Consider the following 56,482-nt stretch of genomic DNA (forward strand, 5'->3'; position numbering starts at 1 on the left):
AAGGAAATGCGGTTCATGGTTTAGCGCAGAAGCTTGGAATTAAGCAGAGTGAAGTCATGTGTATCGGTGATCAAGAGAACGATTCAACGATGATTGAGTACGCAGGTGTTGGCGTTGCAATGGAAAATGCGATTGATAAAATTAAAGCGATGGCTGATTTTATTACGCTTTCCAATGAAGAAAGTGGCGTTGCGCATGCGATCAATAAATTTGTTTTAGAAGGATAGGTGCGGCTGATGAGTGATTGGATAGAGAAGGGTTATCGTGAGTACCGAGGCGAGAAGATCGATGTTTATTTTAATACGGCGATTTGTGAACATGCAGCGGAATGTGTGAAAGGTGACCCAGCTGTGTTTGATACGAGTCGTAAACCGTGGATAGTTCCTGATAACGCAACGCCTGAAAAGGTTCAAGAAGTCATACATCGCTGTCCAAGTGGTGCTCTGAAGTATCGAGTAAAGTAGGAGGTTATGATGATGGAATTTGTTAAAGGTGAAAATCGTTTTTTCAAGGAAGATACGAACGGAAAATTGATTGCGGAAGTAACGTGGGTTCCGAGTGGGGATTCGCTTGTAATTTTGGATCATACGTTTGTTGATGAGAGTCTTCGTGGTCAAGGGATTGCATCAGAGTTAGTGGAGAAAGTAGCAGAGACGATGCGTGCAGAAGGCAAGAAAATTGCGCCAACATGCCCATTTGCAAAAGCTGAGTTTGATCGTAAACCTGAGAAATATGATGATGTGAAAGCATAATGAGAGGAAACCCGTTTGCAAATCTGCGCGGGTTTTTGATTATTTCCCGGGAAATATTGACCTTTCACTACCAATTTAAAAGAATATACTTTAAAATGAAGAAGAGTAGATTTTACCTAAATGGAGGTTTTAATAATGGAGCACAAAAAGCATACCGATTTTCCGAAAGATTTTTTATGGGGTTCTGCCTCGGCGGCGTATCAAATTGAGGGTGCGTGGGACGCGGATGGCAAAGGGCCTTCTGTTTGGGACAATTTTGTGAAGATTCCTGGGACGACATATGAGGGCACGAATGGTGATGTGGCGGTGGATCATTATCATCGTTATAAGGAAGACGTGAAGTTGATGGCGGATGCTGGCTTGAAGGCGTACCGTTTTTCGATTGCTTGGAGTCGTATTTTCCCGACTGGTAAGGGTGAGGTGAACGAGGCTGGCTTGAAGTTCTACGATGATCTTATCGATGAGTTGTTGAAGTACGATATTGAGCCGCTTGTGACGCTGTATCATTGGGATATTCCGCAGGCGTTGATGGACGAGTATGGTGGCTGGGAATCGCGCCAAGTGGTGGAGGATTTCACGAATTATTCGGTGGCGTTGTTTAAGCGTTACGGTGATCGTGTGAAGTATTGGGTTTCCTTGAACGAGCAGAATATTTTTGTGTCGCTTGGTTATTCGATGGCGCTTCATCCACCGAAAGTGACGGACGATAAGCGGATGTATCAGGTGAATCATATTGCGAACTTGGCGAATGCTAGTGTTATCAATGCGTTCCATGAAATCGTGAAGGATGGCAAAATTGGGCCGAGTTTTGCGTACACGCCGTATTATCCGGTTGATACGGACCCGAAAAACGTGCTCGCTGCGGAGAATGCGGAAGATTTGAACGGCTATTTCTGGATGGATATGTATGCGTGGGGCGTTTATCCGAAGGCGGTTTGGCGTTACTTGGAAGAGAACGATTTGGCACCAACGATTGAGCCTGGCGATATGGAATTGCTTGCGTCCGCGAAACCTGATTTCATGGGCTTGAACTACTATCAATCTGCGACGGCGGCTCATAATCCGTTAGATGGCGTTGGTCAAAGCAATACGTTTAACACGACCGGTAAAAAAGGAACGGCGGAGGAAACTGGGATTCCTGGCTTGTATAAGAAAGTGAAGAACCCTTACGTGAAAACCACGGACTGGGATTGGACGATTGATCCTGATGGGCTTCACATCGCGCTTCGTCGGATTAATAGCCGTTACCAATTACCGATTTTGATTACGGAAAATGGTTTGGGTGCGTTTGATAAGTTGGAGGATGGCGAGGTTCATGATGCGTATCGGATTGACTATTTGAGCTCGCATGTGGGCGCTATACAAGCGGCAATCGATGATGGTGTTGATATGCTCGGCTATTGCACATGGTCGTTCACGGATCTTCTGAGCTGGCTGAATGGCTATCAAAAACGTTATGGTTTTGTTTATGTCGATCGTGATATTTCTGATGATGCACCAATGACGCGGATTCCGAAAGATAGTTATTATTGGTATAAGAAAGTGATTGAGACGAACGGGAAAGAATTGTAATAATATAGAAGGAGCCGTTTTCCATGTTAGCTTTTGCTAGGATGGAAAACGGCTTTTTATATGTTTTTAACCAGTAGTGAGTAGAGAAAATAATCGGTTTTAAGCACTTTAGAAAGAGGAGTTAATTTTTAACGACTGATTCAACTCTTTTTGTGTGTCATTGTTTGAATATATTAAAAAGGAGTTGGTTTTTTGTGGCGAAAAAAATGAAGTATTGTGCTGTAGCTTTTGTATTTTCTCTAGGTTTACTTATTCCGCTAACTGCTTATGCTGCGATTAATAACGTATCGTATGATTTCAAGCATATGGTTCCCGTTAGTGGTAAGATGACTGCAACAAAAGCTACCTTGTCGGGAAGTGTTAGTGTGAATAATTGGGGGAAAGACAATTCGTTCAGTGTGAAATTATTTAAACATCGAGTAATATTGAATGATATTTATAAAGGTGGAACGTATTTCTCACCAACAGGCAATAAGAAATTCTCCTACACAGTGGCAAAAGGCAAATCTTATTGTGCAGAATTCTGGAAGACCCAAAACGGCAAATATATAAAAGGAAAAGCTAGTTTTAGCTACTAAGTCTATGTTGAAATTTATTTTTCCGTTATTGATTATGGTCATTATATTCGCAACGATCCTAATTATGTATAAGAAATTGGTGGACAAGAAAACAAATAGAGAGCTTATTGTGATCTCGATCTTTGCCCTATACATCATGGCTGTCATCTGCGTAGTCCTGTTCCCATTACCAGTGCAAAAAGAGTACATAGTGGACATGATTAAGTATAATCAAGGGGTATCGAATAATCTGATTCCGTTCATGGCTTGGGTAGATGCGGTGAATGACATGCGCTATGTCGGTGTATTGCAGGCTTTTTATCAACCGATTGCAAATATGATTTTATTTTTTCCACTTGGATTCTATTTACCGATTATTTTGCCTAAATGGAGATTCAAAAAAATTATCCTTGTGGCTTTTTTATCTTCGTTGAGTATTGAGTTGACCCAAGAGTTCATTAACTTAATCTTGGGCTTTAATTATCGCGCGTTTGATGTGGATGATCTTATATGTAATACTGTTGGTGCTGCAATGGGCTACCTATTTTATAGATGTGTTGTTAAGATAGTCCTTATTTCTAAAGAAGAGCTTTATTAGAGCCTAACTAAATCATAAAAAGAGCCGTTTCCCATGATCAGGATGAACGACTCTTCTATGTGTTATGGAGGTAATATTATTACTAGCTTCATGGAGTCTTTATTTGAGCTACATAATTTGCCTTCGATGTTATGGTAACGCTAATAAAGCAAGTATATAAGTTGCTTATTTTCCTACTGTATAAGTAGTAACGCCTTTTAGGTTTTGTGTATCGGCAATAGAAATTTGTTGTCCTGCTTTAAGAGCGTTTCCAGCAGGTACTATGAAGCTGAAAGTTCCGTCAGCAGCAATGCGCAATGCATTCCCAGTAGCTAGAACTGTCTGTGTTGAAAGGTTCCCGATGTTTAGGTAATGACCAGGGATACCTGTACCAGTAATACGAACATCGCCAGCGCTTATAGGATTTACACTAAGGTCGCCACTTTGAACTGTAAAAATAGTAGTACCTCTTAGATTTTGTGAATCGGCGATAGAAATTTGTTGTCCTGTTTTAAGAGCACTTCCTGCTGGTAATGTGAAGCTGAAAGTTCCATCAGCAGCGATACGTACTGTATTCCCAGTAGCTAGAACAACGTGTGTTGAAAGGTTGTCGATGTTTAGGTAATGACCAGGAATACCTGTACCAGTAATTGTAGTAGCGCCTGAAACTAAAGGATTAACATTGAAGCCACTACCTTGAACGGTATAATTAGCAACTGTACCTTTTAAGTCTAATGAATCGCTTATTGTAAAAACTTGATTAGCTGTAAGAGCACTTGGTAGTGTGAAGCTGAAAGTTCCGTTAGCAGATACTTTTAAATCATCACCAGTAGTTAACACGGCTTTTGTAGACAAGTTCGTGATGTTAATGTAGTGACCAGGAACGCCTGTACCAGTAATAGTTTTAACTCCAGTAAATAAAGGATTAACTTGAAGAATGCTATTTGTGCTTGCTAGTGTTGTGCTTGCTTGTGCCTCACCTGGTGAAGATGTTACGTATACCCCACCTAAAAATGCTGTTGCAACTAATGCAACCCCAACTCTTTTTAATGTCGTTTTTTTATTCATTATTGTAATCTCCTTTTTTATATGAAAATGATGATAGACAAAAACATAGCGAAATAATGAATTCCATGAAACCTAGTGCTAATATTAGCATATATAATAGGCATGAACGCGGGAATTTTGGACGGATTCTGCTTTTTTTGATGGAGAAGTTGTGTCTATTACTAGATGACTTTTATGATATACGAAAAATAGCCCAATTTTATTTTTGTTAAAATCTAAACAAAGCGGTCGGTCTTGAAAGCGTTGACAAATCAATCGAATCTATCAAATTGGTATAGACCCTTTACATTTTGAACCAATTATTTCCGAGGTTTTACTTTTAAAGAGCTCGGGTACTTGCTTAGTGTCAGAGCTATTGACAAGAAGTAAAAACGCTTGAATGAGAGCGTAAACAATGAGGGGGATTTACTAATGGTAGATTGGAAGAACACGAAAAAATGGGTAGCAGGCGGAGTTTTGACAGCGGCGGTTGCAGTTGGGGTTTCTTTAACGGGAGGAACACAGGCTCATGCGGCGGTCGATGATGCAACACCAATGCCTAGCATTCAAGGGAAACAGGTTCTAGTCGGTTATTGGCATAGCTGGAAATCCACGGGCAGAGATGGTTATAAGCAAGGTACTTCGGCTGATATTGCGCTAAAAGATGTAAACGCGGCGTATAATGTCGTTCCGGTCTCCTTCATGAAGGGCGATGGCGTGAACCGGATTCCAACGTTCAAACCGGTCGGGTTAACGGATAGTGAGTTCCGCGCACAAGTTGGGGCTTTAAATAAACAAGGACGTAGCGTGCTTCTTGCGCTTGGTGGTGCGGATGGGCATGTTCAACTGCAAACCGGCGATGAGCAAGCGTTCGCCAATGAAATTATTCGCCAAGTAGAGACATATGGTTTTGACGGTTTAGATATTGATTTGGAGCAAACGGCGATTACGGCTGGGAACAACCAAACGGTGATTCCTGCGGCGCTTAAAATTGTGAAAAATCATTACGCTGCGGAAGGTAAGAACTTCCTAATTACGATGGCGCCGGAATTCCCATATTTGAAACCGGGTGCTGCGTATCAAAGCTACATTACGTCGCTAACTGGTTACTATGACTATATCGCGCCTCAATTTTATAACCAAGGTGGCGATGGTGTCTGGGTTGACGAAACGAACCAATGGATTGCGCAAAACAACGATACGCTGAAAAAAGAGTTCATTTATTACATGGCGGATTCGTTAATTCACGGTACGCGTGGTTATCTACAAATTCCGGCTGATAAGCTAGTTATTGGTTTACCAACGAATAATGATGCGGCGGCAACGGGATATGTGATTAATCCGCAAAATGTTTTCGATGCTTTCAATATGTTGAAAACTGCGGGAACTCCGCTTAAAGGTATCATGACGTGGTCTGCGAATTGGGATGCTGGTAAAAGTAGCGCCGGGGTTTCTTATAATAATGCGTTTGCGAACACATATGGTCCATTCTTAGGTACAAAATAAATCATAAACGTCGCCCTGCCGAAAATTGGTGGGGCTATTTTTGACGTGTTTGAAGTCCGTTACATAGGAGTAAATAGCAAAACGTACGAAAATGTTCACAAAAAAGATGTGAAAATGGTAAATAGACACAATGCCAAATAAAGCAACCTGTTATACTTGTACAATGGAATACTGTGTTGGATTTGAAAACCTCAAGAAAAGATGCAGATTTTGTACAGAGGAGGCGATCTTATCAAAGGACCTCAAAATGATGAGATTAAATATGTTTTAAAACTTGTTGCTGATCCCAGTTTCTCGTTTATGACGCTGGAATTAGACAAAGGTTATGCTATTACAATTACGCGGAATACGCTATATATGACGTTATATTGGCTAGAAATGAAACAGCTTATTTATAGGAAAACGAACATTAAACGAGGGCAAAAAAAGTATTTTTTGACGCAATATGGAGAAGAATTGATGGAGAATGTTGCACTATTGGAGAAAATGCTGGACGATTTACAACTAGAATGAAGCATTTTTTTGAAATAAGTGTGCTTAAAACTAGATTCAAGCATGATTCTTAGGGTATAGTTAAGTAGCAATATTTTTGCATTACTATCAGGGGAGGAATGGAATCATGCGTAAATTTTATTTGTATTTTATTTTAGTAATGGGACTTGTTATGATTGGGCTGGGACTTTGGTTTGTATTTAATCCAAGTACGTCGCTTGCGGCTTTCACATTTGTAATTGGGATTGTGTTATTACTAAACGGTTTGAACGAGATTATTTCTTATTTCAAAGGTCGGAAGGTTTTGAAAATCTCGAACTGGATCCTTTTGGACGGGGCTTTATCGTTCTTAGCCGGTTTAATTATTCTGATTAACAACAACATTGGTGAAAAATTCATCGTGCTAATTTTCGTTATTTGGGTACTTGCTTCGGCAATTCTGAATATCATCATGGCGTTCTCGGTGAAAGGCTCGAAAGGCTGGATTTTCATTATGATCATCGGTATTATCGGTGCTTTGATTGCGATTATTTCGTTGTTTAGTTCAGCGATTGTTGCAGTGACTGTAGCTTTGATACTTGGCGCGTTCTTTATTTTCCAAGGGATTGCGTGTCTGTTACTGTTTAACGGGATTCGCAAGCAAATGAAATAATGGAAAAGCTCCTTGTGGATGTGTTCATGGGGAGCTTTTTTCGTGTGGATTGAATATCTTTTTGGTGTGTGTTAGAATGGAATAGAAAAGGAAGCCATGCGTCAACATGACTTCCTTAAGTAGAGCCGTTGAAAAGATGATGGCTTCATAATTTTGTTGCAACCATCTAACCTTTTCGCGAAAAAAGTGAGTTAGATGGTTATTTTTTGTCTTTTTTTACTGATTTGATGAGCATGACGACAAGGCCAAGGAGTGATACAGTAAATGTACCAAACCCGAGCATAAGTGTCAGTGCCTCAGCAACAGACATTAATCAGGCGTTTCCTTTCTACAGATTTTAGTACCTATTTGCATAAGCACCACCACCACCACCTCTCGATTAGATCGGCCACCATCTTTTCACTTCTCTACAGGGTTAGTATATCAGAAATAGCATAGCAGTGCGGTGTAACTTATTTCAATGTTGGGAGGAGACGATGTTTGATGCAGAAAATAATTATTAATGCGGATGATTTCGGGATGTCAAAAGGGATCAATTATGGTGTTATGGAGGCATATTTGAACGGGGTTGTGAGTTCGACGCTGTTGATGCCGAATTTGGAGGCTGCGGAACATGCAGTGAAATTGGCGAAAGCGGCGTGTCCTGATTTATTTATCGGGCAACATACGAATTTTTTGCTTGGGAAACCGTGTTCTGATCCTGCTAAAATTCCTTCGATGGTTGATAAAAATGGGGCTTTTCATCGTTCGGCGTATTATCGGAGTGGAAAAGGGCATTTTGTTTATGATGAGGTACGCGTGGAAACGATTGCGCAGATGGAGCGGTTTAAGGAGTTGCTTGGTCATTTTCCAGAGCATATTGATTGTCATGCGGTTGGTGACGAGGTCGTGGATCGGGCGTTTTACGATATTGCGCTGGAATATGGGATACATACGACATTGAAGTATAGCGGTGACAAAGTTTGGCCGTCATTAGCGGGATACATGGAAACGGGATTGCTTTTGGAGGTAAATGGGTTGCCTTTTATTGAGAATGGGACGCTGGTGGAGAATTTTTTGCGGGATGATTTTGGGTTGCTTAGACAGGATTCGGAAAAAGTGATCGAGATGCATTTTGATGCGGGATTTTTGGATCAGTTTGTGCTTGATAACTCGTCCATGACAACGCCGAGATGTCGGGAGCTCGCGACGCTTTGTGATTCGCGGGTTCGTGATTGGTTCGATGCGAATGGACTCGAGCGGATTGATTTCGGGGACTTGAAACTAGGTGGTTCTAGCGGATGAAGCGGTTTTTGATGATTGGTGTTGCGGGAATGGTGGGTGCGTTGTGCCGCTATTTTGTTGGAATGGGGATTGGTGTTTTTTGGGGAGCTGATTTTCCGTTGGGGACGTTGATTGTGAATTTGAGTGGGTGTTTTGTGCTTGGATTTTTCACGACATATTTGTTTCGGTTGACGATTTTGAATACGGATTTGGTAATTGCGATTGGAACGGGATTTTTGGGCGCGTATACGACTTTTTCGACGTTTAGTTTGGAAACGGTGCGGCTTTTTGAGTCGGGAGATGCGATATTGGCGGTTACATATTTAGGACTTAGTTTTCTCGGTGGGAACTTGTTGGCGTGGCTTGGTTTTACGCTAGGTGAACGCCGATTCGTGCGTAAAAGAGAAGCGGTCAAGGAGGGCGATTTGTGATGTGGATTGACGTGATTTCCATTGCGATTGGTGCTTTCTTTGGTGCAAATGCGCGATATTGGCTGTCAACTTGGATAAAAAGCCGTGTAAAATGGGATTTTCCGATGGCGACGTTGCTTATTAATTTGGCGGGAGCATTTGTGTTGGGATTTGTTGTGCAGTTGCAGCTCTCGTTTGATTGGAATTTGCTTTTGACGACGGGATTTTTAGGGGCGTTTACGACTTTTTCGACGTTTAAATTGGAAAGTGTGCAGTTACACGCCGAGCGAAAGTGGAAAAAAGTGATTTTGTACCAAGTGGTGACGTATTCGGCGGGTCTGGCTTTGGTCGTTGCGGGTATGCTTTTAGGATCTATAGTATAACAAAGAAGTGTGCGCTAATCATCACCAAGCGCACACTTCTTTGACTATTCCCAAAAACTGTGTTAATTTCTAAAAGAAGCTAAGACGAGTGGCTACATACGATGTGACGCAGAATTAGGTTTTACTTTTTGGGTAGGACGAAAAATTTTGCTTTACACAAATCGAGCGAAAGCGTTTGTATTCAGGAGATTCGGTGGAAGCCGGAGAGCTGCGCATACTAGTGTATATGATGACTGAAAACAGGGAGAGGGTAGTTTCCTCGACCATGTAAGAAGTTATGCGAAACTGCTCTTGTGTAGCAGAACCGTAAAGACATACCGCATCCGTGTTCTAAAAATAATGAAGGACCGGCTATTCACGATGCTCACAGGCATATTGAGGCTGTAAATCATTACATTTCGAACAGTCACAACAAATGCGAACGCTTGCCGCCGATTTATATCGTGTAGGCACAAGTTTTAAGTTTCCGTGGTTCGAGATAATCCCACGTAAAAAAACTAAGGAGTGAAAAGTAAATATGAGAAACCAAGATGAACTGGCTGGTGTCACACATTTAGGAAATCAGGGGACGGAGTATCGGATGGATTACGCGCCGGAAGTGTTGGAAGCATTTCCGAATAAGCATCCCGATAATGATTATTTTGTGAAATTTAATTGCCCTGAGTTTACGAGTCTTTGTCCAATGACTGGGCAGCCTGACTTTGCGACGATTTATATTTCTTATGTGCCCGGCGAAATGATGGTTGAAAGTAAGTCACTGAAGCTTTATTTGTTTAGTTTCCGAAACCATGGCGATTTTCATGAGGATTGTATCAATATCATAATGAAGGATTTGATCAAACTTATGGGGCCAAAATACATTGAAGTATGGGGGGAATTCACGCCACGTGGTGGAATTTCGATTGATCCGTATGCGAATTATGGCAAACCTGACTCGCGCTTTGAAGAGGTTGCGATGCATCGCCTAATGAATCATGATATGTACCCTGAAAAAGTGGATAATCGGTAGGAGGAAATGAAAATGACAAATAAAAAAGCGTTAGTGGTTTTTTCTGGTGGGCAAGATTCGACGACTTGTTTGTTTCAAGCGATTCAGGATTATGGGAAAGAGAACGTGGAGGTTATTACGTTTTTCTATGGTCAGCGGCACGTGATTGAGCTTGAGAAGGCGAAATGGATTGTGCGGGATTTGAATGTGAAGCAGACGGTGATTGATACGTCGGTTATAAAACAAACGACAAATAATGCGTTGATGGATGATTCGATGGAGATTTCTCAAGGGGAATCGGAGGAGTATCCGAATACGTTTGTAGATGGGCGTAATGCGCTGTTCTTGTTGCTTGCGGGGACGTATGCGAAGGGGGAGGGCATTACGGATATTATTATTGGTGTATGTGAAACGGATTTTAGTGGTTATCCTGATTGCCGCGATGTGTTTGTGAAATCGATGAATGTGACGCTGAATTTAGCGATGGATTATCCGTTTGTAGTGAAGACGCCGCTGATGTATTTGACGAAGGCGGAGACGTGGCAATTGGCGGATGAACTGGGACGGCTGGATTATGTTCGGGAGCATACGCATACGTGCTATATGGGCGTGGACGGTGGATGTGGTGAGTGTCCGAGTTGTGAGTTGCGTGAGAAGGGCTTGACGGAGTACTTGGCATTGAAGGCTGGGAGCGCGTTATGATGCGGATTGCGAAGGAATTTACGTTCGATATGGCGCACATGTTGGATGGGCATGACGGGAAATGTCATAATCTGCATGGTCATACGTATACGTTGCAGGTGGAAGTGGCTGGGGACTTGATTGCGGATGGTTCTAAGGCTGGGATGGTGCTGGATTACGGTGACATCAAGCGGGTTGTGAAGGAGCATGTGACGGCGAAATTGGATCATGCTTTTGCTTATTTTGAGGAAAATGAGAACGAGTGCCGTGTTGCAAAATTACTGCAAGAGATGAATCGCAAAACGGTCGCATTACCTTGTCGCACGACGGCGGAGGGGATGGCGATGGTGATTTTTGATTGGTTAGGGCCTTATTTGCCGGTTTCCGCGATTCGATTAGGTGAGACGCCGACTTCCTTTTGTGAATATAGAGGTGAACTGTCATGATGAACCGCGAGTATCGAATTGTAGAGATTTTTGAGACGATGCAGGGTGAGGGCTACAATACTGGGATGCCGAGTATTTTTATTCGATTTGGCAGGTGTAACTTGGATTGTCCTTGGTGTGATACGAACTATAATGAGTTTGAGATGATGACGGGACAGCAGATTTTGGATGAGGTGCATAAATATACGGCGCGAAATATTGTCATAACTGGCGGTGAGCCAACGATTCAACGCGGGATTGAGGAGCTCTTGCAAGTTTTGAAGGCGGAGGGTTATTATTTGGCGGTTGAGACGAATGGCTTGAAGGAAGTGCCGGTGGAGATTGATTATGTGGCGACGAGTCCGAAACGGTTATACAGTAAAATGTATGAGAAGCGTCATTTATCGCGGGCGGATGAGGTTCGGATTGTGGTGGATGGCGATATTCAGGAGTTCTGCGCGCGGATTGAGGCGCTGATTCCTGCGAAACGGTATTATTTATCGCCGTGTGAAGAGGATGGCGGATTTAATATGGTGGAAACGATCAGCCAACTTGGAAAATTGAATGCGGAGCGTGGCGAGAATAAGTGGGCGCTGAGTATTCAGACGCATAAATTGGCGGGAATTGAGTAGTTTGGGAGAATGGGAGCTTATCTTGTAAATTAGCGTTTACAGGGTAAGCTTTTTTTGTGGAATCATTTATTTCTGATAGCTAGAAACTTTTGATAAAATGCGGTTATTTAACAAGTGAGCGTGTAGTATAGAAGTGTAGCTAGATGTATGGACGTGTGCCTTTATGAGATATGAGAGGAGTGTTTTGAATGATGAAAAAAAGAATGAAGATGCCATTTGTTGTTCTTCTGATTTTTACGATTACGATGATTGGACCGATAAATAGTGCGGGGCTTGGTAATTGGTTTTCGACTGAGGTTTCGGCTGGGACTGGGTTATCGCTTGTGGTGGATAAGCCGAAGCAGACGGAGAATCGCCAGTTTAGTTTGACTGTAAAAGACGATACGGCGCTGAGTTATTCGGATGATCCGCCGAGTGATGAGGATGCGGTGAATACTGTTTCTATTGCGATTCCGGTTGGGATGGTTTTGGATGTTGTGGCGACGCAGGAGCATAATGCTGCGAAAAATGCGGCGACGCTTGATTTTGATGAGGAGTCTGGGATAGCTCAGGTGACTTGGAATAGTGAAGCGACGGAGCATGTCTATGACTTACTTTTGACGGCTGAAAAGGCGCAGAGTTATGCGATGCAGGCGGTGAGATATGATGCAGAGGGTAATGAAGTGGAGTCGGGCGTTGTGACGGTTGCTGTTGAGCCAGAACAGGTGGAAGCGGTGACGCCGAAAGTAGAGGAAGAAGAGGCTGTGGCGTCGGTAATTCCAAAAGTAGCGCCAAGAATTGCAGAAGAAATAGTGACTTTTGCGGATGCTGAGGACCCAAGTGTGGCGAATGTGAGCACGCTGACGGAGTTTCATAATGCGATGATGAATAAGGATATCGCGACAATTAACGTTTTAGCGGATATTAATTATGCGGCGTTTTCTGCGGCAGATGCGAGTCCGACCAATACGGGTGCTTACTATCAAAGGATGCCAGAACGTCCGTTTACGATAAATGGGAATGGGCATACGATTGATTTTAGAAACCAGTCTTATGCACCGACAGACACATATTCTTTGCCAAAAGTGGTAACGTTTAATGATCTGAATACGTATGGGAAAAATTATTATGGGTTTTATACGGATAATTCAGCTGGTGGAACGAATGCTACGAATACGATTGTTTATAATAATGTGAACTATCGCGGCTCTCAAGCGATTCATGCTCCAGCGACCACGACTAAAATTTCTGGGAAGTCATCTTTTGCGCAGACGAATAGTTATGTGAGTCCTTTTGATGGTGTGAGCTATACGACGCTTGCGAATCAGACGACGTTTGCGGTCGGTGATATGAATATATTAGAGGGCGCGGATGTGAAAGTAACGAATGAATCGAGTGGCGCGATGTATATTTATACGGGTGGAACAGTAGATATTGCAGAGAACTCGGTTTTGGATATTTATACGTCGGGAACGAATTCTACAGTTGCGGATGGTGCGGTTTCAGGAATCACTAGTTACGGAAATATCAATGTACGTAATGGCGCGACGCTGAAGATGGATAATGAGGTTCCTGCAGCTGGGAAAACGGCGGTTGGCGGGATCTGGATGAACGCTGGTACATTTAGTGTTTCTAACAATGCGAAAGTGGACATCAAGGCTCGTGGCGCGATGTATTATGGTAGCCCGTTTTATATTTATGGTGCGGGAGTCCTAAATGTCAGTGATAATACGGAGTTCAAGCTGGAAGCGACGGATACTGGGACTTCTACGCAGGATGTTTTTAGTACAGGAACTGGTACGATTTTGATTGGCAAAGATGGCGTGTTTGATGTTAGTTCAGATGGGACGGGAGCTAAAAACCTGGTTTATCTGCGTGGGACTTCAAAATTCCAATTTGCGAATGCGAAACGTGTCGATATTAGATTTAATAATGTGAATCCTGCTGCGACGGCTCGGTTGTTGCGGATGGCGGGGAATTTGGATGTAGATGTTCAGTCAATCCAAGCTTGGAATACGAAAACTTGGACGGATGGCATGGATGATAATTCTGATTTTCTTTGGAATCCAATGTTTCAGGTGAAGGTGACGTATAGTGCGGCGAACGTAACGGCTGCAACGGGTCAATCGGTAAACGCGGCGACTAAGAATAGTTTTACGACGAACTTTAGAACGCAAAATTTCAAGCGTGTCCTTTTTGAAGGGATCCCGGATGTGGAAGTAACGATTGGGAATTTGAGTGATAATGAGGAGCGTGAAAATAGTCGAGTGATAACTGGGAAGGCAAATCCGGGTGCTTCGGTGCAACTTTCTGGTGACCCTGCGATTCCTGTTGGGACACTTGATTCGCCGAACGAGGAAGACAAGACGACGAAGTTTCATTTGATTGCTGATAATGATGGAAATTATCGTTATGAGTTGCCTGCGGGTACGTTTTTGACGGCTGGTAATACAGTGCAGATTTATGCTTTCTTGAACGGAAAGGATGCTTCGGCGCAGACGGTTGTTCAAGATGGTACGGCTCCTGAGGTACCCATTTTGGCCGCGATGAAAGATGTGGATGCGGTGATTAGTGGGCAAGCGGAGGCTGGCACGACGGTGACGATTTATGACGCAGAGGATGATAGTGAATTTGTGAGCGGTGTGACGAACGGGACTGGCACTTTTGCAATAGCGGTTCCTGCTGAAAAACGCCCGATGACGCCGAATAAGGTATATTATGCGGTGGCAAAGGATGGAACTGGAAACACAAGTGTTGCGTCCAATCGGATGACTGTGGCGGACACAACGGCTCCAACGGCGGACGTGATCAGGCAGTTTGTAACGCTTGGTGATAAGTTCACGACGAACCCGAAGAATCTAGTGGAAAACGTGACAGATAACGCTGGAAACGGCGATGATAATATTAGTTATGCGATGACAGAAGTGCCTGATGTTTCTAAAATTGGCTACACGACTGCGACGGTGACGTTAACGGATGATGCTGGAAATGCTGCGGATTTTGTGATTCCAGTTTTCGTGCAAAATGATAGCTCCATCAAGGATGAAAATTCTTTCTTGCGTGCGAATGATTTCACGGTAGCAACAGCAGACGTACCAGCGACACCGGCTGCGCTTAAGGACATGGTTTTAGAAATGGCCAATGTGCAGGCGTACTTTATGCCAACGGGTGAAAGCGTGATGGCGTTTGTTCAGATGACTGGATTCGAGGCAATTACGTCAACACCTGGAAAGTATCAAGTAAAAGTAACGTTGGGTGAGTTAGAGCGTGAGATTACTGTCACGGTTCTGGCTGGAACGTTACAATTTAAATCAGCGACACCGGAAATTTCATTTGGGACGGCGGCTATTAGTTCACGCGAGCAGTTTTTGAAACCGCAAGATGATGTGAAGTTAACGGTTGAAGATACGCGTTCGGAAGGGACTAACTGGAAACTGACGGCGCAACTTGTTTCTCCACTGGCAACGGCGGATGGTAAGGAATTAATCAACAGCTTGTTTGTTAAAAATCAACAAGACGGAAATGTGATTATGACCCCGCTAAATGGTGTGGCAAATGAAATCTTCTCGAATACGTCGGGTTCAGATGGCGTAACGGAGATCGATTTAAATACGGCGGATGCTTCTGAGTTAGTACTCAATGTTCGTCCAGGAACGGCTCGTGCGAATAAGGAATATAGCACGACAATCCATTGGACATTGGAAGATACGCCTTGATATAGATAATAGCAAAAACGCCAGAATGCGACTATTCTGGCGTTTTTGCTATTTTGGTAATTTAATACTTATTTTTGTTCCCTTACCTTCACTACTATCAACGGTAATCGTCATTTCATGAAGATCGGCAATTCGTTTCACGATGGAGAGACCAAGCCCACTGCCGCCGATTTTACTTTGACGCGAGAGGTCGGCTTTGTAAAAGCGTTCAAAAATGCGTAATTGGTCTTCTTGGGAAATACCGATGCCGCTATCTTGGATGGTGATTTCGGTTTGGTCATTTTTGTTTTTAGTGAGTGTCACTTGAAGCGTGCCGTTTTCTGGGGTAAATTTGATTGCGTTATGAAAAAGATTTTGCCAAACTTGGTAGAGTAGGGATTCATCACCGTATATTTTTGTTGGTGTGAGATCGACAATGACATCTAGTTGTTTGTTTTGCCATTGGGGTTCGGCGGTTAGGATCATGTCGCGGATTTGGTAGTCTAGCCGGAACTCCGTGGGATTGAGTTTGTAGTCGTTTTTTTCTAGCGCGGTTAATTTGAGTAGGTTCTCGCTGATTTTGGAGAGTCTGCTCGTTTCTGCTTGGATAATTTCTAGGTAGTGGGTGCGTTTTTCGGTGCTTAGGCTGTTGTCTTGGAGTAGTTTGGTGAAGCCGGAAATCGATGTGAGCGGTGATTGGATTTCGTGGGAAACGTTGGCGATGAAGTCTTGCCGTAATGTCTCCATTTCACCGAGTTGTTCAGCCATTTTTTCGACTTGAAAAACGGTGTCGCGAATATTGCCGTCGTCCATGCGTTGTAGCGGTACTAATAGTTCGCTGATTTGAAAATTACCGCGCCCAATTTCTTCTAAAACGGAACGGAAAATTTTGAAATAGGCTCGTTCGTGTCGGAAAAAGTAGCGACTAAGGATGAATCCGATGCCAACCATGATAATGATTCCGCCGGCTGCGATAGTAGCTTGCTCCCAGATGGTTGGCCAGGAGAAGTGGAACGTTGCTTTTAGCCAAATGAAGATGGCGTAAGAGGTAAGGTTGGATAGGACGAAAAAAGTCCCGACTAGTAGGCTACTGCCAATTCGTTTTAGTTTCTGGATCATTTAGGCTTCCTCCAAACGGTAACCAAGGCCGCGAATGGTTCGGATAGAAAAACCGGAAATGTCGGTTGGAAATTTCTCGCGGAGGCGCTTGATATGGACGTCTACTGTACGCTCGTCGCCTTCGTAATCGTAGCCCCAGATTTCTTCGATGAGTTGTTCCCTTGAAAATGTTTTATCGGGATAGCCGGCGAGACGAAATAGTAGTTGGAATTCTTTTAGTGGTAGCGTGATGGCCTGGTTTTGAAGCATGACGAGCATTTCCTTTTCATTGAGTGAGATGTTGCCGATACGGATTTCTTGGGTCGCTAGAATTTGATAGCGTTTTAGAAGAACGCGGATTCTTGCTACAAGCTCTTCTGGGGCAAAAGGTTTGACGACATAGTCATCCGCACCTAGGCTGAATCCTTTGATCTTCTGCTCGATTTCGCCACGTGCGGTCAGAAAAATGACAGGAATTTCTTGAAAATTTTTGATTGCGCTACATAGTTCCCAGCCATCCATGTTTGGCATCATAATATCGATTATCGCCAAGTCAACGGTCGTTTTTTCAAGGACAGCAAGCGCGTCAACGCCATCCTCAGCATTGAAAACGGTGAAGCCTTCTTTCTCTAGAAAAATGGTGACGAGCTCGCGAATGTTACTATCGTCATCTACCATCAAAATACGGTTCATTCTTTCCACCTCCAAAATATATGTATAAGAGAAGAATATTTCCCGGGAAATATTTCAGCGTGTCGACAAACACTCATCTCCGTCGTTAAAGCCTGCGCGCCGGTGCTCACATACCCAAGTATGCTCCGCGCCAGTGCTCAACTTTGCCTAGGATCTAAGCATTTGTCGACACGCTGGGGCTCGGCGCCAACTAATGTAGGGCGTTTTTCTACAGTCTAGAATATTTCCCAAGAAATATTCTTCTCTATTTAAATTTTTAAGTTAATTGTTGTTCTGCGAATGTTGCGTATAGTGGGTGACTGGCAACGAGTTCGCTATGTGTTCCGCGGCCTGTAATTTCGCCATGTTCGATAAATAGGATTTGATTTGCGTTCACGATAGTAGATAGACGATGGGCAATCACGAATGTTGTCCGGCCTTCCATCAAGTTCGCTAAGGCTTGTTGAACGATGCGTTCGGATTGGCTGTCAAGACTCGCTGTTGCTTCATCTAGCATCAAGATTTTTGGATCGCGAAGGAAAGCTCGGGCAATCGCGATACGTTGACGCTGACCGCCGGAAAGTTTCACGCCGCGTTCGCCGACCTCGGTATCTAGTTGGTTTGGCAGTTTTGCAATGAAGGTATCGGCGTAGGCTAGTTTTGTAACAGCCCACAAATCGTCGTCGCTGAATTCTTTATCTAAACCATAACATAAATTGTCGCGAATTGTGCCTGATAGCATCGCGCTTTCTTGGGAAACATAGCCGATTTGACTGCGCCAAGAATGAATCGAAATCTCGTTCAACGGTTGGTCACCAACTAGGATTTCGCCAGAACTTGTCTTATAGTAACGTTCGAGAATCGCGAATAAGGTTGATTTACCGCCACCACTTGGTCCAGCGAACGCGATAACTTCGCCAGGTCGAGTTTCGAATGAGATATCTTGCAAAATAGGTTCCTCTTTATTATAGGAGAAAAAGAGATTATTTGCAGTAATTTTCTTACCGCTAACATCAACTGTATCGCCGTCATAAATATTTTCTTCTTCGTGATCTAGAATTTCAGAGATACGTTCTGTGGCACCTTTTGATTTTTGGAGTTGGGTGAAGAATGTAACGAAAGATGTAACGGGAACGATAATTTGGAACAGGTAAAGTAGGAACGCGATTAGTGTACCAGTGGAAAGTGTGCCGGCTGAGACGCGAATACCGCCGTAGCCGATGATTCCAACGATGACGCCCATTACGACGAATAGCATCAACGGTCCGATGACAGCTGTTACTTTGGCTTCACGAACACCGAATCTTAGCAAGCGCGTGATGCCAGATGTGCCGTCATTGATTTCTTTTGCTTCTGCATTAGACGATTTAACAAGGCGTACTTCGGATAATGTTTGGCTAATAGAGCCCGTGAAGTCGGCGGTTTCTTTTTGCATGCCGCGTGATATTTTGAACATTTTTTGGCCGAGTGGTGCGATAATAACGGCTGTAATTGGCACAGCAACGATGAGTAGCAATGTCATTTTCCAGTCCATGACGAACAGGATGGCGATAGCGCCGATAACAGAGATAACGCCGGTTACGAATTGCGGCAAGCTGTCGGCGATGAGTTCTTTGATGACCACTGTGTCGTTAATCATCCGGCTGACCATTTCACCAGACTTAGTATTATCAAAATAGGATACTGGCAAATTAAGCGTTTTTTTCCATAGTTTCTCACGCATCGATGCGACCATTTTTTGGCCCATTAAGTTGAGTAGGAAAATCGCAAAACCGTTTGTCACGGCTTGGAGGATAAAGACGGCGACGATGGTTGCAATCATTTGCCAGCTCAGTGAGGATGGCGAAAAACCGTCAATTAGATTTTTTGTGAATAGCGGGATTAATAGTCCTGCCGCGGTTGTGACTAAACTTGCCAAAAAGCCGCCGATGATGACTGCTTTTGATGGTCTAGTTGAGATGAGTAGTTGGAAAAACTGTTTCCAGCTATAGGATGACTTAGACTTCGATTTCTTTTTCATGTTTTTTCCATTCCTTTCGATGTTACGGTATCTTTGTGAGGTTTCCCTCCTGCCACTCTAATATAAAGCATGATTGTGAATGGAATATGAACAACTTTGAATGTGATAAAAACTACATTTATCGTACAATTTCATAATTATTAATAAAATGAACTAAATTTCCTATTTCGGGATTTTATAAGACGTATATTTTACTAATTAGGCTCTAAAATCCTATTTTTAATGGATAATGTGTCTAAATTATAAAGTTTTCAGCGGTAATATAGTGGTCATTTTTAGTTATCATATGTTATAATTCAGAGATACATCGATTGGAAAGTGAGAAGGAGAGCCTATGCTATTTCTAAAAGAAGGAAAATCAAGTATTACTGTAACTAAATTAATAGAGTACTGTTTTGAGCATCCGGATTATAATAAATATTGTTCCGTAAGTCGTACAAAAAAAGGCGATATATTACAGAATAAGCAAGACAAAGAATTCAAAATATACTTTATTTTGAGTGGTATTTATGGCGTGGTGATACAGGATGAGAAGCCAAAAGGTGGTATTACGCGTTTTCTAGGGAAGCATGCTTGTTTTGGGTTGCACCATATTTATTATGAGAATTGGAAACCGAACCAAATGTTGCTAAGTCTGGGACATGGTGAAATTATGGAAGTGGATAGTACATTCTTGTTTTCGATTTTAGACGAACATGAACAGGAAGGCACGTTCTTCATGGCGCAGTATTTGGCAGAAGAGCTACAGGAATACCAATTTTTCTGCAAACTTACTTTTTTAAAGAAGGAAGAGCGGATTAGGAAGGTCTTGCTGAAAACTGGACTTGAGTTGGGAACGGAAACCGAGGATGGCATTATTTTGCCGAGGCAGCTTACACAAGAAATTCTGGGAAGGTATACGAATACATCGCGTGAATATGTGGCGCACACGGTGATGAATCTAATTGAGGCTGGAATTCTTCGTAACAGGCCGAAGCCATTACTTATTGTAGACAAAAGTAGATTATAGAACGTTGCTGGGCATGACGCGAATGTTGTGCCTATTTTTTTGAGGAAAAGGCAGTTTATGAGACATTTAGTGGTAAAAGGTATACAATGAGTAGGAAGTTATGAAAGCGTTTAACGCGTATGAGGAGGATGAACATGAAATTTTTTATTGATACTGCAAATGTAGAGGAAATCCGCAAGGCTAACCGAATGGGATTCATTGCTGGGGTGACGACGAACCCGTCATTGATAGCGAAGGAAGGTCGGGATTTTAACCAGGTTATTGAGGAAATTACGTCGATTGTGGACGGTCCAATTAGTGGTGAAGTAGTGAGTTTGGAAGCGGAAAAAATGATTGAAGAAGGCCGCGTAATTGCGAAAATCCATCCGAATATGGTAGTTAAGATTCCGATGACGGGTGAAGGTTTGGCTGCGGTTGCGGTGCTGAATAAGGAAGGTATTAAGACGAACGTGACGCTTGTTTTCTCGGCAGCGCAGGCTTTACTTGCGGCACGAGCGGGTGCTACATACGTTTCGCCGTTTTTGGGACGCTTGGATGATATTGGCTCGGATGGCTTGATTCTGATTCGCGATATTGCAGAAATTTTTGAGGTGCATGATATTGATACGGAGATTATTTCGGCGAGTGTGCGTCATCCGATTCATGTGATTGAGTGCGCGCGTGCTGGTGCGGACATTGCGACGATACCGTTTAAAGTATATGAGCAAATGTTGAAGCATCCACTGACTGATTCAGGAATTGAGAAATTCTTGGCGGATTGGGAAGCGACGCAGAAATAATGAATAAACAGTATAACGTGAAAGTAGCGCATCAACCGACGGAAACCAGTCCATTATTTGTGAATAAAAACGAGGATTTGTGGATTGGCGAGCGAGATGGGAATACTGGCTGGATTTCTTGCACGACAAAAATGTCTGGAAAAACTGGCTTTGTTCCTGAGCAGATTTTATCGCGAGCTAGCGCAGATTCTAAATCAGGTACGGCGACGGAAGATTATTCGGCGCGTGAATTGTCGGTGAAGACTGGCGACAAAGTGGAGAGTAATCGCGAGCTAAATGGCTGGGCTTGGTGTATTGATGAGGATGGCAATGCGGGATGGTTACCGCTTGAAAAACTGAATTAAAAACGAAGAGTTTGGGACATAACCGAGATAAATCGGCGGCAAGCGTTCGCATTCAGGGAGTTTGGCGGACTTCCGGTTCTGCTACACAAGAGCAGTTTCGCTTAACTTCTTACATGGTCGGGGAAACTACTCCCTCCTTGTTTTCAGTCATCATGTACAGTCGTACACTCCGCTTCCGGCTTCCACCAAACTCCCTGAATACAAACGCTTTCGCTCGATTTGTGTAAAGCAAAATTTTTCGTCCTACCCGAAGTAAAGGGAAGGGCGTTTTTGCTGTATCTCGCGTTTTGTCACAGACTTTTTGTTTTGAGATGGGAGATAATTTTGCGACGGGCATCTTCACCTTCTGGAATAGGGTACAGCGGGAAGATGTGGGGATAGTCGGGATACTCGTGGTAAGTGGTGTTTTCCTTGTTTTTCTCGGCAAAAAGGCGCGTATCTGGATTCGTTAAATCGCCTGTACTGCTAAAAATGATGCATGGTGCTGTGTGTGTGAAATCGCCGAAAAGTGGGCTGATAATAGGATTTTGCAACGTGTGCGTGCCGCGATACCAGTCACCTATTTCCTTTAGAGCCGGTGTACCAACGATGTAGTCTTTTTCCTCGATGGGAGCAATGTCGGGATTTGTGAGATTGAGATCAACAACGGGTGAAATCGCGATGATTTGTTTTGGTTGTGGCAGGTCTAATGTTTGTAAATGTTCGCTGAATGTTAGCGCAATATTGCCACCTGCTGAGTCGCCCATGATGGTGATTGTGTTGGGGTGCTGGTTTTTTAGAACATTTTTATAGATAGTTGTGAGGTAGCGCATGACAGTATCGACATTGTGCGCAGGTGCTAACGGATAAAGTGGAACGATGGCTTTGCTGTTGGTTTCGTTGACTAGTAGTTGGATGAAGTCCCAGTGTAAAGAGCTAATGGGGAGCACGAAGCCGCCGCCTGCAAGATAAATAATGAGGTTTGTTGTGTCGGATTTTGGAGAGATTTCGTATACATCGAAGCTTTCTACTTGATGGGAAGTCACCAAGCAGGAGTCGCGTAATTTTTTGGTCGGGAGAGCTATTTTGCTTTGTTTTTTGGCGATTGCGGTTTTGAGCGCAGGGCCTTGGAGGTACCAGAGTTTGTTTATTTTGCCTACTTTTGCGATGGTTTGGATCATTTTTAGTTGGATGCTGGTTTTCATTGGGTTACGCTCCTTTAAATGTTTGGTAGTTAGTATAGCACGCGTGGTAGAATAGAAGCAAGGAACGGAGGCGGTCGAAATGAAAGATGAATTATTGCAAATACCAGGAAGCGGCAAGCGTTTGACCGAGGCGCTGCACAATATTGGTGTTTCTAAAATAGCAGATTTGAAAGGGAAGAATCCACTGCATTTGTATGAGTTGATGTGTGAATTTGAGGGCGAGCGGGTGGATCGATGTGTGCTGTATACGTTTCGATGTGCGGTGTATTTTGTGGAGACGGAAGATCCTGATCCGGCGCTTTTGAAGTGGTGGAATTGGAAGGATCGATTATATCCTGGGGAGGTGGAATGATGGGAACGCTTGCGGAGAGTTTGGCGAGTAGCGAACGGGTCGTGTTCTTGACAGGTGCCGGCGTTTCGGTGCCATCGGGAATTCCTGATTATCGCTCGAAAAATGGACTTTATACGGGGCTGGAAAATCCGGAGTATTTGCTGAGTGCGACATGTTTGCGGAACGAGCCGGATAAATTCTATGCATTTGTGCGAGATAATATGTACTATCCAGGCGCCGAGCCGAATGCGATTCATGAAAAAATGGCGGAAATCGAGCGGCGCGCGGGAAAACAAGTGACGGTTGTGACACAAAATATTGACGGCCTGCATGCAAAAGCGGGATCGCGCAATGTGGTGGAATTTCATGGCAGTTTGTATCGCTGTCATTGTCAGAAATGCGGCATGACGGTGCGTTCCGAGCAATACTTGGAATCAGATAAACACGAAAACTGCGGGGGCATCATTCGCCCAGAAGTAGTATTATATGAAGAAAATTTGCCAGAAGACGCAATAAATGGAGCATTAGCAGCCATCACAAAAGCAGATTTGATAGTCATCGTAGGAACGTCATTCAAGGTGAGCCCATTCTGCAACCTAACAGACTACCGCAAAAGCGGAAGCACGGTTTTCGCAGTAAATCAAGAGCTACTACGACTATCCTTCCAATACACAATGATCCAAGATGACGCTGTCAGTATTTTTAAAGAATTATGATTTCTTGCGAACAACTAGTGAATCATGGTAAAATTTTAAAAGTACGGACAAACTCGAAATGAAGCCAAGTTTCTTATCTTTTGGGTAGGGAGAAGACTACGCTTTACACAAATCGAGCGAAAGCGTTTGAATTTCCTCTATTTTGTGGAAGCCGGAAGCGGAGCATACTTGCGTATGTGATGACTGAAAACAGGGAGGGAGTAGTTTCCCCGACCATGTAAGAAGTTAAGCGAAACTGCTCTTGTGTAGCAGAACCGGAAGTCCGCAAAATAGAGGAAATGCGAGCGCTTGTCGCCGATTTACTTCGGGTATGCTCTACACTATGCAAAGGAGTGGATGGTTGGATGAACCCTGACCCCGAGAGTCAGCAGATTATTGTACAATTAATTCTTATTTTGGTGTTGACGTTATTGAATGCGTTTTTTGCTTCGGCGGAAATGGCTTTAGTATCGCTTAACAAAAACCGTGTCAGATCACAGGCGGAGCAAGGGGATAAGAAGGCCCAGTTGCTTGTGAAAATGATTGATGATCCGAGCCGATTTATCGCGACAATTCAAGTTGGTATTACGCTTGCTGGATTCTTCTCTAGTGCGGCGGCGGCAACAAGTATTGCTTCTGTGTTAGGAACGCGATTTGGTGGGACTGCTTTTGCAAATGAGATGGCTGTAGTCGTTGTGACGATTATTTTGTCTTATATTACGCTTGTTTTTGGTGAGCTTTATCCAAAACGGTTGGCTTTGCAAAAAGCGGAGGCGATATCTCGTTTTTCAGTGCGACCAATCATGATTATCAGTACTATTTTGATGCCTTTCGTTAAATTTTTGTCGTTCTCAACAAATGTTCTTGTGAAAATCACGCGTATGGATAAGAACGAGAATCCGGAAAAAATGACGCGTGAGGAAATGCAACTCATTATTGAGACTGGTAGGCGTGACGGTGCGATTGAAAAAGCGGAACTTGACATGCTTCGTGGTGTTTTTGAAATGGACACGATTTATGCGAAGGAAGTGATGGTACCGCGAACGGATAGCTTTATGATTGATGCGAATGAGGATTCGGGCGTGTTGGTAGATAAACTTTTGGAGCGTAATTATTCGCGTATTCCAGTTTATTTGGATGATATGGACTCGGTGTATGGTATTCTGCATATGAAAGATTTATTTTTGGCGGCGAGGAAGCAAGGTTTTGAGAATATCGACGTGAAACAGTTAGTAAAAGAGGCTTTCTTTGTGCCGGAGACGATTTTTGTGGATGATTTATTGAAAGCAATGCAAAAATCGCATAACCAAATGGCGATTTTGATGGATGAGTATGGCGGCGTTGCGGGTATCGTGACGGTGGAGGATTTATTGGAGGAGATTGTTGGCGAGATTGATGATGAATTTGATGCGTTGTCTGACGAGGTGAAGCAGTTGGATGAGCACACATTTATTGTGGAGGGACGTATGCCGATTGATGATTTCAATGAATTGTTTCACGTGGAACTTCCCGATAAGGGGATAGATACGATTGCGGGCTTTGTTTTGACGCAGCTGAAGACGATTCCGGATGATGGTGAAGAGGTCGTTTTGGAATATGAGAATTTAACTTTTGTTGTGACGGAGATTAAGGATTCACGTGTTGTCACAATACGAGTGGAGATAGAAAAAAACAAGATCACAGAGCAAGAAGATAAATAATAAGGAGTGCGTTTCAGGGTGATGTCCCAGAGACGCCTTTTTTAGTCCAGACAGATGGGAGGAATGGTTAAAATGGGAACTTTAGTTGGTGGTAGTCGGCATACGGTTGGTTTGCAAGCGGATGGGGCTGTTGTTGCGACTGGTGACAATAAATTTGGACAATGTACGCTTGAGAAATGGCGTCATATCGTGGATGTTGCAGCGGGGAATGTACATCGGGCAACTAATACCGGCAATGCTCATACTGTTGGGCTGAAATCAGATGGTAGCGTGATTGCGGCGGGTTGGGATAAACATGGACAATGTACTGTTGATGACTGGCGTGATATTTCAGCAGTGGCGGCTGGGTGGTGTCGAACCATTGGTCTGAGGCGTGATGGGAGTGTGATTGCTATTGGGCGAAATAATGAGGGCGAGTGTGACACATCTAGTTGGCAGAACATCATCGGTATTGCGGCTGGCGACTGGCATACTGTTGGACTTGCGAGAACTGGCTCTGTGGTGGCTATTGGTAATAATCGATATAAACAGTGTGCGGTGATTGATTGGAAAAATATCATAGCTATTGATGCGGGGTATCTTCATACGGTGGGCTTGCAAAGAGATGGTACTGTCATAGCTACTGGGCAGAATACGGATGGTCAATGTGATGTAGCGGATTGGCGTAGCATCGTGGCGATAGCTGTTGGAAGTAAGCATACGGTTGGGATTCAGGAGGATGGTACTGTTGTTGCGGTTGGCGATAACCGATTTGGCCAGTGTGATGTCATTAGTTGGCGCGATATCGTAGCGATAGCAGCTGGTTGTGGACATACGGTGGGTTTGAAAAAAGATGGTACACTGTTGGCTATCGGTGATAATAGTTATGGTCAATGTGATGTAGGGGCGTGGCATAATACCCAAATGCCGATTGTATAGTTCGTTGCTCCATAATGACATTTTTGGGACTTGAGAAGTGCTTATATTATCGGTATGATGATGGTATAGATGAAAACGGAGGTGCGTGGCTTGTCGAATATTAAGGATATTGCAAAACTGGCGGGGGTTTCGGTGACAACGGTTTCGCGGGTTTTGAATGAACATCCGTATGTGGCGGAGGAAAAACGTAAGCGTGTTCAAGAGGTGATGGTGAAGCTTGATTATAGTCCGAATCGGAATGCGGTGGATCTTAGTCGTGGGCGGACGAATACGATTGGCTTTGTGCTACCGTATAATGATCATCCATGGTTTGATAAGGTGATGAATGGTGTGCTCGAGGCGGCTTTTGCGAAATGTTATTCGGTGGTGATTTGTCCGACGGGGTATGATCGTGGGGAAGAGGAGCGGTATTTGCGGATGCTGAAAACGAAGCGGATTGACGGGCTGATTATTGCGTCACGGGCGAATGATTGGGAAACGATTGCGCCGTATGCGAATTATGGGCCGATTGTGGCTTGTGAGTACATAAATGATCCGCTGATTTCGTGTGCGTATGTGGATCAGTTCCAGGCATACACGGACGGGTTTCAGATTTTGAAGGATGCGGGGCACGTGCGTGTGGGATTTACGGTTGGGCGTGAGGAGCAGTGGAGCAATAGCACGAAGTTGAAAATGATGGCGTATGAGGCGGTTTTTGGGGAGCTGGATACGGCGTTTATTTTGCAGGATTGCTATGATGTGGCGGACGGGAAACGTGCGGCGGCGGCATTTTTGGCTTTGGCGGAACCTCCGACAGCGATGTATGCGAATGGGGATGAGGTTGCGGCTGGGATGCATTATTATGTGACGCATCAGGGCCTGGACGTGCCGCGGGATATCGCGATTTTGGGTGAGGAAAATTTGGCGATTGCGGATGTGCTGGATATTTCAACGGTAGATAAGAATTTACGGGAGATTGGAAAGCGTGCTGTGGAGCTATTTTTGAGTGGAAAAGTGGAGAAAAAATTGGTGGAGCACAAAATTATTATGCGAAATTCGATATAATGGCTTGACCTGAAACGCATTTCATCATTTATCTTTAGTGTAGAGTGAAAACACTAAGTATTTGTTTTGGTGTAGGATGCCGATTTATCTGGTGTATACTCTACACTTGATTAGGGGGGCGATTGAGGTGCGTGTGGAAGGTATGTGTAAGGTGACGGCGAATTTTGGGATGGAGATTCAGTACGGGGAGTTTTATTTGGAACGGGATTATCTTGTTTTTGATCGGAATTATAGCTTGGGCTTGAAGAAACGGCAGACGTTTCCGATTGCGAAATTGACGGATATTGTGGTTGTTCCGGAGGATGGACGGCTGTATGTGACGTTTGCGTGTGGGGATATGAGTTTTGAGTTGGATGAGCCTGTGGATGGTGATTTGGCTACGTTTGTGCGCGAATTGAGGACGGCGAGATATGGTGTGAAACCGGAAGTGCAGCATTTTAAATATGAGAAGAGACGGCAGTATACGACGCATCACCAGCATCATTTTGTGGAGTGAGCGGCGAGAGGAGCGGTATTTTGGTGTATAAAACGGTGATTTTTGATGTGGATGGAACGCTTTTGGATACGGAACGCGTTGTTTTACAGGCGTTACGTGATGCTTTGGGGAATGTTGGCTTGCATTACGAGCTGGATGATTTGCGATTTGCGCTTGGGATTACGGGCGAGAAAGCATTGGCGCAACTGGATGTAAGCGACCCAGAGGCTGTGATGGCGGACTGGTTTGCGATGGAGGCTAAGCTGAATGAGGAGGTTGAGATTTTCGACGGAATTGTGGAGGTTTTGGCTGAGTTGGACGGGATTGGAGTGGTGACTTCGAAAAATGCGGGCGAGATGGAGACGGGATTTTATCCGTTTGATCTGGTGAAGTATTTTGACGCGATTGTTTGTGCGAGTGATACGGAGAATCATAAACCGCATCCTGATCCACTTTTGCGATGTATGGAATTGCTTGGCGCTGATCCGGCGGCGACGCTTTATGTTGGGGATGCTACATATGATATGGGATGTGCGCATGCGGCTGGTGCTGATTTCGGGCTGGCGTTGTGGGGCGCGAAGAAGACGGATGGTTTTGAGGACGCGAATATCGTTTTGGAGAAACCGAGTGATATTTTGAAATATGTTTGATATAAAAAAAGCTAAGGCGTGCCTTAGCTTTTTTGCTTTAGAAATCGATGTTATCTGGGTCTGGGCCAACGCGGAGGTTTTGATTGAGGGCATCGATTTTTGTGAGTTCTTCGGGTGTTAATTCGAAGTCAAAGATGGCCATGTTTTCGGCGATGCGGTGGGCTTTTGTTGATTTAGGGATGACGATGATGTCGTTTTGTAAGTCCCAGCGCAGGATGACTTGGGCGACGGTTTTGTCGTGATTTATTGCGATTTTTTGGAGTGTTGGGTTGTCGAAAAGGCCGCCTTGCATGAGTGGGGACCAGGCTTCGACGCGGATGTTGTTTTCGGCGCAATACGCGATGAGGTCTTTTTGTGTGAGTTGTGGATGGAGCTCGATTTGGTTGATGACGGGCATGATGGTGGCGTGTTTTTTGAGCGTTTCGAGATGGTGAATCTGGAAGTTGCTGACGCCGATTGCGCGGATGCGGCCGTCTTTGTGGAGTTTTTCTAGGGCGCGCCATGCGTCGATGTATTTGCCTTCCACTGGCCAGTGAATGAGATAGAGGTCTAGATAGTCGAGTTCCATTTTGCGCAGGGTTTCGTCGAATGCGGCGAGCGTTTCTTCGTAGCCGAGATCGGCGTTCCAGACTTTGGATGTGATGAAAAGTTCGCTGCGCGGGACGCCGGATTCGCGGATGCCTTGCGCGGTGCTTGTTTCGTTACCGTAGATTGCTGCTGTGTCGATGCTGCGGTAGCCGAGTTGGATGGCTTTTTTGACGGCGGACACGAGTTCTGCGCCTTCTTCTACTTTAAATACGCCGAGTCCAAGGACGGGCATGTCGATTCCATTTGCTAATTTGACTGTTTTCATTTTTAAAATTCCTCCTGTTTGGTTTCTAATTTTTTACTCCATGCGGTAAGGGCGACGGCGATGAGGACCATGATCATGCCTATCCAGGTGGTGTCGCGGATTTGCATATGGGTGATGACGAGGCCGCCGAGATAGGAGCCAAGCGCGATTCCGGCGTTGAAGGCTGCGATGTTAAGGGCGGACGCGATGTCGACGCCTTTTGGGACGAATTTCTCGGCTAGAATCACGACGTAGACTTGTAAACCGGGCACATTCATGAAGGCAAACACGCCCATGAGTAGGATTGTGGCGAGGCCGAAGATCTTGGATGGGGCGGTGAAGTAGAGCAATCCGAGCACGACGGCTTGTGCGATGAACATGTAGAATAGGGCTTGAATTGGCCGTTTATTCGCGACTTTACCACCGATCATGTTGCCGACTGCGATGGCAATCCCGTAGATGAAAAGGAGAATCGCGATGGAGCTCGTTTGGAAGCCGGTGACTTGTTCGAGAAGCGGTGTTAGATAGGTGAACACGACGAAGGTTCCGCCGTATCCTAGCGCTGTGATGGCGAACACGAGTAGTAGCGGGCCGTTCGTGAGCACTTTGACTTGGTCGCTGAGCGTCATTTTGGTGCCAGGACGCAGATTTTTCGGGATCAGGATGAGGTTCGCGATGAGGGCGATGATGCCGATTGCTGCGATGCCGAAGAACGCGACGCGCCAGCCAAATTGTTGCCCGATGAGTGTGCCGATTGGGACGCCGGTTACGGTTGCGATGGTTAGGCCGGTGAACATGATGGAAATGGCGCTTGCCCGCTTGTTTGGTGGGACAAGGTCAGCCGCGATGGTGGACCCGATGGACATGAAGACGCCGTGCGCGAAGGCAGATATGATGCGGGCGATGAGTAATAGCGTGATTGTTGTGGAGAACGCCGCGGCTAAGTTGCCGAGTATGAATACAATCATGATGGTGAGCAGCAAGGTTTTGCGATTCATGCGTGATGTGAGTGCGGTCAAGATTGGTGCGCCGAACATGACGCCGACTGCATACAGCGAGACGGTCAGCCCTGCGGTACTCACTGGTATTGCTAAGTCTTCGGCGATGAGCGGTAACAATCCGACACTGATAAATTCGGTGGTTCCAATCGCAAAAGCACTAACTGCTAAAGCTAATAATGCAAAAATATTTCGATTCCCTTTCAAAGTTAAACCCTCCTAAGTTCTGCTTGCTTTTTTGATGACAAGTGTTATTATGATACTAATGGACATTTAAAACAAGTACGTACTTTTTTGTAATGTAGGCACTTTTTAGTACCTATAGAAAGGAGCGAAACATGCAAAAGAAATACAATATCTCTGTCGAGGCGACGCTTGAGGTGCTCGGCGGCAAGTGGAAATGTGTGATTCTATGCCATCTAACACATGGGAAAAAACGAACAAGTGAGTTGAAACGGCTCATTCCGTCGATCACGCAAAAAATGCTCACGCAACAATTGCGAGAGTTAGAACACGACGGAATTATCAATCGGATTGTATATAATCAAGTACCGCCAAAAGTGGAATATGAGCTGAGCGAGTACGGAAAATCATTGGAAAGCATTTTGACTGCCTTATGTAATTGGGGAGATGTCCATATTGAACGCGTATATGGCGATCGTTCGGAGTTTCTGGAAGATAGTATTTTGAATAAGTAAGCATAAAAAATCCTGTGGAGGAATTAATTCCACAGGATTTTTTTAATATTAATCAGTCGCGACCATCTTCCACAATCGAAAGTTCATTATCTACATCGAAGAAATGCGATTTAGACATTTCAAACGCGTATTTAATTTTCTCGAATGGTTCATGGTTTGAGCGCGAGTCAACACGTGCTACAAATTCGTGTGATCCAACTTTAGAATGGAGCATGAACTCAGCACCTGTAAGCTCGGCAACGATAATTTCAGCGTCAAAAGTAGAACCTGGGCTTGCTTCGATAACAAGTGGCTCATCATGAATATCTTCCGGACGAATACCAAAAACGATATCTTTGCCAGCGTAGCCTTTGTCATTCAACACTTTCAGCTTACCTTCTGGAACTTCAATCGTGAAATCATCACCGACAAATTGTGTTCCGTTTAGTTTACCTTTAAAGAAGTTCATCGCTGGGCTTCCGATAAAACCGGCAACGAACATGTTTACTGGGTGATCGTATACTTGCTTTGGTGAACCGACTTGTTGGATAACGCCGTCTTTCATAATAACGATACGCGTCGCCATTGTCATCGCTTCGGTTTGGTCATGGGTTACATAGATCATTGTTGTGTTTAATTGTAAATGTAGTTTCGTGATTTCGGCACGCATTTGTACACGTAGTTTCGCATCTAGATTCGATAACGGCTCATCCATTAGGAAGACTTTTGCGTCACGAACGATGGCGCGGCCTAAAGCTACACGTTGGCGTTGTCCACCAGATAGTGCGCTTGGTTTACGTTTTAAGTACTCGGTTAAGCCTAAGATATTTGCAGCGTGCTCTACGCGTGTTTGAATTTCGGCTTTTGGCATTTTGCGGAGTTTTAGACCGAATGCCATGTTATCGTATACAGTCATATGTGGATATAGCGCGTAGTTTTGGAAAACCATCGCGATGTCGCGGTCTTTCGGTGCGACGTTATTCATTACTTTGCCGTCAATGCTTAGTTCGCCTTTTGAAATTTCTTCAAGTCCAGCGATCATGCGGAGTGTCGTTGATTTACCGCAACCAGATGGTCCAACGAAAACGATGAATTCCTTGTCCGCGATCTCCAAGTTGAAATCCTCAACTGCCGTTACCTTGTTGTCGTATATTTTATAAATGTGCTCGAGTGATAATTGTGCCATGTTTATTTACTCCCCCATCAAATTGTTTTTAGCTTTGAGTTCATTGTATATGAAAACGCTTTACGAAAACTATGTCAGGTTGCACAAAGAATGAAAAGTTTGATTGGGCAAGTTGCATAGGCGAGTTGAATATGTGAACAAAACTCCACAATTTAAGCCCAGCTCACTGGAAATAATGTGAGAAAGAGGGTATTTTAATGAGCAAAATATAAGTATACTCTGGATTACGCATTAAATATATTCAAAAAAGGTAGTAACTGCACAAAGCGAGGTGAGTTAGGAAGTTGTACGTAGCAAAATATAAACTAACGTAAAAAGGGGTAATCAATGATGAAGATAAAAGCTCGAACGCTATCCAAACTGCTAAAGATTTTTCTATCCATAGGTATTGTTCTAGGTACTTTGTTACCAAATATGTTGCCTGTTGGAGCAGCAATTACGGAGAATAAAGTTAGCAATGACATAGTCTATCAAGAAAAAGATGCTACAGGCTTAAGAACGTTCGCTGGCAGTCTACAGCTAGATATTAAAGAAGACAAATCATCAGCAGGTAACGATGTGGTTGTTTTGCGAGATATCAGTGGAAGTTTCAATAGTTATATCGCTAGTGAAACACAAATATTGAAACAACTGGCATCAGAGCTTAATTTAACAAGTGATCGAATGATGGTTGTCAATACAAATCCACCGAGCTATGAATTTCTAGCGGTTCCTTTGACAAATAACTTAGCTCAGATCAACCAAGGCTTAGATTCGCTTTCATTTGGAGCATCAACGCAACCATATGATGGGGGTTTTACATTTGCAAAAGCTGAATATGAGAAACTGAAAGGTGTGACAACTAATAACACGGTTTTTATCATGATAACTGATAGGGACTCGTTGGTAGGCGGTACCGGAGTAATAAATGCGGGCGCGCAACAGGTGAAGAATGCAGGTTACAAGGTAGGGTTGATTTATATTGACTCGAATCCTAGTAATATCGCGCTGGCTAAGACTTTACCATCTAGCCCAGACTATTTCTTCAACGATACAAGTATGGCGAACGGCGTCAATGCATTACGTGAAATGACGCAACGCATGTATACCGTTCAAGAGGCTACTTTCGAATGGACAGTATCAGACAAACTCGACCTATCCAACATCGTAGCAAAAGATGATCAGGGAAAAATCGTTCCCATCGAGATCACTGGAAATACAATCAAATTAAAAACACCACAAGATGGCGATAAAACAATTCATATCGAGTATTCTGTGAAAGAAAAAGAACGCCTGACGGAAGAATTAAATGTTGGAACTGGAACCTTCACCGCTTCTCAAAGCGAGCAGAGCGTTCCAAAAGTATCGATCCAGAGCAACAACATTCCTGTCATTCACGCATCGAATCAAACCGTGTCAGCTGGGGATCCATTTAACCCGTTAACAAGCGTTACCGCGGATGATGTAGAAGATGGTGACCTGACCGCGAGCATCAAAGTTACTGAAAATACCGTAAACGTGAAAAAAGAAGGCAACTATACGGTCAAATATGAAGTAACCGATAAAGATGGCAATACGGCTACAAAAGAAATCACAGTAACCGTCGTGGCAGATGGTCCACAAATCGCGGCGAAAAACTTGGAAGCTGTTGCTGGAACTAGCGCAGCAGACGTTTCTTGGTTTACAGATGTAACAGCGAGTGACAAAGTGGATGGCGATCTTAGCACCAAGGTGACGGTGGATTATAGCCAGGTCAATTTTGTCAAAGAAGGCGCCTATCCAGTCATTTACAACATCGAAACATCCAACCAGAAAACAGCTACGACAACTGTGACGATGACAATCACAGCCGACAAACCAGTCATCGCAGCGAAAGACTTAACAGTAATAGCTGGTCAAACGTCTAGTGATGTGGCCTGGTTTACCAATGTGACGGCAACAGATAAAGCAGATGGAGACATTTCTAATCAAGTAAAAGTGGACAATAGCCAAGTCAATTTTGCTAAAGAGGGTACGTATCCAGTGACTTACTCCGTTACAAATAGCAATCATAAAACGGCAACCAAAGAAATCACGCTTACTGTTACCGCCGACAAACCGGTCGTGACGGCTAAAAATCTAGCTGCTATCGCTGGAAGCAAGGCGGATCAAGTAAATTGGTTCACCGATGTGAGCGCAACAGATAGAGTAGATGGTGATATTAGCCAACATACAAAAGTGGATTACAGCGCGGTGAACTTTAGCAAAGAAGGTTCGTATCCCGTTATTTACACCGTAGAAAATAGTAATCAGAAAACAGCTAGCATCACTGTAAATATGCTTATTACCGCCGATAAACCAGTACTGACAGCGAAAGATCTAACGACGATTGCCGGTACGAGCGCATCAAGTCTCCCGTGGTTTACAGATGTCAAAGCGACTGACAAAGCAGACGGCGACATTAGCCAAGATGTAAAAGTGGATTATAGCGCTGCGAACTTCCAAAAAGAAGGCACGTACCCAGTCACATACACGGTGAAAAATAGTAACAATAAAGAAACGACGACAACCGTCAACCTCACTGTTCTAGCGGATGCACCAAGTCTGCAAGCGCAAGATATGGCGATGATTGCCGGTGATAATGTGGCAGCGCATAGTTGGTTTACTGGCGTGACAGCATCAGATAAAGTAGATGGAAACATAAGTAAAGATGTGACCGTTGACTATAGCCAAGTGAACAGCAAAAAAGAAGGCGCGTATCCCGTTATTTATTCCATCACGAACAGCAATGGAAAAACGACAACCGTCACAGTCAATCTTACTGTTAGCGCAAAACTACCAGCTCTAACAGCCGTAGATTTAGTGGCAATTGCAGGTCAATCCGCAGATGAAATTTCGTGGTACAACAATGTGACCGCAAGCGATAAAGTGGATGGTGACATCTCCAAGCAAGTGAGCGTCGATTACAACCAAGTCAATTTCAAAAAAGAAGGCAGCTATGCAGTCACGTATCGAGTGGAAAACAGCAATAAAAAAGTCACCACACAAACCGTGACGATGACAATTACCGCCCAGAATCCTGTGATTTCCGCAACTAATTTAGCAACCATTGCAGGAGATACAGCAAGCGATGTCGATTGGTTTGCAGGTGTGAAAGCCCAAGATAAAGTGGACGGCGACATTAGTAAAGATGCCAAAGTAGACTACAGCACGGTCAACTTCAACAAAGAAGGCGTCTACCCTATTGTTTACTCTGTGAAAAATAGCAATAACAAAGAAAGCTACACTACCATTAATTTGCAAGTTTCAGCAGAAGATCCTAACCTAAGCGCGAAAGACCTCACATTCGTAGCAGGCGATGACCTAGCGCAAGTAGCATGGTTCACGGATACGAGCGCAACGGATAAAGTGGACGGCGATATCAGCAAAGATGTCAAAGTGGATTACAGCAAAGTCAATGGTAAAAAAGAAGGCACGTATCCAGTGGTTTATTCGATCACTAACAGTAACGATAAGACAACTACGATGACAGTCGCGATGGCGATTACTGCAGAGGCACCGGCCTTAGAGACACATGACTTAACAGCTATTGCAGGAGATACCGACAAGGACATTGCGTGGTACGAAGATATGCACGCAACCGATAAAGTCGATGCTGATATTTCTGCCAACATCAAGGTAGATTACAACGCTATCAATTTTGCAAAAGAGGGCACGTATCCAGTGATTTACACCATCACCAACAGCAACGATAAAACAACTACGAACACAGTCAACATGGTTGTGACCGCAGAAGCCCCAGTTATCGAAGCGGAAGATCTGAACGCAACAGCTGGCGATACGGAATCGGACGTTGCGTGGTTCGATCAAGCAACAGCAACTGACCGCGTCGATGGCGATATTAGCGACGCTTTAGAAGTAGACACCAACGCCGTGGATTTCTCGAAAGAAGGAGATTATCCAGTAGCATACACCATCACCAATAGTAATGACAAAACAACCGAAAAAATCGTTCGCCTCGTTGTAACAGCAGAAAACCCAACGATTACAGCCAAAGATATCACGATTAAAGCTGGAACAAAAGAAGACGAAATCGAGTGGTTCACAGATGCTAAAGCAAGCGATCGCGTTGACGGAGATATTAGTGAGGACATCGAAATCAACACAGACGGTATTAACACATTAAAAGAAGCTTCATACCCAGTGACATATTCTGTTACAAATAGTAATGGGAAAACAGCGACAACAACGATCCAACTTCAAGTTACAGCAAGCGCCCCAGAGCTAGATGCGAAAGACCTTACTGAAAAGGTAGGAGTCAGCCCAACAGATGTCGATTGGATGAAAGAAGTTACGGCCACAGACGATGTGGATGCAGATATCCTGAAACACGTGAAAGTGGATTACTCACAAGTAGATTTCACAAAAGCAGGGGATTATAAAGTGACCTACAGTGTAACGAACTCAAACAACAAGACAGCATCTAAAATAGTTACAATGACACTAACAGCAGAAGCACCAATCCTAATTCCAAAACCAGCACCACCAGTTCAGCCGGTAAAACCAGTAACCCCATTACCACAAACAGGAGACCATCAAGAGAACGGGTATCTATTCTTAGGCGGACTTTTAATATCTTGCGCCTATGTACTCTATAGAAGAAAGCAACTTTAAGATAACTAACCAAAAATAAATAATCCAATAAAAAGCTATCGACTTGTCCCTCATTTTCTATGACAGAGAAATGGGGATAAGAAGATAGCTTTTTGAAATTCCTTCAAGTCCTACGGTCATGCGGAGTGTCGTTGATTTACCACAACCAGATGGTTCAACGAAAACGCTTTACAAAAACTATGTCGGTTTGCATAGGTGAATGGAATATGTGAACAAAATGCCATAATTTAAGCGTCGTTTACGGGAAGTACTGTGAGAAATAGGGGTATTTTAATGAGGAAAATGTAAGTATACTATGGATTACGCGTTTAATATATTAACATTTATAAACTTATCCAATTAAAATATAAACAGGAGGAATTAAAAAAATGACGATTAAAAAAGTGAGCATGGCAACAGCAGCACTAGTTATGACAATGAGTTTACCAATTCAAACATACGTGAATGCTGCGGAGAATCCACAAGGTTATACGATGAAAGCAGAAACAAAATTGAAGGGGCTACAAGCGAGTCCTTCAGAAGGTTCATTTTCTGACGTATCTGACTATTTCTCTGTTGTATCAGGGTCTAACTCCTCTATTGAGAAAAATGTTGTGACTATCACGCCGGATGAAACATGGCAAACGGGTGGATTATGGTCGGATGAAACGAACAAAGTAGACTTAACAAAAAACTTCCATTTAGAGGCCGATCTGTATCTAGGAAACGATCCTTTATGTGCGGACGGCATGGCTTTTGTGATGCAAAATGATCCACGTGGAAAAAGTGCTATTGGAGGTACAGCGGGAGCTCTGGGTGCTTATGGGCCGAATTATATTCAAAATGCGCTGGCTGTTGAGATGGATACGTATTGTAATACAGATAATTATGATCCTGGTCTTACAAGTGATCATATCGCGATTACTATTCCAAAAAATGGCTATACAAAACACGAAGCATTAAGCGAATTGAAAGATGAAGTACTTTCAGATGGTCAATATCGCGCGGTCAGCTATGATTGGAATGCTGCTACGAAGACATTAAGTTACTCTTATGGGAAATATTCAGGAAGTTATACTGTTGCTAACTTACAAGATACATTTGGTGGTACAGAAGTTATTTTTGGATTCACAGGGGCTACAGGATCGTTTAAAACATTGCAGCAATTGGTTATCACTAGTCTGCAAGTAAATGGGATTTCTCCAGAATTAACGATGACTATTCAAGATACAAAAGGCAACAAGAATGGGAAGGCAGAACCTTCTGAAACAGTAAGCGTAAAAAATACAATTTCGAATGCTACGACAGATGCGACCGCTTTTAATATGCAATATGGTGTAGATATGGATGCATTATTCGACGCTGATACGGTGTCGAATATTGAGTTGAAACGGAATGATGGGCAAACCTATGCGGTAACAAAAGAGCAATTATTAAATCATACGGTAGCATTATCTTTCGCTGATCCATCTAACACATTCACTCTCACCTACGATGTACAAGTAAAAGCAGATGCACAGCCAAAAGGAACGGCTTTGAAAATTAGCGGCGTTGGTCAAGTGAACGGTATCAAATATACCTCAGATGCTTCGATTACGCTGCGTATACCTGGTGAAGTCCCTGTTATTACAGCCGTTGACTCTAGTCTGAAAAAAGGCAGTACGTTTGATCCGATGGCTGGTGTGAGTGCAACGGATGCGGAAGATGGCAACATGACGAGCAAGATCAAAGTGACAGCCAATGACGTAGATACATCGAAAGTCGGCACGTATCATGTGACGTATAGCGTGACAGATTCGGACGATAATACGACAACGAAAACAGTCACAGTAACGGTCACGAGCAATGACGTTCCGGTGATTACGGCAAATGACAAAACGTTGAAAAAAGGAAGTACGTTTAATCCGTCGGCTGGTGTTACTGCAAATGATACGGAAGATGGCGATGTGACAAGCAAAATCAACATCACTGCGAACGATGTAGATACAAGCAAGGTCGGAACGTACCATGTGACATACAGCGTGACAGATTCGGACGGCAATACAACGACGAAAACAATCACGGTAATGGTGACAAGCAACGATGCCCCAGTGATTGCGGCGTCTGATAAAACATTGAAAAAAGGTGGCACATTCAGCCCGATGACAGGCGTAAGCGCAACGGATACAGAAGATGGCAACGTGACGAGCAAAATCAGCGTAACAGCCAATGATGTCGATACATCGAAAGTCGGCACGTATCATGTGACGTATAGTGTGACGGATTCAGATGGCAATACAACCACGAAAACGATCACGGTAACTGTGGCAAGTAATGATGCACCAGTAATTACAGCGTCCGATAAAACGTTGAAAAAAGGTGGCACATTCAGCCCGATGACAGGCGTGAGCGCAACGGATGTGGAAGACGGTAACGTGACGAGCGGTATTAAGGTTACAGCCAATGATGTCGATACATCGAAAGTCGGCACGTATCACGTGACATATAGCGTAACGGATAGCGATGGCAATACCACTACAAAAACGATCACAGTGACGGTGACAAGTAATGACGCACCAGTAATTACAGCGTCTGATAAAACATTGAAAAAAGGTGGCGCATTTAGCCCGATGGCAGGCGTGAGTGCGACGGATACAGAAGATGGCAACATGACGAGCAAAATCAGCGTGACAGCCAATGATGTAGATACAAGCAAGGTCGGAACGTACCATGTGACATACAGCGTGACAGACTCGGACGGCAATACAACGACGAAAACGATCGCAGTAACCGTGACAAGTAACGATGCACCAGTCATCCAAGCTTCCGACATTACTATGCGTGTGAACAAACCGTTCAACGTGAAAAATGCCGTGAATGCAACGGATACAGAAGATGGCGATATCACAAGTAAAATCAGCGTAACTGCAAATGATGTTAACACGGCAAAGGCTGGCGTGTACCACGTGACATACAGCGTGACAGACTCGGACGGCAATACAACCACCAAAACAATCACAGTAACCGTTCTAACTGATGACGCGCCAATCTTAACAACGAGTGACGTGTATCTAAAAGTAGGCGATAGCTTTGATCCAAAAGCTGGCGTGAGCGCGAGCGACACGGAAGACGGCAACATCACGAGTAAAATTAAAATTGAAAGCAACAACGTCGATATGAGCAAAGACGGTTCGTATGCAGTCGTATACAGCGTGACAGATTCCGATAATAACACGACAAAAGTAACACGTCATGTCTACGTCCGCACCAACGACAAACCAGTGATTCACGCGAGCGACATCACATTCAAAGCAGGCTACACATTTGACGTCAAAGCGGGTATCTCTGCAAGCGATACAGAAGATGGTGACATCACAAGTAGCGTTAAAATCGTAGCGAATGACGTCGACGCATCTACAGCAGGCACGTATCACGTAACATATAGCGTGACCGATAGCGATAACAATACTATCACGAAAACCATCATCGTAACCGTCCTAACCAACGAAAAACCAGTCATCGACGCGAGCGACGTCACACGTAAAGCACACCGCGCGCTTGATCCGATGGCAAACGTGACGGCATCCGATCTGGAAGATGGTGATATCACAAGCAGCATCAAAATCATTGCAAACGACGTGAACATTGACGTTCCAGGCGAATACCATACCACGTACAGCGTCATCGATTCCGATGGTAACGCAACAGAGAAAACAATCACTGTAACGATCCTAAGCAATGACGCACCAGTCATCACTGGAAAAGACAGTCAATTTAAAGCGGGCCGCACTTTTGACCCGATGGCAGGAATTAGCGCGAATGATACAGAAGACGGCGATATCACGAGTAGTATTACGCTCGTATCCAACGATGTAAACCCAGATGTAGCGGGCGTGTACCACGTGACGTATAGTGTTACAGACAGCGACGGTAACACTACAGAAGCAACATATACAGTGACCGTCCTAACGAATGAAAAACCAGTCATCCATGCGAGTGACATCACACTTGCGTTCGGACAAAAATTCGATCCAATGGCAGGCGTGACAGCAGAAGACTTGGAAGATGGCGACATCACAAATAGCGTCAAAGTTATTAGTAATGACGTTAATCCAAACCAAGCGGGCATCTATCACGTGACATACAGCGTCATCGATTCCGATGGCAACGAAACACAATTCACGATTACGGTCATCGTTGGCGCACAACCAATCACGCCAATCGTGCCACCAACACCGGTCGTGAAACCAGTCGCACCTGCTAAACCAGTGGCGCCAGTTGTGACACCAAAACCAACAACAGGTCCAGTCATCGCACCGGTAGTAAGCAAAGTAACACCGGTAATGCCAGTCACACCAAGTAAAGTCCTACCAAAAACAGGTGATGAATCAGCAACTAATACCATGATTTTCGGTGGATTATTAGCTGCATTCGGCGCACTATTCTTGCGTAGAAAGAAATAAGAACGACGAAAAAATGGAACGCAGTCATTATGGCTAGCGTTCCATTTTTTTGTTCTGTGTTGACGAACAGAAACTGTATAAAAGGCTGAATGATGATGAGTAAGGTTGCATAGACTGGCTAATTTGTAAGAAGGCGTTTGAGTTCTTCGTATTGCCAGATTGATTCGGTAGGTATCGCTTTTTCGGCGTAATTGGCAGCGTGGATGGCATGAGTTGGAACGTGGGCGGTTGCTGCTGCGTGACCTGTAGCGCGTGCAATGTGGCAGGAGGTTGTATCGGTTAAGACGTCTCTAGCTGCGGCATGGGCTGCAAACGCTGCGTCGCGTGCGGTGCCGACTGTTATTTCGCCGCGAACCCAAGCGCGACTGGCTTCTATCGCAAGTCGTGGACGATTCTCATGTGGATATCTGGCTTCGAAATACGGCAGGACATGTTCTGCACAGTTTCCGGCCCAAGTGGCTAGAATGCGGTGGTTGGCTGTTTTTACTAAGTTCGCTATTTGTTGCTTCCAATTTGCTTCCATTTTTACGACTCCTCCTTGAATAGGGCGTGTTTCGTTGCTTCTTATGGTAGTAGATAGGCTGGATAAAAGCAAGTATGTGCGGAAAATAAATTTAGCTGAAAATAAGGCTTGTGAAATAATGGGGTAACGCTTATAATGAAAATAGTTAGAGAAACGTTTCGATAAAATGCTTCTCAATTCGGATAGGAAGGAGTGGGTTGTGGGTTCTCGTTATTTCAGGTTAAACAGCTTTGTTAGTTAGCTTTTGCAGTGGATAGTGTTTAGACGGCTAATTATTTTTCAACTAATGGAAACGCTATCTTTATGTATTTTGGTGAAACGTTTCTATATAAAATTTAGGAAGTTGAGGGAACTGTAACAATGATGATATTGAAGGAATTGGAAGATTCAAAATTTGTTTTGAAATCGGAACGAGCGCGTGTTTCTTTTTTGAAAAGTGGGGACATGTATGCGGCGGATTTTGGGGCTGTAATGGTGAATCAGGTGTTGTCGAATGAAGTGGATGGCGCGCTGAATAATTTGTATTTGCGAGTTTTTAAGGATGACGGGTCGATTGTTTCGGCGCCGATGCTGGGTGTGAAATCTGGAAGCGTTTTCGCGGTTGGCGAGAAGCAGGTGAAGTGGACGGGGGCTTTTGCGGGGGTCTCGTATGAGGTTGTTTTCGCGCTGACGGATGCGGATTGTTGGTTCTGGGATGTGAAATTATCTGGGAACGGTGAGACGGTGGACGTGATGTACGGGCAGGATCTCGGGCTCGCGAACATTGGGGCGCTGCAGGCGAATGAGGCTTATGTGGCGCAATATGTGGATCACCGGGTCTTTGAGGATGACGCGACGGGGTACGTTGTTTGTTCGCGGCAGAATCAGGAGCAGGGTTCGGGGGTGTTTCCTTATTTGCAGCAGGGATCGTTGACGCGGAATGTTGGTTTTGCGACGGACGGGACGCAGTTTTTTGGATTGAGTTATAAGGCGACGGATGAGCCGGAGGTGTTGACGCAGGACGGGTTGCCGAACGAGGTTTATCAGTATGAGTTTGCTTATACGGCGCTTCAGGCGGATCGGGTGAGCTTGACGGCGGGAGTGACTGAGCAGGTGGTGTTTTATGCGCTGTTCAAGGAGAGTCATGCGGATGCGGTTCGTGAGCTTGAGTATCAGGACGCGGTGCGTGCGGCTTGGGATGCGGTTGTTGTTGAGGACGCTTTTGTGACGGTGGACAAGGTTGCGAAACGGGAGGATATTGGGTCGGTGTTGCAGACGGTGGACGTGACGCGGGCGGAGCTTGACGCGGATTATCCGGAGCGGTTTCAGGAGGAATGGGACGGGGATCGGTTGTTGTCCTTCTTTACGGAGACGCATGAGCATGTGGTTTTGCGGGCTAAGGATTTGGAACTGGAGCGCTCGCACGGGCATATTTTGTTTAGCGGGAATCAGTTGACGGTGGACGTGCCGGTGCTGACGACGACGGCTTACATGTATGGGGTTTTCAATGCGCAGGTCGTGATTGGGAACACGTCGATGAATAAAATGTTGACGAATGTGCGAAACTTTTTAAATGTGCTGAAAACTTCGGGGCAGCGGATTTACGTGAAGGTGGCGGATAGATATCAGCTTTTGGGGATGCCTTCGTTGTTTGAGATGGGCTTTAACTATGCAAAATGGGTGTATAAAACACCGACCGAGACGTTCGTTGTGACGGTGTTTACGACGGTGGACGGGGTGGATATGACGCTTCAGGTGTGTTCGGCGAGTGGTGCGGAGTATGCCTACTTGGTTACGAATCAGGTCATTGTGAATGAGAATGAGTACAGGGCGTCGTTTGGTGCGGAACAGGATGGGAATTTGTTGCGATTTACGGTGGACGCGGCTGGAGTTCCGGCGAATGTGTGTCCGGATTTGACGTATTTTATGCATGTGACGGGTGCGGCGATGCGGGTGACGGATGCGTCGCGACTTGTGACGAATGTGCCAAATGGTGCGGGTTCGCTTGTTGTGCTTGAACTGGGTGCGACGAAGAATTTTGAGATTCGGATGCAGGGGAATTTGGACGGCTCGGATTTTGTGAATCGGGTGCAGGAATTGGACGCGGAACGTGAGAAGTACCGAGCGCATTTTGCGGAAGTGATGCATGGGTTTGAGCTCTCGCAGAATGGGTTGCAGACGTCGAAACTTCGCAAGGTTAACGCGCTGACTTGGTGGTATACGCATAACATGTTTGTGCATTATTTGGTGCCGCATGGTTTGGAACAGTATGGTGGCGCGGCTTGGGGAACGCGAGATGTTTGCCAAGGCCCGATGGAGTATTTTATGGCGATGCAGCGTTACGATATTGTGAAGCAAATTTTGACGCGGGTGTTTTCGCATCAGTTTGACGATGATGGGAATTGGCCACAGTGGTTTATGTTTGATGGCTATGCGAATATTCAGGCTGCGGAAAGTCATGGGGATGTGATTGTGTGGCCGCTGAAGGCTGTGAGTGATTACTTGTTGGCGACGCGAGATTATGCGATTTTGGATGTGGAAGTGCCTTATATGAGTCGCGCGAATTTCACGTACACGGATTATTCGGAGACGATTTACCAGCATTTGAAAAAGGAAATTGGCTACATTACGGATCATTTCTTGTTTGAGACGCATTTGTCGTGCTATGGCGATGGGGATTGGGATGATACGTTGCAACCGCATGATGCGCAGCTGAAAAGTAACATGGCGAGTAGTTGGACGGTGGCGCTGACGTATCAGGCGATGAAGCAGTTTGCGCAGGCTATCGAAACGATTGACCCAGAGAAGGCTAGTGAGCTGGATGCGCTTGTGGCTGGGATTGAGGCGGATTTTAATAAATACATGTTGTCGACGGATATCATTCCTGGGTTTGTGTATATGGAGAATCCGGAGCATGTGGAGTTGATGATTCACCCGACGGATCGGAAAACGGGGATTCAGTATCGGTTGTTGCCGATGACGCGGAGTATGATTGGGGAATTGTTGACGCCGGACCAGGCGGAGTCGCATTTCCAGTTGATTAAGCGGGAGTTGCAATGTCCGGATGGGGTTCGGTTGATGAATCGACCCGCAACGTATCAAGGTGGTGTCAGTACGAACTTTAAGCGTGCGGAACAGGCGGCGAATTTTGGGCGTGAGGTTGGTTTGCAGTATGTTCATGCGCATATTCGGTTCAGGGAGGCGATGGCGAAACTCGGGAAGAAAGAGGAGGCTTGGCATGCGCTGGATGTGATTAATCCGATCAATATTAAGGACGTGGTGCTGAATGCGGCGCGTCGTCAGAGCAATGCGTATTTCAGTAGCTCAGATGGCAAATTCAAGACGAGATATGAGGCGCAGGAACAGTTTGATAAGTTGAAAACGGGCGATGTCACGGTAAAAGGTGGCTGGCGGATTTATTCGAGTGGTCCGGGGATTTATTTGAATCAGTTGATTGCGAATGTGCTGGGTGTCCGCGTGGTTGGCGAGGATTTATTGCTTGATCCGGTGTTAGTGGATAATCTGGATGGGCTGGAATTTAGCTTTAGTTATGCTGGGAGACCAGTGAAATTCTGTTATCATTTGGCGGATAATGCGCGTCGATATGTGCTGGTTAATGGGGAAGAAGTGCCAAGCGTGCGGTCGCAGAATCGTTACCGTGAAGGTGGGATGTTGCTTTCGAAGCGTGATTTAGAGGCAGTGCTTCATACGGATAATAATATTGTAGAAATCTATTTTTAAAATAATATTCCTTAGCCTGACTAAGATTCTGTAACTCGAATCTTAGTCAGGTTTTTCAATGTATAAAATTCGCATTCTCCTAGAGCCATAATCCGAATAATAATATGCTTCTGTGATAGTATAACGCCCCGAATATCGCAATTTTAAAATGTAATAAAGTGTTCACAGGTGCTCTGGTAACCCCATTTTTATCACAAAAATATGCTCCTAAAAGAATAAATCCCCTAAAAAAATGCCGCACAAGCGATAATTAAACCAGAATATCATTAAATATCATTTTTCTAGCAGGTATATACTTATGCATGTACTAAAGAAACAGACAAACAATAAAAACTAACATAAAACGAAAAAGAAGATAGTCAAGCGTTCACAATTTATGATGGTCAGTCTGATACAAAAATAAAGGAAGTGATGCTAAGAGAATCTCAGGATATTTCTTAACATGGCAGAACACGAGTAAGGCCAAGTAATCTCGGGATAGTCACATCAAATCCTGGCACTTTTAAAGGAGAACAATTCACATGACAATCAAAAAATATGCAGTAATCGGTTTAATATCAATCTCAGCAGTAGCAGCGACTTTCGGTATGGGACATAAAGCGTCCGCCGCAGAAGTTGGCTCGTTGACAACAGAAAGTAAAGTAAGCTTCACGAAACAAGCGGAAGGCACAATCAATCCACCAGTCAATCCGCTCGATCCAGACAAAACGATAGATCCAGATGCAGGCGTAAAACCAGGTACAGATGGCCCACTAAGCATTGCTTACGTATCCGAATTTGATTTTGGCACACAAGAAATTTCTGGTGAAACCAAAACATACAACGCAAAACTAGATAAAGTCAAAGTAGGCGGCGAGTATGTAGAGGCACCAAACAACGTGCAAGTAACCGATAACCGTGGGAATAACGCTGGTTGGAACCTGACTGTAGCACAAAATGGTCAATTAAAAGACGGCTCTGCACGTAATTTAGAAGGTGCGGAAATCGCCATTACAAAAGGAACAGCCGTGACGAAAACAGGCACAGGCGTAACAGCACCATCAACCAATCAACAAATCAAATTGAACCCGAACGGCACAGCATCAATGGTTATGAACGCGGCAGCCGACCAAGGGATGGGTCAATGGGTGGACAAATTTGGAGCAGATAACACCGCAGCAGCAGACGCAGTAACACTAACTGTTCCAGGTAAATCAGCGAAATATGCCGATTCTGATTATGCAACAACATTAACATGGACACTTTCTGATACACCACAATAATACAAGATATCACTAGAAAAGGCGTATTCAAAATCTGATTTTAGGTTTTGAATACGCCTTTTCCTGTATGAGCAGAACCAACGAGATTACTACATATAATTGAGAAAATAGTGCTATAATTGATAAAAATGTAAAGTATACAAGAAGAATAATAGCATAGCTGAAATGAAATTCGTTGATATAGAAAGGGTTATTGTAGTTGAAAGAACGCGAGTTAAATTTATATTGACTTCAAAACAATAAAGATTATAATTAACTGTTGACAATTTCCTGAAACAAGGTGATAATTTTAAGTGTGTAGTTTCACATAATAGAAGATTTAGGGAGGAATAATAATGTCATTAATAGGTAAAGAAATAGAAGAGTTTGCTGCAAAAGCTTTCCATCAAGGTGAATTTATAGATGTTTCATCAGAAAATTTCAAAGGGAAATGGAGTGTTGTCTGCTTTTACCCTGCCGATTTCACATTTGTTTGCCCAACGGAACTAGAAGATTTACAAGACCAATATAAAACGTTGCAAGGCTTAGACGTAGAAGTTTACTCTGTTTCAACAGACACGCATTTCACGCATAAAGCATGGCACGACGCTTCAGACGCTATCGGCAAAATCGAATATATCATGATTGGGGATCCAACGCACAAAATCTCACGTATTTTTGATGTGCTAGATGAAGAAGAAGGCTTAGCGAACCGCGGAACATTTATCATCGATCCAAGCGGTGTGGTTCAAACAATCGAAATTAACGCAGACGGTATTGGTCGCGACGCCAGTACTTTAGTGGATAAAATTCGCGCGGCACAATACGTACGCAACAATCCGGGTGAAGTTTGTCCGGCAAAATGGAAAGAAGGCGCGGATACACTGAAACCAAGCCTAGACTTAGTAGGTAAAATTTAAAAATGGCATTAGATCGAGAAATCAAAGAACAACTAGCGGGCTATCTGGATTTACTGGAACAAAACATAGTTCTAAAAGTAAGCGTCGCAACAGATGAAAACTCGCAAAAGCTACTTGAATTCGTCACGGAAATCGCGGAAATGTCTCCAAAAATTCGTTTAGAACAAAGCACGCTTACAAGAACACCGAGCTTTAGCGTCGAACGTGAAGAGGAAGACTTTGGTATTGAATTTGCTGGAATTCCGCTTGGTCATGAATTTACCTCACTCATTTTAGCGTTGCTGCAAGTAAGTGGTCGCCCACCGAAAATCAGTGATGACATCGTAGCTCAGATCAAAAAAATCAATACACCACATCGTTTTGAGACTTACGTAAGTTTGACGTGCCATAACTGCCCGGACATCGTGCAGGCGCTTAATATCATGAGTGTGCTGAACCCGAATATCACGCATACAATGATCGAAGGCGGCATGTTTAAAGAGGAGGTCGAAGCTAAAAACATCATGGCGGTGCCGACTATTTTTGAAAATGGTTCCCTATTTGGGAGTGGCCGCATGACTATCGAGCAAATTCTCACAAACATCGTGGGTGAAGCGGATGCCTCTGAATTTGAAGATAAAGAACCTTTCGATGTCCTTGTCATTGGTGGTGGTCCAGCGGGTGCAAGTGCTGCGATTTATGCTGCTCGTAAAGGGATTCGCACGGGGATTGTCGCAGATACATTCGGTGGTCAAGTTCTAGAAACGCTAAGCATCGAAAACGTGATCGGAACGAAATACACTGAAGGTCCAAAACTAATCGCGCAGATTGAAGAACATGTGAACGAATACGGCGTTGATGTGATGAAGCAAGTACGTGCGAAAAGCATCGAGAAGAAAGAAAACGTAGAAGTCACACTAGAAAATGGCGCTGTTTTAACGACTAAAACGGCGATTATCTCAACGGGTGCAAGATGGCGCAATATTGGCGTTCCTGGTGAACAGGAGTTCAAAAATAAAGGCGTTGCATATTGCCCACACTGTGATGGTCCGCTTTTTGAAGGGAAAAATGTTGCGGTCGTTGGTGGCGGAAACTCTGGTATTGAGGCAGCGATTGACCTTGCTGGTACCGTGAAGCATGTGACTGTGCTTGAGTTTATGCCAGAATTAAAAGCCGATGACGTTTTGCAGAAGCGCCTTTACTCCTTACCGAATGTCACTGTCTTGAAAAATGTACAAACAAAAGAAATCACAGGGCAGGACAAAGTGAGTGGCATTACTTACGTGAACCGCGAAACGGGCGAAGAAGTTCATGTAGATGTAGAGGGAGTCTTCATTTTGATTGGCCTGGCGCCGAACACAGAATGGCTTGGCGACGGTATCGAACGCAATAAAATGGGCGAGATTATCACGAATAAACATGGCGAGACAAGCGTTCCCGGTATATTCGCAGCTGGGGATTGCACAGACAGCGCCTACAAACAAATCATTATTTCGATGGGCTCTGGCGCTACAGCAGCACTTGGCGCGTTTGATTATATGATTCGCAACTAAAAAAGCTATCGATCTGCAACGTTTTCAAGTTGTAGGTCGGTAGCTTTTTTGTGGTTCTCTGAAAGCGGGATATCGTGGTATACTGAATAAAAATGTATCAGTTAAAGGAGACTCGAGATGGCAGATGTAATTATAGTTGGAGACGGTGGGCATAGCAAGGTTGTTCGAGAATGCTTGGAGCAACAAGGTGTGGATACCATTATCGGTGTTTTGGATAATAAATATACAAGTTATGAAAAGCTGGGGGCACAATTTCGAGCTCCATTTGATGATTTTGAGCAGTATAAAAAGGACACAGTGTTGTGGTTCATCGCTATTGGTGATAATAGGGCGCGCGCAGGGGTTGCGGCTAAATTAGGCGATGTAGCATATGCAACGATTATACATCCGACGGCGATTGTTTCGAAGGCGGCGACGATTGAACCGGGAAGTGTTATTATGCCGTTAGCGGTGGTCCAGCCAGATAGCGTTATTGGTGCGCATACTATAATTAATACAGGCGCGATTGTGGAGCATGACGTTATTATTTCGGAAGCAGCGCATGTTTCTCCGAGAGCAACTGTAACTGGTGGTGTTAAAATTGGTGCGGGTGTTCATGTTGGGGCTTCGGCGGTTGTGAATCCGGGGTTGGACTTAGGTGCGTATTCTGTGATTGGCGCGGGCGCGGTGGTTGTTGGTGATACGGAGGCTGGGATGACATATGTTGGGGTGCCGGCGAGGAAGTTGGACATTGTTTAAGAAATGGAATGATTTTTATGAGGAGCATCTCTATTGGAGTGTCTTGATAATAGTTAGTGTAAGTTGTGGAGTAACTATTTTAATAGAATATGTAGTAAATCGTGATTTTATAGTAAGTGGTGAATTTTTAGAATCGGGATTTTATGGAATGCTATTTTTAATTACTGGATTGTTGTTACATGCTAGGAGAAGAGTGGGAAAAAATAAAAAGTAGTTAATTTAAAGAAAGGGCGCGCTGAAAAAGGAGGAAGTTGATGGTTAGGAAAAAAGAAGCAATATCCTATATACAGGGAGCTTTAATTACATCTATTGTACTGTGTCTGGTTTTAAAACTAGGCTTTAATAGCACATGGTTCACATCAATAAGTATACCTTTCATTACTTTTGTATTATTATCTGTGATAGCGATATTTAGATTTAAAGATAAGTGAATAGAAATATCACTTTGTATGTGAAAGACTGGAATGGTGCCCTTTTTTTGAACAAAGTTTAAAGTTTATAGAGTGTCACGTAGCTAAATCGGTATCTTAGAATTTAGCCTGCTATTTCTTACGGATTCACGATGCAAAAACTAACAGGCTTTGATAATTTGGTGTATCGTGGGCTGGATATGAGTATTCGTTCCTTATACTGTGTCATGACCAGCGCCTCCGGATCTAGCTTCAACGGCCGGCCTATCGGAAGGGCAAGATGATTGGTTTTGACGCAAGCCATACACGAGCACACATCTACCGCTCTATTTTAGAAGCAATCGCCTTAACGATGAAAAACCGTGTGGATGAAATGTGCGCTGAGCTAGGAATCTCACTGGGAAAACTTATTCTTTCAGATGGTGGTTCGAACAGTGGCCTACTAATGCCGATTTTTGCTGATGTTTTTGGAATCCGTACAGCAAGAAATGAAGTAAACGGCTCAGCAAGTCTAGGTGCGGCAATTTGTGTTGCAGTAGCACTAAATATTTATTCTAGTTAGGATATGGCAACCGAAAAAATGGTGAGGTGGACAATATATTCGAATCAAAAGAAGCGAGCCATTCTTTATATAGTAGAATAAATCAAGAAGTGTATAAAGATATCACAAAAAGTACAGACACATTATTAAAAAAGCAGTTTTGGTTTTTCAATAAAAATAAACAAGGGCTAAAAATCGCGATTGATTTTTAGCCCTTGTTTATTTTCTATGCACTATATTTTCCGTGACTCAATAATTTCGCCTAATTTTTTGAAATCACGTGCTGTAGGCGGCACATGCCAAACCAAGACTTTAGTATGCGAAGCTACTTCCACTGGTGAATCGCTAATAATTAAGTCATACTGCGGTGCATGTTCTTTTGGTTCCAATTCCTCGCAGAAAATGAGATGTTCCTCCGAATAATGTTGACGAATCTGTCCTTTTAAATATTCTTCCCATAAAAAACCGTTCTTTGAAATGATTTTCACGTGCAAACGTTGTGTAAACATCTCGTTCATAAGAGTCACATTAAACAAATCATGTAAATACGCTGAAATAACTTTCTTATTGTCTCTAATAAAAGCATAGTCAGGATTGCGCTCATATTTTTGAAGTTTTGCCGAAATCGTTTCTAAAGTAATGACATCAGGAACGAATTTTTTGGAGAAATGATCAACATCTAGAATAAGATTTGTCTTCTTCACGAACGTAAACCGAGTCAAATAGTCCAAGATAGCCAGTTTTATCGTATGCGTATCCTGTATGCGCCTGTCTAATAAAGTGATAATATCCTCCGCTAAAGTAAAACGTTGGCGCCGAAATTTCTGATGGTAGTCAATACGGAATTCGACGCGTTCACGGCTGATATCAGTGAAAGAGCATAAAAAACTAATATTCAAAATCGTATAGCGCTCGATTAAATTCATCGGTGCATCTAAAAACTGGTTTAAAGCGCTAAAATCAATATTTTCAGCACTATAGTACGTATAAATATCATGAATGGTGCTTTTTTCAATGGGACTTAATTCTGCTGCATATCCCTGTTTTATTCGTGTTAAACAAACGCAAATTGCAATCGCATACTCCATTCGCGAACTGAGTGAAAAAAATACACCCATGTGAGCTTCAAATTCTTGGATAAAGAGATTAATCTGATCAAAACTAATCTCTTCACTAACCCAGCCAGAATAAGGGTGACTTTTAGTGAATAAATGGGAGAAGTAAAAACGAATGTTAATCTCATTCCCTTCGATTTGTAAAGGCCTGTTATGCAAGATCAGGCGACTACGGGCTAAGAAAGTATCGATTTCCTTTAGCTTCAAGTAAAAGGAAGCAGGACTAATGAAATTTTTTTCTGCCCATTCGGGTATTGTCAGTTTGTCATCATTAAATATAGAGAGCGAGAGTACAAATAAATCACTATTAGTAATCATATATGCCTGCAAAAAATCAAAACTAATTTCCGGTGCAGATGTTAAGAATAAGCGTTTATCTTCTTCATATACGTGAGCAATTTCAGGTGGACAAGTGTCATTAAACAGTTTTATATCAGCATTTAAGGTATTCAATGAGCATTCCACAGACTCAATTAGTTCTTGTTTTTTCAATGACTTCTCCGAAAAAAACAATATATTGAGCATTTTTAGTCTTCTAAAACCAGATGCTGTAATAATATTTTCCATCATAAAACACCTCCATCATACAAACTTATACTCTTATGATAGAATAATCACAAAAAAAGTGCAAATTATAAAATACTTAACCTAGAATAAAAAAATAGGAGTTCAAAAGTTTGCTACATTCTAGCAGGAGAAACTCCATTAATCTAGAAAATACAAGTAATAAATCCGTGATAGTATCGATACTATAGTTATGATGGCAAACTATAATTAAGAAGAAAGAGAGTCGAAATAATGAATCAACAAGCATTAGGAATGCATTTTCTGTATAACGCTAGGATTGTCGAAAATGAATTTAGCAAAGAAAAATTTCTGCAAAGTTTACAAGATGATGTCGTTTACCCAATCACAGGAACAATAAAGCAGTACGAAAAGTATGAACATATTATGAAGGAATCAGGAATAGTAGGAGAGATTTTTTTTATTGTGTCTGGATACATTGTAGCTTGTGAAGGCAAAACGAGAATTAGCCATTTTTATGGGAGTCAAGACATTATCGGATTGGAAAATCTCATGCTTGAGAGCCCAACTTCGTACTCATTTGAAGTGATTTCGGACAAAGTAAAAGTGATTAAATATAAAAAAGTAGATATTATCGAAAAATTATTTAACACACAAGAAGGTTATTTATATCACTATGTATACATGCAAGATCGCATGACACAAATGATAAGAAGAGAGCAATTATTGCGATTATCATCCGAAGAAAGGATTAGTCTAGCTCTTTTTAGGTTGTCCGAAAGATATGGAGAACCAATACCTCAATCGAATGTTTCTATTTTCCCAAAAGCTATCAATAAAGGCATGCTTGCAAGGTACACAAACCTAAACCCTAAACCCTAACACCGTCACTGTAGCCTTGCAAAATCTACACCGAGAAAAGGTATTATCAAACTATCAAAAAGCATTGCATATAGATATCTATCGACTTAAGTCTAAATTGACAAGTGTATTTTGATAACAAATAAATAATCTGCAGGAGGAAGCAATCACCTCTCGTTTTAATAGTGAACTTTTTAAAAAGCATAAGGTTTTATCAAAAGAAATGAAAAAAAGTTGCAATTTTTTAGAAAAATCCGTTTATTGGGACATTCACTGGTAAAGTGTAAGTAGGCAAAGGAAAACAACATATAAAATAATTTGAAAGGGGCTAAAAAATATGAAACAGAAGGCAGAGACGATGACACTTCTATATGATCAGCATCATATCGAAAAGAGTTTCAGCAAAGAAAAATTCAAAATTTTTTTGCAAGAAGATATGATTTTTCCACTTGAGGGTACACGAAAAAAATACCGAAAAGGCGACATTCTGATCGATGAGAATGATGAAGTAGACGACATTATCCTCATCGAATCCGGTCATGTAATTGCTACTAAAAACACCGAAAACCTCATCGATTTCTATGCAAATCAAGATATCATCGGACTAAGTAATATGCTCTTAGGTAGCCAATCTGAATACACCTATCAAGTCATTTCCAACGAATTAATGGTGATCAGATATGCAAAAGAAGACATCATCGATAAAGTCATCAACACGCAAGAGGGCTACTTTTACCATTATGTATATATGCAGAGCCAAGTCAGCCGCATGATGGAAAAAGAAGAGCTATTACGACTCCCCTCTGAAGAACGCATCAGTTTGGCTATCTTAAGCTTAGGAGAGAAATTCGGCGAAATTATGAAAGATGATCCTGATACGGTCTGTTTTCCGATTCAAATTAGCAAAGGTATGCTAGCCCGCTACACCAACCTAAATCCTAATACAGTCACGAACATCCTCCAAAAACTGCAAGCAGAAGATATTATTTATTCTATTAGACGGACTATTTATTTCAATGCCTATAAATTACAAGAGAAACTGGATGCTCAATAATTAGTAACAAATACGCAAATCAAGCTCTATAAATATGGAAAACAAGGTTGGGAAAGCCTGTTACAATTAATTTTGTACCTAGCAGTGACCTAGAAAATGAAGAGGAGTGGTTGTATTCGTCCGTGAACTGTCGCAACAGACATGTCGTTTTTCTAAATGCTTGAAAGAAAATATGAATATATTATAAAAAGAACGATTTGAAAGCAAAGCCTGATAAACTAAATGTAAGCCAACTAATAATAAAAAAGAAAGAAGGAATGAAAAATGAAAATGAAAAAATTAATGAGTGTGGTAGCTTTAACATCGATTATCGGAACAAGTGTGGTAACACCATTTAATGTCTTCGCAACACCGGCAGCAGCATCAGAACAAATCAACAACAACCATGTAGGCACTCCAAATCTATTCCAAGTTTCTACGGAGATAACGAAACTAGACAATGGTAAATATACAACAGGCTGGTCCTCACCAAACGATATGTCCCAATGGACATGGGATGGAACAAGTAATACATTTAGCACCACTAGTAACTCTAAGACTGGCATGCTTTTGAAGGTGGAGGAAAACGAAGCATTTACATTGGAGCATAACGCAAAAAATCTTACGTATGAATCTAACAACCCAGCAATTGGAAAATCTGTTGTCACAGAAATTGGAAAAGAGTACACGGTCTCCACAGATTTGGACGTAGTGCAAGGCTCAACACTTGCTTCTATCCAAGTTTATAATATAAGCCCTCTTAAAAATCTAGGGACTACTAATAAGGATGCAAAAAATGGAACGATGACTATCACATTTAAAGCGACCCAAACATCGACTTTTATTGGTTTCGGAGCATATCAAGTAAAAGGGGCTACAAAAGTAATTCGATATTCGAATATCAATCTAACGAAATCAGCTGCACAAGTGGCAAAAGACGATGTCGCTACACAAAACACAGCGCGTGAAGCCGTCAATAATTTATTTGAAAACAAAAACCCACAAGGCAATATTACAGCGGCTGTGACAGAAGACAGCATTGCGAATGCCCAAAATCTAGTAGATCAAGTAGTAGACGCAGCGAAAGAGGCGGAGCTACAAGCCGATTTAGACAAAGCAAAAGCACAACTAGCGGATAAAGTCGCGAAGGCACAGGCAGAAAAAGAAGCACAAGAGAAAGCTCGCGAAGCAGTCAACAACCTGTTTGAAAACAAAGACCCAAATGGCACAATCACAACAGGCATCACGCAAGCAGACATCACGAATGCGCAAACTCTCATCAATCAAGTAACCGATGCGGATAAAAAAGCAGCCCTACAAGCCGATTTAGAGAAGGCAAAAACACAACTATCGGACAAAGAAGCACAAACTCAAGCAGAAAAAGAAGCACAAGAGACAGCCCGCGAAGCAGTCAACAACTTGTTTGAAAACAAAGACCCAAATGGCAATATCACAGTTGGCATCACGCAAGAGGACATCACAAATGCGCAAAACCTCATCAACCAAATCACCGATACTGATAAAAAAGCAGTACTACAAGCCGATTTAGAGCAAGCAAAAGCACAATTAGCGGAGAAAGAAGCGCAAACTCAAGCAGAAAAAGAAGCCCAAGACAAAGCCCGCGAAGCAGTCAACAACTTGTTTGAAAACAAAGACCCAAATGGCAATATCACAGTTGGCATCACGCATGAGGATATCACAAATGCGCAAAAGCTTGTGGACAAAGTAACAGATGCAGACAAGAAAGCGGAACTACAAGCAGAACTAGATAAAGCAAAAACACAACTAGCAGATAGAGAAACACAAGTACAAGCAGAAAAAATTGCCCAAGACAAAGCCTGCGAAGCAGTCAACAACTTGTTTGAAAACAAAGATCCAAATGGCAATATCACAGTTGGCATCACACAAGAAGACATCATGAATGCGCAAAAGCTTGTGGACAAAGTAACAGATGCAGACAAGAAAGCGGAACTACAAGCAGAACTAGATAAAGCAAAAACACAACTAGCAGATAGAGAAACACAAGTACAAGCAGAAAAAATTGCCC

General features: G+C 43.4%; 51 protein-coding genes, 1 pseudogene and 1 riboswitch (1 of these 53 running past the window's edge). Of the genes and pseudogenes, 40 read left to right on the top strand and 12 right to left on the bottom strand.

Going from position 1 to position 56,482, the window contains the following annotated elements; translation table 11 throughout:
• The 6 genes from yidA to HPK16_RS08645 form a co-directional block, all read left to right on the top strand.
• Positions 1–227 carry the final stretch of a sugar-phosphatase gene (gene yidA / locus HPK16_RS08620; RefSeq protein WP_181676568.1) on the top strand. Its footprint begins 586 nt before the window's first position, so 227 of the gene's 813 nt are visible here — the last part of the coding sequence; its start codon lies off the left edge, out of view; the stop codon is at positions 225–227.
• 9 nt (positions 228–236) lie between these two features.
• Complete coding sequence (locus HPK16_RS08625) at positions 237–464, top strand: (4Fe-4S)-binding protein (protein ID WP_181676569.1); 228 nt, start codon at positions 237–239, stop codon at positions 462–464.
• A gap of 12 nt (positions 465–476) precedes the next feature.
• On the top strand, positions 477–752 hold the full coding sequence (locus tag HPK16_RS08630) for a GNAT family N-acetyltransferase (protein WP_181676570.1): 276 nt from the start codon (positions 477–479) through the stop codon (positions 750–752).
• 135 nt (positions 753–887) lie between these two features.
• A complete protein-coding gene (locus tag HPK16_RS08635; RefSeq protein ID WP_181676571.1) occupies positions 888–2,324 on the top strand; it encodes a glycoside hydrolase family 1 protein in 1,437 nt (478 codons plus the stop codon).
• A gap of 194 nt (positions 2,325–2,518) precedes the next feature.
• Positions 2,519–2,902, top strand: coding sequence for a dsRNA-binding motif domain-containing protein (locus HPK16_RS08640; RefSeq protein WP_181676572.1), 384 nt, complete (start codon positions 2,519–2,521; stop codon positions 2,900–2,902).
• 4 nt (positions 2,903–2,906) lie between these two features.
• Complete coding sequence (locus HPK16_RS08645; protein WP_181676573.1) at positions 2,907–3,479, top strand: VanZ family protein; 573 nt, start codon at positions 2,907–2,909, stop codon at positions 3,477–3,479.
• A gap of 165 nt (positions 3,480–3,644) precedes the next feature.
• Here HPK16_RS08645 and HPK16_RS08650 read toward each other — a convergent pair whose 3' ends face one another.
• Positions 3,645–4,526, bottom strand: a complete 882-nt coding sequence (locus HPK16_RS08650) for a hypothetical protein (protein ID WP_181676574.1) — start codon at positions 4,524–4,526, stop codon at positions 3,645–3,647.
• A gap of 411 nt (positions 4,527–4,937) precedes the next feature.
• Here HPK16_RS08650 and HPK16_RS08655 point away from each other — a divergent pair, with 411 nt between their 5' ends.
• From HPK16_RS08655 to HPK16_RS08665, 3 genes are all read left to right on the top strand, one after another.
• On the top strand, positions 4,938–6,011 hold the full coding sequence (locus tag HPK16_RS08655) for a chitinase (protein WP_181676575.1): 1,074 nt from the start codon (positions 4,938–4,940) through the stop codon (positions 6,009–6,011).
• Positions 6,012–6,221: 210 nt separating this feature from the next.
• A complete protein-coding gene (locus HPK16_RS08660) occupies positions 6,222–6,524 on the top strand; it encodes a DUF3116 family protein (protein WP_181676576.1) in 303 nt (100 codons plus the stop codon).
• Between the two features lie 106 nt (positions 6,525–6,630).
• Positions 6,631–7,155 carry an HdeD family acid-resistance protein gene (locus tag HPK16_RS08665; protein ID WP_181676577.1) on the top strand — a complete coding sequence of 175 codons (525 nt, stop codon included), beginning with the start codon at positions 6,631–6,633 and terminating at the stop codon, positions 7,153–7,155.
• Positions 7,156–7,354: 199 nt separating this feature from the next.
• Here the strand turns inward: HPK16_RS08665 and HPK16_RS16995 are convergent, their stop codons facing one another.
• Positions 7,355–7,465, bottom strand: a complete 111-nt coding sequence (locus tag HPK16_RS16995) for a putative holin-like toxin (RefSeq protein WP_181676578.1) — start codon at positions 7,463–7,465, stop codon at positions 7,355–7,357.
• A gap of 173 nt (positions 7,466–7,638) precedes the next feature.
• Between HPK16_RS16995 and HPK16_RS08675 the strand changes: the two genes are divergently transcribed.
• The 8 genes from HPK16_RS08675 (at position 7,639) to HPK16_RS08710 (ending at position 15,632) form a co-directional block, all read left to right on the top strand.
• Positions 7,639–8,439, top strand: a complete 801-nt coding sequence (locus HPK16_RS08675) for a ChbG/HpnK family deacetylase (protein WP_181676579.1) — start codon at positions 7,639–7,641, stop codon at positions 8,437–8,439.
• The gene (crcB, locus tag HPK16_RS08680) at positions 8,436–8,849 is read left to right on the top strand and encodes a fluoride efflux transporter CrcB (RefSeq protein ID WP_181676580.1); all 414 of its coding nucleotides are present in this window, start codon (positions 8,436–8,438) and stop codon (positions 8,847–8,849) included. The genes HPK16_RS08675 and crcB (HPK16_RS08680) overlap by 4 nt, the downstream gene beginning before the upstream one ends.
• Positions 8,849–9,211, top strand: coding sequence for a fluoride efflux transporter CrcB (crcB, locus tag HPK16_RS08685; RefSeq protein WP_181676621.1), 363 nt, complete (start codon positions 8,849–8,851; stop codon positions 9,209–9,211). Before crcB (HPK16_RS08680) ends, crcB (HPK16_RS08685) begins: the two co-directional genes overlap by 1 nt.
• Positions 9,212–9,673: 462 nt before the next feature.
• Positions 9,674–9,718: riboswitch (PreQ1 riboswitch) on the top strand.
• Between the two features lie 10 nt (positions 9,719–9,728).
• On the top strand, positions 9,729–10,220 hold the full coding sequence (gene queF / locus HPK16_RS08690; protein WP_181676581.1) for a preQ(1) synthase: 492 nt from the start codon (positions 9,729–9,731) through the stop codon (positions 10,218–10,220).
• Positions 10,221–10,232: 12 nt separating this feature from the next.
• A complete protein-coding gene (queC, locus tag HPK16_RS08695) occupies positions 10,233–10,901 on the top strand; it encodes a 7-cyano-7-deazaguanine synthase QueC (RefSeq protein WP_220132292.1) in 669 nt (222 codons plus the stop codon).
• A complete protein-coding gene (gene queD, locus HPK16_RS08700; RefSeq protein ID WP_220132293.1) occupies positions 10,901–11,326 on the top strand; it encodes a 6-carboxytetrahydropterin synthase QueD in 426 nt (141 codons plus the stop codon). The genes queC and queD overlap by 1 nt, the downstream gene beginning before the upstream one ends.
• Entirely contained in the window at positions 11,323–11,937 is a 615-nt protein-coding gene (locus tag HPK16_RS08705; protein WP_181676584.1) for a 7-carboxy-7-deazaguanine synthase QueE, read from the top strand. Before queD ends, HPK16_RS08705 begins: the two co-directional genes overlap by 4 nt.
• A 188-nt stretch (positions 11,938–12,125) precedes the next feature.
• A complete protein-coding gene (locus HPK16_RS08710; protein ID WP_181676585.1) occupies positions 12,126–15,632 on the top strand; it encodes a pectate lyase-like adhesive domain-containing protein in 3,507 nt (1,168 codons plus the stop codon).
• A 48-nt stretch (positions 15,633–15,680) separates the two neighbouring features.
• Here the strand turns inward: HPK16_RS08710 and HPK16_RS08715 are convergent, their stop codons facing one another.
• The 3 genes from HPK16_RS08715 to HPK16_RS08725 form a co-directional block, all read right to left on the bottom strand.
• Complete coding sequence (locus HPK16_RS08715) at positions 15,681–16,730, bottom strand: sensor histidine kinase (protein ID WP_181676586.1); 1,050 nt, start codon at positions 16,728–16,730, stop codon at positions 15,681–15,683.
• A complete protein-coding gene (locus HPK16_RS08720) occupies positions 16,731–17,402 on the bottom strand; it encodes a response regulator transcription factor (RefSeq protein ID WP_181676587.1) in 672 nt (223 codons plus the stop codon).
• A gap of 256 nt (positions 17,403–17,658) precedes the next feature.
• Entirely contained in the window at positions 17,659–19,401 is a 1,743-nt protein-coding gene (locus HPK16_RS08725; RefSeq protein WP_181676588.1) for an ABC transporter ATP-binding protein, read from the bottom strand.
• Between the two features lie 334 nt (positions 19,402–19,735).
• On the opposite strand from HPK16_RS08725, the gene HPK16_RS08730 reads away from it, so the two are divergent.
• From HPK16_RS08730 to HPK16_RS08740, 3 genes are all read left to right on the top strand, one after another.
• Positions 19,736–20,410, top strand: coding sequence for a Crp/Fnr family transcriptional regulator (locus HPK16_RS08730; protein ID WP_181676589.1), 675 nt, complete (start codon positions 19,736–19,738; stop codon positions 20,408–20,410).
• A gap of 134 nt (positions 20,411–20,544) precedes the next feature.
• On the top strand, positions 20,545–21,189 hold the full coding sequence (gene fsa, locus HPK16_RS08735) for a fructose-6-phosphate aldolase (RefSeq protein WP_036093095.1): 645 nt from the start codon (positions 20,545–20,547) through the stop codon (positions 21,187–21,189).
• A complete protein-coding gene (locus HPK16_RS08740; RefSeq protein WP_181676590.1) occupies positions 21,189–21,533 on the top strand; it encodes an SH3 domain-containing protein in 345 nt (114 codons plus the stop codon). The genes fsa and HPK16_RS08740 overlap by 1 nt, the downstream gene beginning before the upstream one ends.
• Before the next feature lie 290 nt (positions 21,534–21,823).
• Here the strand turns inward: HPK16_RS08740 and HPK16_RS08745 are convergent, their stop codons facing one another.
• Positions 21,824–22,717: an alpha/beta hydrolase fold domain-containing protein gene (locus tag HPK16_RS08745; RefSeq protein ID WP_181676591.1), complete on the bottom strand. Its 894-nt coding sequence runs from the start codon at positions 22,715–22,717 to the stop codon at positions 21,824–21,826.
• Between the two features lie 79 nt (positions 22,718–22,796).
• Between HPK16_RS08745 and HPK16_RS08750 the strand changes: the two genes are divergently transcribed.
• From HPK16_RS08750 to HPK16_RS08780, 7 genes are all read left to right on the top strand, one after another.
• Positions 22,797–23,069 (top strand): helix-hairpin-helix domain-containing protein, encoded by a 273-nt coding sequence (locus HPK16_RS08750; protein ID WP_181676592.1) that lies wholly within the window; start codon positions 22,797–22,799, stop codon positions 23,067–23,069.
• The gene (locus HPK16_RS08755) at positions 23,069–23,764 is read left to right on the top strand and encodes an NAD-dependent protein deacylase (RefSeq protein ID WP_181676593.1); all 696 of its coding nucleotides are present in this window, start codon (positions 23,069–23,071) and stop codon (positions 23,762–23,764) included. The genes HPK16_RS08750 and HPK16_RS08755 overlap by 1 nt, the downstream gene beginning before the upstream one ends.
• Before the next feature lie 344 nt (positions 23,765–24,108).
• Complete coding sequence (locus tag HPK16_RS08760) at positions 24,109–25,443, top strand: hemolysin family protein (RefSeq protein ID WP_181676594.1); 1,335 nt, start codon at positions 24,109–24,111, stop codon at positions 25,441–25,443.
• 72 nt (positions 25,444–25,515) lie between these two features.
• Positions 25,516–26,361, top strand: a complete 846-nt coding sequence (locus tag HPK16_RS08765) for an RCC1 domain-containing protein (protein WP_246369354.1) — start codon at positions 25,516–25,518, stop codon at positions 26,359–26,361.
• A gap of 90 nt (positions 26,362–26,451) precedes the next feature.
• On the top strand, positions 26,452–27,405 hold the full coding sequence (locus HPK16_RS08770; protein ID WP_181676622.1) for a LacI family DNA-binding transcriptional regulator: 954 nt from the start codon (positions 26,452–26,454) through the stop codon (positions 27,403–27,405).
• Positions 27,406–27,532: 127 nt separating this feature from the next.
• Complete coding sequence (locus HPK16_RS08775; protein ID WP_181676596.1) at positions 27,533–27,901, top strand: hypothetical protein; 369 nt, start codon at positions 27,533–27,535, stop codon at positions 27,899–27,901.
• A 23-nt stretch (positions 27,902–27,924) separates the two neighbouring features.
• The gene (locus HPK16_RS08780) at positions 27,925–28,530 is read left to right on the top strand and encodes an HAD-IA family hydrolase (RefSeq protein ID WP_181676597.1); all 606 of its coding nucleotides are present in this window, start codon (positions 27,925–27,927) and stop codon (positions 28,528–28,530) included.
• 37 nt (positions 28,531–28,567) lie between these two features.
• Here the strand turns inward: HPK16_RS08780 and HPK16_RS08785 are convergent, their stop codons facing one another.
• Both HPK16_RS08785 and HPK16_RS08790 read right to left on the bottom strand, forming a co-directional pair.
• Positions 28,568–29,383 carry an aldo/keto reductase gene (locus HPK16_RS08785; protein ID WP_181676598.1) on the bottom strand — a complete coding sequence of 272 codons (816 nt, stop codon included), beginning with the start codon at positions 29,381–29,383 and terminating at the stop codon, positions 28,568–28,570.
• Positions 29,384–29,385: 2 nt separating this feature from the next.
• Positions 29,386–30,567: an MFS transporter gene (locus tag HPK16_RS08790; protein WP_181676599.1), complete on the bottom strand. Its 1,182-nt coding sequence runs from the start codon at positions 30,565–30,567 to the stop codon at positions 29,386–29,388.
• Positions 30,568–30,698: 131 nt separating this feature from the next.
• Between HPK16_RS08790 and HPK16_RS08795 the strand changes: the two genes are divergently transcribed.
• Positions 30,699–31,058: a winged helix-turn-helix transcriptional regulator gene (locus HPK16_RS08795; protein ID WP_181676600.1), complete on the top strand. Its 360-nt coding sequence runs from the start codon at positions 30,699–30,701 to the stop codon at positions 31,056–31,058.
• A 52-nt stretch (positions 31,059–31,110) separates the two neighbouring features.
• Here HPK16_RS08795 and HPK16_RS08800 read toward each other — a convergent pair whose 3' ends face one another.
• Complete coding sequence (locus tag HPK16_RS08800) at positions 31,111–32,223, bottom strand: ABC transporter ATP-binding protein (RefSeq protein ID WP_181676601.1); 1,113 nt, start codon at positions 32,221–32,223, stop codon at positions 31,111–31,113.
• Positions 32,224–32,553: 330 nt separating this feature from the next.
• On the opposite strand from HPK16_RS08800, the gene HPK16_RS08805 reads away from it, so the two are divergent.
• Positions 32,554–36,855, top strand: a complete 4,302-nt coding sequence (locus HPK16_RS08805; RefSeq protein WP_181676602.1) for an immunoglobulin-like domain-containing protein — start codon at positions 32,554–32,556, stop codon at positions 36,853–36,855.
• Between the two features lie 75 nt (positions 36,856–36,930).
• Here the strand turns inward: HPK16_RS08805 and HPK16_RS17195 are convergent.
• A pseudogene (locus HPK16_RS17195) lies at positions 36,931–37,020 on the bottom strand (hypothetical protein); the annotation flags it as partial.
• A 203-nt stretch (positions 37,021–37,223) separates the two neighbouring features.
• Between HPK16_RS17195 and HPK16_RS08810 the strand changes: the two are divergent.
• Positions 37,224–41,276 carry an immunoglobulin-like domain-containing protein gene (locus HPK16_RS08810; protein ID WP_181676603.1) on the top strand — a complete coding sequence of 1,351 codons (4,053 nt, stop codon included), beginning with the start codon at positions 37,224–37,226 and terminating at the stop codon, positions 41,274–41,276.
• Positions 41,277–41,394: 118 nt separating this feature from the next.
• Here the strand turns inward: HPK16_RS08810 and HPK16_RS08815 are convergent, their stop codons facing one another.
• Complete coding sequence (locus HPK16_RS08815; RefSeq protein ID WP_181676604.1) at positions 41,395–41,799, bottom strand: putative immunity protein; 405 nt, start codon at positions 41,797–41,799, stop codon at positions 41,395–41,397.
• A 360-nt stretch (positions 41,800–42,159) separates the two neighbouring features.
• Here HPK16_RS08815 and HPK16_RS08820 point away from each other — a divergent pair, with 360 nt between their 5' ends.
• From HPK16_RS08820 to HPK16_RS08850, 7 genes are all read left to right on the top strand, one after another.
• Positions 42,160–45,519 carry a GH36-type glycosyl hydrolase domain-containing protein gene (locus tag HPK16_RS08820; protein ID WP_343064810.1) on the top strand — a complete coding sequence of 1,120 codons (3,360 nt, stop codon included), beginning with the start codon at positions 42,160–42,162 and terminating at the stop codon, positions 45,517–45,519.
• A 521-nt stretch (positions 45,520–46,040) separates the two neighbouring features.
• A complete protein-coding gene (locus HPK16_RS08825) occupies positions 46,041–46,781 on the top strand; it encodes a WxL domain-containing protein (RefSeq protein ID WP_181676605.1) in 741 nt (246 codons plus the stop codon).
• Positions 46,782–47,116: 335 nt separating this feature from the next.
• Complete coding sequence (gene ahpC / locus HPK16_RS08830; protein WP_181676606.1) at positions 47,117–47,680, top strand: alkyl hydroperoxide reductase subunit C; 564 nt, start codon at positions 47,117–47,119, stop codon at positions 47,678–47,680.
• 2 nt (positions 47,681–47,682) lie between these two features.
• Positions 47,683–49,212 carry an alkyl hydroperoxide reductase subunit F gene (ahpF, locus tag HPK16_RS08835; RefSeq protein ID WP_181676607.1) on the top strand — a complete coding sequence of 510 codons (1,530 nt, stop codon included), beginning with the start codon at positions 47,683–47,685 and terminating at the stop codon, positions 49,210–49,212.
• 117 nt (positions 49,213–49,329) lie between these two features.
• Positions 49,330–49,950, top strand: coding sequence for an acetyltransferase (locus HPK16_RS08840; protein WP_181676608.1), 621 nt, complete (start codon positions 49,330–49,332; stop codon positions 49,948–49,950).
• Positions 49,943–50,164: a hypothetical protein gene (locus tag HPK16_RS08845; protein WP_220132295.1), complete on the top strand. Its 222-nt coding sequence runs from the start codon at positions 49,943–49,945 to the stop codon at positions 50,162–50,164. The genes HPK16_RS08840 and HPK16_RS08845 overlap by 8 nt, the downstream gene beginning before the upstream one ends.
• A 476-nt stretch (positions 50,165–50,640) precedes the next feature.
• Positions 50,641–50,922, top strand: coding sequence for an FGGY-family carbohydrate kinase (locus tag HPK16_RS08850; protein ID WP_181676610.1), 282 nt, complete (start codon positions 50,641–50,643; stop codon positions 50,920–50,922).
• A 212-nt stretch (positions 50,923–51,134) separates the two neighbouring features.
• Here HPK16_RS08850 and HPK16_RS08855 read toward each other — a convergent pair whose 3' ends face one another.
• Positions 51,135–52,586, bottom strand: a complete 1,452-nt coding sequence (locus HPK16_RS08855) for an AcpB/EbpR/MafR family transcriptional regulator (RefSeq protein WP_181676611.1) — start codon at positions 52,584–52,586, stop codon at positions 51,135–51,137.
• Positions 52,587–52,814: 228 nt separating this feature from the next.
• Between HPK16_RS08855 and HPK16_RS08860 the strand changes: the two genes are divergently transcribed.
• From HPK16_RS08860 to HPK16_RS08870, 3 genes are all read left to right on the top strand, one after another.
• A complete protein-coding gene (locus HPK16_RS08860; protein ID WP_181676612.1) occupies positions 52,815–53,423 on the top strand; it encodes a Crp/Fnr family transcriptional regulator in 609 nt (202 codons plus the stop codon).
• A 316-nt stretch (positions 53,424–53,739) separates the two neighbouring features.
• Entirely contained in the window at positions 53,740–54,456 is a 717-nt protein-coding gene (locus HPK16_RS08865; RefSeq protein WP_181676613.1) for a Crp/Fnr family transcriptional regulator, read from the top strand.
• A 264-nt stretch (positions 54,457–54,720) separates the two neighbouring features.
• On the top strand, positions 54,721–56,482 hold a 1,762-nt coding region (locus tag HPK16_RS08870; RefSeq protein WP_246369355.1), incomplete at its 3' end, for a toxin Cry1Ac domain D-VI-related protein.

Source organism: Paenilisteria rustica (assembly GCF_013820765.1).
In the GTDB taxonomy this organism is placed as follows: domain Bacteria; phylum Bacillota; class Bacilli; order Lactobacillales; family Listeriaceae; genus Listeria_A; species Listeria_A rustica.

Bases quoted from the DNA above. Each gene is read 5' to 3' on its own strand.
- HPK16_RS08625 (WP_181676569.1), top strand. From the start codon at position 237: ATGAGTGATTGGATAGAGAAGGGTTATCGTGAGTACCGAGGCGAGAAG.
- HPK16_RS08630 (WP_181676570.1), top strand. From the start codon at position 477: ATGGAATTTGTTAAAGGTGAAAATCGTTTTTTCAAGGAAGATACGAAC.
- HPK16_RS08635 (WP_181676571.1), top strand. From the start codon at position 888: ATGGAGCACAAAAAGCATACCGATTTTCCGAAAGATTTTTTATGGGGT.
- HPK16_RS08645 (WP_181676573.1), top strand. From the start codon at position 2,907: ATGTTGAAATTTATTTTTCCGTTATTGATTATGGTCATTATATTCGCA.
- HPK16_RS08650 (WP_181676574.1), bottom strand. From the start codon at position 4,526: ATGAATAAAAAAACGACATTAAAAAGAGTTGGGGTTGCATTAGTTGCA.
- HPK16_RS08655 (WP_181676575.1), top strand. From the start codon at position 4,938: ATGGTAGATTGGAAGAACACGAAAAAATGGGTAGCAGGCGGAGTTTTG.
- HPK16_RS08665 (WP_181676577.1), top strand. From the start codon at position 6,631: ATGCGTAAATTTTATTTGTATTTTATTTTAGTAATGGGACTTGTTATG.
- HPK16_RS16995 (WP_181676578.1), bottom strand. From the start codon at position 7,465: ATGTCTGTTGCTGAGGCACTGACACTTATGCTCGGGTTTGGTACATTT.
- HPK16_RS08675 (WP_181676579.1), top strand. From the start codon at position 7,639: ATGCAGAAAATAATTATTAATGCGGATGATTTCGGGATGTCAAAAGGG.
- crcB (WP_181676580.1), top strand. From the start codon at position 8,436: ATGAAGCGGTTTTTGATGATTGGTGTTGCGGGAATGGTGGGTGCGTTG.
- crcB (WP_181676621.1), top strand. From the start codon at position 8,849: ATGTGGATTGACGTGATTTCCATTGCGATTGGTGCTTTCTTTGGTGCA.
- queF (WP_181676581.1), top strand. From the start codon at position 9,729: ATGAGAAACCAAGATGAACTGGCTGGTGTCACACATTTAGGAAATCAG.
- queC (WP_220132292.1), top strand. From the start codon at position 10,233: ATGACAAATAAAAAAGCGTTAGTGGTTTTTTCTGGTGGGCAAGATTCG.
- queD (WP_220132293.1), top strand. From the start codon at position 10,901: ATGCGGATTGCGAAGGAATTTACGTTCGATATGGCGCACATGTTGGAT.
- HPK16_RS08705 (WP_181676584.1), top strand. From the start codon at position 11,323: ATGATGAACCGCGAGTATCGAATTGTAGAGATTTTTGAGACGATGCAG.
- HPK16_RS08710 (WP_181676585.1), top strand. From the start codon at position 12,126: ATGATGAAAAAAAGAATGAAGATGCCATTTGTTGTTCTTCTGATTTTT.
- HPK16_RS08715 (WP_181676586.1), bottom strand. From the start codon at position 16,730: ATGATCCAGAAACTAAAACGAATTGGCAGTAGCCTACTAGTCGGGACT.
- HPK16_RS08720 (WP_181676587.1), bottom strand. From the start codon at position 17,402: ATGAACCGTATTTTGATGGTAGATGACGATAGTAACATTCGCGAGCTC.
- HPK16_RS08725 (WP_181676588.1), bottom strand. From the start codon at position 19,401: ATGAAAAAGAAATCGAAGTCTAAGTCATCCTATAGCTGGAAACAGTTT.
- HPK16_RS08730 (WP_181676589.1), top strand. From the start codon at position 19,736: ATGCTATTTCTAAAAGAAGGAAAATCAAGTATTACTGTAACTAAATTA.
- fsa (WP_036093095.1), top strand. From the start codon at position 20,545: ATGAAATTTTTTATTGATACTGCAAATGTAGAGGAAATCCGCAAGGCT.
- HPK16_RS08740 (WP_181676590.1), top strand. From the start codon at position 21,189: ATGAATAAACAGTATAACGTGAAAGTAGCGCATCAACCGACGGAAACC.
- HPK16_RS08745 (WP_181676591.1), bottom strand. From the start codon at position 22,717: ATGAAAACCAGCATCCAACTAAAAATGATCCAAACCATCGCAAAAGTA.
- HPK16_RS08750 (WP_181676592.1), top strand. From the start codon at position 22,797: ATGAAAGATGAATTATTGCAAATACCAGGAAGCGGCAAGCGTTTGACC.
- HPK16_RS08755 (WP_181676593.1), top strand. From the start codon at position 23,069: ATGGGAACGCTTGCGGAGAGTTTGGCGAGTAGCGAACGGGTCGTGTTC.
- HPK16_RS08760 (WP_181676594.1), top strand. From the start codon at position 24,109: ATGAACCCTGACCCCGAGAGTCAGCAGATTATTGTACAATTAATTCTT.
- HPK16_RS08765 (WP_246369354.1), top strand. From the start codon at position 25,516: ATGGGAACTTTAGTTGGTGGTAGTCGGCATACGGTTGGTTTGCAAGCG.
- HPK16_RS08785 (WP_181676598.1), bottom strand. From the start codon at position 29,383: ATGAAAACAGTCAAATTAGCAAATGGAATCGACATGCCCGTCCTTGGA.
- HPK16_RS08795 (WP_181676600.1), top strand. From the start codon at position 30,699: ATGCAAAAGAAATACAATATCTCTGTCGAGGCGACGCTTGAGGTGCTC.
- HPK16_RS08800 (WP_181676601.1), bottom strand. From the start codon at position 32,223: ATGGCACAATTATCACTCGAGCACATTTATAAAATATACGACAACAAG.
- HPK16_RS08805 (WP_181676602.1), top strand. From the start codon at position 32,554: ATGAAGATAAAAGCTCGAACGCTATCCAAACTGCTAAAGATTTTTCTA.
- HPK16_RS08810 (WP_181676603.1), top strand. From the start codon at position 37,224: ATGACGATTAAAAAAGTGAGCATGGCAACAGCAGCACTAGTTATGACA.
- HPK16_RS08815 (WP_181676604.1), bottom strand. From the start codon at position 41,799: ATGGAAGCAAATTGGAAGCAACAAATAGCGAACTTAGTAAAAACAGCC.
- HPK16_RS08820 (WP_343064810.1), top strand. From the start codon at position 42,160: ATGATGATATTGAAGGAATTGGAAGATTCAAAATTTGTTTTGAAATCG.
- HPK16_RS08825 (WP_181676605.1), top strand. From the start codon at position 46,041: ATGACAATCAAAAAATATGCAGTAATCGGTTTAATATCAATCTCAGCA.
- ahpC (WP_181676606.1), top strand. From the start codon at position 47,117: ATGTCATTAATAGGTAAAGAAATAGAAGAGTTTGCTGCAAAAGCTTTC.
- ahpF (WP_181676607.1), top strand. From the start codon at position 47,683: ATGGCATTAGATCGAGAAATCAAAGAACAACTAGCGGGCTATCTGGAT.
- HPK16_RS08840 (WP_181676608.1), top strand. From the start codon at position 49,330: ATGGCAGATGTAATTATAGTTGGAGACGGTGGGCATAGCAAGGTTGTT.
- HPK16_RS08850 (WP_181676610.1), top strand. From the start codon at position 50,641: ATGATTGGTTTTGACGCAAGCCATACACGAGCACACATCTACCGCTCT.
- HPK16_RS08855 (WP_181676611.1), bottom strand. From the start codon at position 52,586: ATGATGGAAAATATTATTACAGCATCTGGTTTTAGAAGACTAAAAATG.
- HPK16_RS08860 (WP_181676612.1), top strand. From the start codon at position 52,815: ATGAATCAACAAGCATTAGGAATGCATTTTCTGTATAACGCTAGGATT.
- HPK16_RS08865 (WP_181676613.1), top strand. From the start codon at position 53,740: ATGAAACAGAAGGCAGAGACGATGACACTTCTATATGATCAGCATCAT.